At 41.2% G+C, this 57,671-nt stretch carries 53 protein-coding genes, 3 rRNA genes and 2 riboswitches (2 of these 58 cut by a window edge); of the genes, 10 read left to right on the top strand and 46 right to left on the bottom strand.

The genetic code is table 11. The annotated features are described in order from the left end of the window. The 4 genes from BPOF4_RS01835 to BPOF4_RS01820 form a co-directional block, all read right to left on the bottom strand. Positions 1-302, bottom strand: partial view of a type III polyketide synthase gene (locus BPOF4_RS01835; RefSeq protein WP_012957346.1) — the beginning only. Its footprint begins 796 nt before the window's first position; 302 of the gene's 1,098 nt are visible here — the first part of the coding sequence; the start codon lies at positions 300-302; its stop codon lies off the left edge, out of view. 108 nt (positions 303-410) lie between these two features. Beyond that, a complete protein-coding gene (locus tag BPOF4_RS01830) occupies positions 411-1,055 on the bottom strand; it encodes an MOSC domain-containing protein (protein WP_012957345.1) in 645 nt (214 codons plus the stop codon). 27 nt (positions 1,056-1,082) lie between these two features. Continuing rightward, positions 1,083-2,099 carry a threonine aldolase family protein gene (locus tag BPOF4_RS01825; RefSeq protein WP_012957344.1) on the bottom strand — a complete coding sequence of 339 codons (1,017 nt, stop codon included), beginning with the start codon at positions 2,097-2,099 and terminating at the stop codon, positions 1,083-1,085. 88 nt (positions 2,100-2,187) lie between these two features. Beyond that, positions 2,188-2,403 (bottom strand): hypothetical protein, encoded by a 216-nt coding sequence (locus BPOF4_RS01820; protein WP_012957343.1) that lies wholly within the window; start codon positions 2,401-2,403, stop codon positions 2,188-2,190. Positions 2,404-2,664: 261 nt separating this feature from the next. Here BPOF4_RS01820 and BPOF4_RS01815 point away from each other — a divergent pair, with 261 nt between their 5' ends. Next, positions 2,665-2,991, top strand: coding sequence for a hypothetical protein (locus BPOF4_RS01815; RefSeq protein WP_012957342.1), 327 nt, complete (start codon positions 2,665-2,667; stop codon positions 2,989-2,991). Positions 2,992-3,327: 336 nt separating this feature from the next. Here BPOF4_RS01815 and rrf read toward each other — a convergent pair. The 9 genes from rrf to BPOF4_RS01770 form a co-directional block, all read right to left on the bottom strand. After that, positions 3,328-3,443 (bottom strand): 5S ribosomal RNA (gene rrf / locus BPOF4_RS01810). A gap of 61 nt (positions 3,444-3,504) precedes the next feature. Beyond that, a 23S ribosomal RNA gene (locus BPOF4_RS01805) occupies positions 3,505-6,444 on the bottom strand. A 365-nt stretch (positions 6,445-6,809) separates the two neighbouring features. Further along, positions 6,810-8,361, bottom strand: a 16S ribosomal RNA gene (locus tag BPOF4_RS01800). The 16S, 23S and 5S rRNA genes sit together here, the layout of an rRNA operon. Positions 8,362-8,963: 602 nt before the next feature. Beyond that, positions 8,964-10,265, bottom strand: coding sequence for an NCS2 family permease (locus BPOF4_RS01795; protein ID WP_012957341.1), 1,302 nt, complete (start codon positions 10,263-10,265; stop codon positions 8,964-8,966). Between the two features lie 111 nt (positions 10,266-10,376). Next, positions 10,377-10,478, bottom strand: a riboswitch (purine riboswitch). A 79-nt stretch (positions 10,479-10,557) separates the two neighbouring features. Continuing rightward, positions 10,558-12,099, bottom strand: a complete 1,542-nt coding sequence (gene guaA, locus BPOF4_RS01790) for a glutamine-hydrolyzing GMP synthase (RefSeq protein WP_012957340.1) — start codon at positions 12,097-12,099, stop codon at positions 10,558-10,560. 103 nt (positions 12,100-12,202) lie between these two features. Further along, a riboswitch (purine riboswitch) is annotated at positions 12,203-12,304 on the bottom strand. A gap of 41 nt (positions 12,305-12,345) precedes the next feature. Further along, complete coding sequence (locus BPOF4_RS01785) at positions 12,346-14,544, bottom strand: transglutaminase TgpA family protein (protein WP_012957339.1); 2,199 nt, start codon at positions 14,542-14,544, stop codon at positions 12,346-12,348. Next, on the bottom strand, positions 14,541-15,710 hold the full coding sequence (locus tag BPOF4_RS01780; RefSeq protein ID WP_012957338.1) for a DUF58 domain-containing protein: 1,170 nt from the start codon (positions 15,708-15,710) through the stop codon (positions 14,541-14,543). The genes BPOF4_RS01785 and BPOF4_RS01780 overlap by 4 nt, the downstream gene beginning before the upstream one ends. Beyond that, positions 15,707-16,666, bottom strand: coding sequence for an AAA family ATPase (locus BPOF4_RS01775; protein WP_012957337.1), 960 nt, complete (start codon positions 16,664-16,666; stop codon positions 15,707-15,709). The genes BPOF4_RS01780 and BPOF4_RS01775 overlap by 4 nt, the downstream gene beginning before the upstream one ends. A 260-nt stretch (positions 16,667-16,926) precedes the next feature. Then, positions 16,927-17,130 carry a hypothetical protein gene (locus BPOF4_RS01770; RefSeq protein WP_411809984.1) on the bottom strand — a complete coding sequence of 68 codons (204 nt, stop codon included), beginning with the start codon at positions 17,128-17,130 and terminating at the stop codon, positions 16,927-16,929. A 189-nt stretch (positions 17,131-17,319) separates the two neighbouring features. Here BPOF4_RS01770 and BPOF4_RS01765 point away from each other — a divergent pair, with 189 nt between their 5' ends. Beyond that, entirely contained in the window at positions 17,320-17,811 is a 492-nt protein-coding gene (locus tag BPOF4_RS01765; RefSeq protein WP_012957335.1) for a GNAT family N-acetyltransferase, read from the top strand. Positions 17,812-17,827: 16 nt separating this feature from the next. Here BPOF4_RS01765 and BPOF4_RS01760 read toward each other — a convergent pair whose 3' ends face one another. The 12 genes from BPOF4_RS01760 to BPOF4_RS21895 form a co-directional block, all read right to left on the bottom strand. Continuing rightward, positions 17,828-18,490, bottom strand: a complete 663-nt coding sequence (locus BPOF4_RS01760) for a pentapeptide repeat-containing protein (protein WP_012957334.1) — start codon at positions 18,488-18,490, stop codon at positions 17,828-17,830. Then, complete coding sequence (locus BPOF4_RS01755) at positions 18,483-19,283, bottom strand: class I SAM-dependent methyltransferase (protein WP_012957333.1); 801 nt, start codon at positions 19,281-19,283, stop codon at positions 18,483-18,485. Before BPOF4_RS01755 ends, BPOF4_RS01760 begins: the two co-directional genes overlap by 8 nt. Before the next feature lie 110 nt (positions 19,284-19,393). Further along, positions 19,394-21,103 carry an ABC transporter ATP-binding protein gene (locus tag BPOF4_RS01750; protein WP_012957332.1) on the bottom strand — a complete coding sequence of 570 codons (1,710 nt, stop codon included), beginning with the start codon at positions 21,101-21,103 and terminating at the stop codon, positions 19,394-19,396. Positions 21,104-21,230: 127 nt separating this feature from the next. Next, positions 21,231-22,175 (bottom strand): nucleoside hydrolase, encoded by a 945-nt coding sequence (locus BPOF4_RS01745; RefSeq protein WP_012957331.1) that lies wholly within the window; start codon positions 22,173-22,175, stop codon positions 21,231-21,233. A gap of 135 nt (positions 22,176-22,310) precedes the next feature. Further along, a complete protein-coding gene (locus BPOF4_RS01740; protein WP_012957330.1) occupies positions 22,311-23,144 on the bottom strand; it encodes a 1,4-dihydroxy-6-naphtoate synthase in 834 nt (277 codons plus the stop codon). Next, a complete protein-coding gene (locus BPOF4_RS01735) occupies positions 23,144-23,797 on the bottom strand; it encodes a futalosine hydrolase (protein WP_012957329.1) in 654 nt (217 codons plus the stop codon). The genes BPOF4_RS01740 and BPOF4_RS01735 overlap by 1 nt, the downstream gene beginning before the upstream one ends. A 142-nt stretch (positions 23,798-23,939) precedes the next feature. Next, complete coding sequence (locus BPOF4_RS01730) at positions 23,940-24,677, bottom strand: GTP pyrophosphokinase (protein WP_012957328.1); 738 nt, start codon at positions 24,675-24,677, stop codon at positions 23,940-23,942. 31 nt (positions 24,678-24,708) lie between these two features. Beyond that, positions 24,709-25,881, bottom strand: coding sequence for a cation:proton antiporter (locus tag BPOF4_RS01725; protein WP_012957327.1), 1,173 nt, complete (start codon positions 25,879-25,881; stop codon positions 24,709-24,711). 2 nt (positions 25,882-25,883) lie between these two features. Then, on the bottom strand, positions 25,884-26,387 hold the full coding sequence (locus BPOF4_RS01720; protein ID WP_012957326.1) for a cation:proton antiporter regulatory subunit: 504 nt from the start codon (positions 26,385-26,387) through the stop codon (positions 25,884-25,886). Positions 26,388-26,428: 41 nt separating this feature from the next. After that, positions 26,429-26,875 (bottom strand): MarR family winged helix-turn-helix transcriptional regulator, encoded by a 447-nt coding sequence (locus BPOF4_RS01715; RefSeq protein WP_012957325.1) that lies wholly within the window; start codon positions 26,873-26,875, stop codon positions 26,429-26,431. Between the two features lie 415 nt (positions 26,876-27,290). Further along, positions 27,291-28,196, bottom strand: coding sequence for a sulfurtransferase (locus BPOF4_RS01710; RefSeq protein ID WP_012957324.1), 906 nt, complete (start codon positions 28,194-28,196; stop codon positions 27,291-27,293). A gap of 100 nt (positions 28,197-28,296) precedes the next feature. Further along, complete coding sequence (locus BPOF4_RS21895; protein WP_012957323.1) at positions 28,297-28,440, bottom strand: lmo0937 family membrane protein; 144 nt, start codon at positions 28,438-28,440, stop codon at positions 28,297-28,299. Between the two features lie 266 nt (positions 28,441-28,706). Here BPOF4_RS21895 and BPOF4_RS22390 point away from each other — a divergent pair, with 266 nt between their 5' ends. Then, entirely contained in the window at positions 28,707-28,862 is a 156-nt protein-coding gene (locus tag BPOF4_RS22390; RefSeq protein WP_012957322.1) for a hypothetical protein, read from the top strand. A 111-nt stretch (positions 28,863-28,973) separates the two neighbouring features. Here BPOF4_RS22390 and BPOF4_RS01705 read toward each other — a convergent pair whose 3' ends face one another. The 19 genes from BPOF4_RS01705 to BPOF4_RS01615 form a co-directional block, all read right to left on the bottom strand. Then, a complete protein-coding gene (locus tag BPOF4_RS01705; RefSeq protein ID WP_012957321.1) occupies positions 28,974-29,636 on the bottom strand; it encodes a hypothetical protein in 663 nt (220 codons plus the stop codon). A gap of 99 nt (positions 29,637-29,735) precedes the next feature. Then, the gene (locus BPOF4_RS01700) at positions 29,736-30,011 is read right to left on the bottom strand and encodes a PEGA domain-containing protein (protein WP_012957320.1); all 276 of its coding nucleotides are present in this window, start codon (positions 30,009-30,011) and stop codon (positions 29,736-29,738) included. Positions 30,012-30,052: 41 nt separating this feature from the next. Beyond that, a complete protein-coding gene (locus tag BPOF4_RS01695; protein WP_012957319.1) occupies positions 30,053-30,250 on the bottom strand; it encodes a hypothetical protein in 198 nt (65 codons plus the stop codon). Positions 30,251-30,269: 19 nt separating this feature from the next. Further along, complete coding sequence (locus tag BPOF4_RS01690) at positions 30,270-30,737, bottom strand: hypothetical protein (protein ID WP_012957318.1); 468 nt, start codon at positions 30,735-30,737, stop codon at positions 30,270-30,272. A gap of 21 nt (positions 30,738-30,758) precedes the next feature. Further along, the gene (locus BPOF4_RS01685; protein ID WP_218959101.1) at positions 30,759-31,028 is read right to left on the bottom strand and encodes a DUF4176 domain-containing protein; all 270 of its coding nucleotides are present in this window, start codon (positions 31,026-31,028) and stop codon (positions 30,759-30,761) included. 8 nt (positions 31,029-31,036) lie between these two features. Further along, entirely contained in the window at positions 31,037-31,285 is a 249-nt protein-coding gene (locus BPOF4_RS01680; RefSeq protein WP_012957316.1) for a hypothetical protein, read from the bottom strand. Continuing rightward, positions 31,278-32,795, bottom strand: coding sequence for an LXG domain-containing protein (locus tag BPOF4_RS01675; protein WP_012957315.1), 1,518 nt, complete (start codon positions 32,793-32,795; stop codon positions 31,278-31,280). Before BPOF4_RS01675 ends, BPOF4_RS01680 begins: the two co-directional genes overlap by 8 nt. Positions 32,796-32,809: 14 nt before the next feature. Beyond that, positions 32,810-33,085, bottom strand: a complete 276-nt coding sequence (locus BPOF4_RS01670; RefSeq protein WP_012957314.1) for a YwqI/YxiC family protein — start codon at positions 33,083-33,085, stop codon at positions 32,810-32,812. A gap of 12 nt (positions 33,086-33,097) precedes the next feature. After that, positions 33,098-33,451, bottom strand: coding sequence for a DUF5082 family protein (locus BPOF4_RS01665; RefSeq protein WP_218959100.1), 354 nt, complete (start codon positions 33,449-33,451; stop codon positions 33,098-33,100). Positions 33,452-33,508: 57 nt separating this feature from the next. Beyond that, the gene (gene essA, locus BPOF4_RS01660; protein WP_012957312.1) at positions 33,509-33,997 is read right to left on the bottom strand and encodes a type VII secretion protein EssA; all 489 of its coding nucleotides are present in this window, start codon (positions 33,995-33,997) and stop codon (positions 33,509-33,511) included. Then, positions 33,975-36,869, bottom strand: a complete 2,895-nt coding sequence (esaA, locus tag BPOF4_RS01655) for a type VII secretion protein EsaA (protein ID WP_012957311.1) — start codon at positions 36,867-36,869, stop codon at positions 33,975-33,977. The genes essA and esaA overlap by 23 nt, the downstream gene beginning before the upstream one ends. 21 nt (positions 36,870-36,890) lie before the next feature. After that, a complete protein-coding gene (gene essC / locus BPOF4_RS01650) occupies positions 36,891-41,330 on the bottom strand; it encodes a type VII secretion protein EssC (protein WP_012957310.1) in 4,440 nt (1,479 codons plus the stop codon). A gap of 13 nt (positions 41,331-41,343) precedes the next feature. Further along, positions 41,344-42,657 carry a type VII secretion protein EssB gene (gene essB / locus BPOF4_RS01645; RefSeq protein ID WP_012957309.1) on the bottom strand — a complete coding sequence of 438 codons (1,314 nt, stop codon included), beginning with the start codon at positions 42,655-42,657 and terminating at the stop codon, positions 41,344-41,346. Positions 42,658-42,731: 74 nt separating this feature from the next. Beyond that, positions 42,732-42,971, bottom strand: coding sequence for an ESX secretion system protein YukD (gene yukD, locus BPOF4_RS01640; RefSeq protein ID WP_031311775.1), 240 nt, complete (start codon positions 42,969-42,971; stop codon positions 42,732-42,734). A 131-nt stretch (positions 42,972-43,102) separates the two neighbouring features. Continuing rightward, complete coding sequence (locus BPOF4_RS01635; protein ID WP_012957307.1) at positions 43,103-43,396, bottom strand: WXG100 family type VII secretion target; 294 nt, start codon at positions 43,394-43,396, stop codon at positions 43,103-43,105. 332 nt (positions 43,397-43,728) lie between these two features. Further along, the gene (locus tag BPOF4_RS01630; protein ID WP_012957306.1) at positions 43,729-44,916 is read right to left on the bottom strand and encodes a M14 family zinc carboxypeptidase; all 1,188 of its coding nucleotides are present in this window, start codon (positions 44,914-44,916) and stop codon (positions 43,729-43,731) included. A gap of 220 nt (positions 44,917-45,136) precedes the next feature. Next, on the bottom strand, positions 45,137-45,316 hold the full coding sequence (locus BPOF4_RS01625; protein WP_012957305.1) for a hypothetical protein: 180 nt from the start codon (positions 45,314-45,316) through the stop codon (positions 45,137-45,139). 100 nt (positions 45,317-45,416) lie between these two features. Beyond that, positions 45,417-46,823, bottom strand: a complete 1,407-nt coding sequence (locus BPOF4_RS01620) for a sodium/glutamate symporter (RefSeq protein ID WP_012957304.1) — start codon at positions 46,821-46,823, stop codon at positions 45,417-45,419. A 111-nt stretch (positions 46,824-46,934) separates the two neighbouring features. Further along, entirely contained in the window at positions 46,935-47,336 is a 402-nt protein-coding gene (locus BPOF4_RS01615; RefSeq protein ID WP_012957303.1) for a hypothetical protein, read from the bottom strand. Between the two features lie 157 nt (positions 47,337-47,493). On the opposite strand from BPOF4_RS01615, the gene BPOF4_RS01610 reads away from it, so the two are divergent. The 6 genes from BPOF4_RS01610 (at position 47,494) to ureC (ending at position 53,975) form a co-directional block, all read left to right on the top strand. Next, positions 47,494-49,149 carry an ATP-binding protein gene (locus BPOF4_RS01610; protein ID WP_012957302.1) on the top strand — a complete coding sequence of 552 codons (1,656 nt, stop codon included), beginning with the start codon at positions 47,494-47,496 and terminating at the stop codon, positions 49,147-49,149. Between the two features lie 13 nt (positions 49,150-49,162). Continuing rightward, entirely contained in the window at positions 49,163-49,876 is a 714-nt protein-coding gene (locus tag BPOF4_RS01605) for a response regulator (RefSeq protein WP_012957301.1), read from the top strand. A 197-nt stretch (positions 49,877-50,073) separates the two neighbouring features. Then, positions 50,074-51,393 (top strand): CitMHS family transporter, encoded by a 1,320-nt coding sequence (locus tag BPOF4_RS01600; RefSeq protein WP_012957300.1) that lies wholly within the window; start codon positions 50,074-50,076, stop codon positions 51,391-51,393. Positions 51,394-51,577: 184 nt separating this feature from the next. Continuing rightward, a complete protein-coding gene (gene ureA, locus BPOF4_RS01595) occupies positions 51,578-51,895 on the top strand; it encodes an urease subunit gamma (RefSeq protein ID WP_012957299.1) in 318 nt (105 codons plus the stop codon). Beyond that, positions 51,892-52,269, top strand: a complete 378-nt coding sequence (gene ureB, locus BPOF4_RS01590) for an urease subunit beta (RefSeq protein ID WP_012957298.1) — start codon at positions 51,892-51,894, stop codon at positions 52,267-52,269. The genes ureA and ureB overlap by 4 nt, the downstream gene beginning before the upstream one ends. Beyond that, positions 52,266-53,975, top strand: coding sequence for an urease subunit alpha (gene ureC / locus BPOF4_RS01585; RefSeq protein WP_012957297.1), 1,710 nt, complete (start codon positions 52,266-52,268; stop codon positions 53,973-53,975). Before ureB ends, ureC begins: the two co-directional genes overlap by 4 nt. A gap of 69 nt (positions 53,976-54,044) precedes the next feature. On the opposite strand, the gene BPOF4_RS01580 is transcribed toward ureC, so the two are convergent. Next, entirely contained in the window at positions 54,045-54,830 is a 786-nt protein-coding gene (locus BPOF4_RS01580; protein ID WP_012957296.1) for a sulfite exporter TauE/SafE family protein, read from the bottom strand. Positions 54,831-55,023: 193 nt separating this feature from the next. On the opposite strand from BPOF4_RS01580, the gene BPOF4_RS01575 reads away from it, so the two are divergent. Continuing rightward, positions 55,024-55,863 (top strand): LysR family transcriptional regulator, encoded by an 840-nt coding sequence (locus tag BPOF4_RS01575; RefSeq protein WP_012957295.1) that lies wholly within the window; start codon positions 55,024-55,026, stop codon positions 55,861-55,863. Between the two features lie 130 nt (positions 55,864-55,993). On the opposite strand, the gene BPOF4_RS01570 is transcribed toward BPOF4_RS01575, so the two are convergent. Further along, on the bottom strand, positions 55,994-57,671 hold the 3' portion of the coding sequence (locus BPOF4_RS01570) for a CoA-disulfide reductase (protein WP_012957294.1). It continues 248 nt past the right edge of the window; only the last 1,678 of its 1,926 coding nucleotides appear in the window; its start codon lies beyond the right edge, outside the window — the gene reads right to left on this strand; the stop codon is at positions 55,994-55,996.

The following is a 57,671-nucleotide window of genomic DNA, read 5'->3' as shown; positions in this document are numbered from 1 at the left end:
ACATCCACATCTTCTTTTAGAAACAGCCGATTACTTAAACATTTCTTAATCCCTTCTGCCCCGTATTTAGTCGCCAGTTCAATATAGAGATCATTCTTCTCCTTAAGAGAATGATCTTCCTTGAACCAATCCATCGGCACAGCAAACTGTCTTTCATCAATCTGCCCGTTTGAAAATACAGTCAGCAGCCTCTCGATATCTTGAAAGCTCTCACCAAACAGCTCCCTTGCAAACTCTGTAGTCGTATCTTGATTTAATGCGTTGGGCGGAGAATACGTACTAATTGACATAATTGAAGGCATGATAACCACCTACCCTATTGTTGTGGGTTTATTTTGCCCTGAACAATCATTTCCATTCATTTACTCTTATGTAAAATAAAAAAGAACTCTTTCATAGGAAAGAATTCTCTAGATCTCATTTCGTTTTTTTGTAAATACCTCAACCCATTCAGAAGCTAACTCCTTAACTTCCAGCATTTTTGTCAGGTCTTCTTTGGTTGCAGCAGAATTATTTCTGCACCTATTCACTTCCATCACGGTTGGATTATGAGAATACGATTCAATGCGTTTAAGATCATCCTCCACTGAAGCATGCCCTTCTTTTAACACTCTAAAATAAAACCCGCTGTACCCCGTTTCCTTCACCCATAACGGCATTTTGGGCTGCTGGTGCTTAATACCGAGTTTATAGCATGGATGTCTCGGCTGGCTAATTTGCACAACAGCCGTTCCAAGCTCAAATACATCGCCTATTTGTACCTCTTCTTCTAACCATCCATATAAAGTGATATTCTCACCAAATGCCGAATGTCCGGCCGGCTGACCTAGCCTTTCTTCCCAAAAAGGGTAGCGATCGTAGGAATATGCACATATTGCTTTATCTACGCCCCCGTGGTTAACCAAGTCTGATTGCGTATCACCCTTGATTCCTAACGCATGGATTTCAACTCTTTGGTCAGTGGGTTCCTTAAAAATACTTGTCTTTATTAGCTGCTTCCCATGTGCCACTTCCCTAGGCTGGCCAATATGTATCGCATGAATGGTTGTTGACATCTGACTCCCCCCCTCTCAAATATATGCTTATATAGAGTTGATGAATGTTAATGCCTCTTCTATTTCCTGTTTGGACACGTCATAATGTGTCGTAAACCGTACTACAGAAGGACCAAACGATACAGCTTTTACACCTGCATCAGACAGTTTCTCGATAAACTCATTTGAAGTCAGCTTTTTACCAGACACATCTACTAAAACAATATTAGTATCTACGGTATTCACAACCTCCAAGCCATTCACTGACCCGATTCCCTCTGCTAGAATCTTTGCATGGTGATGATCTTCACTTAAACGGTCAACCATTTCACTTAACGCAATAAGTCCTGGAGCAGCTATCGTTCCAACCTGCCTTAATCCGCCCCCGAGCCTCTTTCTCCACTTTCTTGCGCTCGTTATAAATTCTTTCGGTCCAGCAATGATCGAACCAATCGGCGCCCCTAGGCCTTTAGATAAACAAACTTGAACCGTATCCGTATATTGGGTGAACTCTTTCAAGGAGCAATTACTTGCTACAGCCGCATTAAATAGTCTTGCCCCGTCTAAGTGAACAGGCACAGCATGAGCTGTTGCCACCTCAAAAATAGCTTTCATATTTTCTGCGGAGACAATAGCACCCCCAGCGCGATTATGAGTGTTCTCTACACAAATCAATCCTGTTTCTGGTTCGTGAATATCATTTCCTCGAATGGCAAGCTCAATTTGACGAGGGTCCATTTCCCCTTTGTTACCGGGGATTGTTCTTGTTTGTACACCAGCAAAAGCAGAAATTGCCCCTCCCTCATAATAAAAAATATGAGAATCTTGCTCGAGCAAAACTTCATTTCCGCTTCGACAGTGGGTTAATACAGCAATTTGATTCCCTTGAGTACCACTCGTCACAAACAAAGCATCCTCTTTGCCTAACATTTGGCTAGCAAGCTCTTCTAGCCTTCTTACCGTAGGATCTTCCTTGTACACATCATCGCCCACTTCTGCCCGGTACATCGCCTCTCGCATCGCAGCAGTTGGTTTAGTCACTGTATCACTTCTTAAGTCAATCATACCCACACTCTCCCATCAAACAAAAAACCTCTATATCTAGAGGCTTTCTTTTTCTTTCTATTATATAGGAGATCTTTTGCCTCCGTCCTTATTCTTGATCAATTAATTTAGACAGATAGGTGATTACCCCTTTTCTCCCTAAAGACTGAATAGCTTTTATCGTATGTGAGACCTGCTGAAGCTTCCCTTTTTTCTCTAGCATATGAATGATTCGATGCACAGGAACTTTCTTATTTGTCTTAGGTGAAATAATCTCATCTTCCTTATAAATCCCAAAATGATCTTCTAAATAATGTGTAAGCACATATATCAACCCTTCCTTCTATTATTTTCCTTATTAAGATCTTAACGTATTACAGCTTGGCTACACTATTGCTCTGTCAGTTTATCTACTCAAAAAACTAAATGAGTCATGTTCTCTTACAATCCATCTTATTTTTGGGACACCTCAACTCTGAGTTACATAGTATATGGCAAGACCTGCAGTTTCGTTCTTCTGCATATTATTCGGACGGGCAATGAACGACGGGTTTTAAAAGTAACTGTTTGAAAGGAGGAAATGATAATGCTTAATGAACTTAAACCAATCTTTATCTTCTTCACTCTCTTTTTAGTCGTTTGTTTTAGTGTTATGACCTATTTAGGCTATCAAATGATTGAAATAAAGACAGAAAGAGTAGAAATGCTTAAAGGAGAAATTATAGAGAAGCATGAAGCAGGAGATTCCGTAACGAGCGAATTACGTCAATATACACATGAAGTCAGCACACTAGAAAAGCAGCATAACTTACTGTATACATGGTACTTTAAATATCTTTTTGATTACCCAGAACGAACTCCAATGTATTGGGACAGGCATAACTCTGAATTAATTATCGGTGAGAGGTCATAGAGTATATAGAGGAAGATAGGAAGATAGGAAGATAGGAAGGGCCGGGTCCAAGCGCTTGTTTGATTGATATAGGCGCGCAGCTGCTCCGGTCACTAATTGCGTCAGTACGAGCGGCTATTACGTTGGCAGACTCCTTAATTGCGCCTATCCTTTTAATGATCGCGTCACTTGAGACGTCAATTGCGCCAATGTCAGCTGATTGCGTCTGTTCAGGTGGGAAATGCGTCATTGTGGGGAACCATTGTTTCTACTTTATTCATTATTGCGCCGGTTCCATGGTCAAACTTATATGAATAGGAAAGTAAAAAGCACAACCCGATTGGATTGTGCTTTATCGCCTGGCAACGTCCTACTCTCACAGGGGGAAGCCCCCAACTACCATCGGCGCAAAAGAGCTTAACGACCGTGTTCGGCATGGGAACGGGTGTGACCTCTTTGCTATCGCCACCAAGCTATAGAATTGAGATGGTTCTCTCAAAACTAGATAATGTGTAAACATACGTCAAGAATAATTTGGATAAGTCCTCGACCGATTAGTATCTGTCAGCTCCACATGTCGCCATGCTTCCACACCAGACCTATCAACCTCATCATCTCTAAGGGGTCTTACTGGATTAACTCCATGGGAAATCTCATCTTGAGGGGGGCTTCATGCTTAGATGCTTTCAGCACTTATCCCGTCCACACGTAGCTACCCAGCGATGCTCCTGGCGGAACAACTGGTACACCAGCGGTGTGTCCATCCCGGTCCTCTCGTACTAAGGACAGCTCCTCTCAAATTTCCTACGCCCGCGACGGATAGGGACCGAACTGTCTCACGACGTTCTGAACCCAGCTCGCGTACCGCTTTAATGGGCGAACAGCCCAACCCTTGGGACCTACTTCAGCCCCAGGATGCGATGAGCCGACATCGAGGTGCCAAACCTCCCCGTCGATGTGGACTCTTGGGGGAGATAAGCCTGTTATCCCCAGGGTAGCTTTTATCCGTTGAGCGATGGCCCTTCCATGCGGAACCACCGGATCACTAAGCCCGACTTTCGTCCCTGCTCGACTTGTAGGTCTCGCAGTCAAGCTCCCTTTTGCCTTTGCACTCTACGAATGATTTCCAACCATTCTGAGGGAACCTTTGGGCGCCTCCGTTACTGTTTAGGAGGCGACCGCCCCAGTCAAACTGCCCACCTGACACTGTCCCTGAACCGGATCACGGCTCGAGGTTAGAATGTCAGCACAGTCAGGGTAGTATCCCACCGACGCCTCCATCGAAGCTGGCGCTCCGACTTCCAAGGCTCCTACCTATCCTGTACAAACTGTACCAACATCCAATATCAAGCTACAGTAAAGCTCCATGGGGTCTTTCCGTCCTGTCGCGGGTAACCTGCATCTTCACAGGTACTATAATTTCACCGGGTCTCTCGTTGAGACAGTATCCAAGTCGTTACACCATTCGTGCGGGTCGGAACTTACCCGACAAGGAATTTCGCTACCTTAGGACCGTTATAGTTACGGCCGCCGTTTACTGGGGCTTCAATTCAGAGCTTCTCCCGTAAGGGATAACCCCTCCTCTTAACCTTCCAGCACCGGGCAGGTGTCAGCCCCTATACTTCGCCTTGCGGCTTCGCAGAGACCTGTGTTTTTGCTAAACAGTCGCTTGGATCTTTTCACTGCGGCTCTCTCGGGCATACACCCTACCAGAGCACCCCTTCTCCCGAAGTTACGGGGTCATTTTGCCGAGTTCCTTAACGAGAGTTCTCCCGAGCGTCTTAGAATTCTCTTCTCGCCTACCTGTGTCGGTTTGCGGTACGGGCACCTCTCACCTCGCTAGAGGCTTTTCTTGGCAGTGGAGGATCAGGAACTTCGGTACTACATTTCCCTCGCCATCACAACTCAGCCTTCGCGAGAAGCGGATTTGCCTACTTCTCAGCCTAATTGCTTGGACGCACATATCCATCAGTGCGCTTACCCTACCTTACTGCGTCCCCCCATTACTCAAACGGTGAGGAGGTGGTACAGGAATTTCAACCTGTTGTCCATCGCCTACGCTTTTCAGCCTCGGCTTAGGTCCCGACTTACCCTGAGCGGACGAGCCTTCCTCAGGAAACCTTGGGCTTTCGACGGAGGGGATTCTCACCCCTCTTTTCGCTACTCATACCGGCATTCTCACTTCTAAGCGCTCCACCAGTCCTCACGATCTGACTTCGCTGCACTTAGAACGCTCCCCTACCACTGACACCTAAGGTGTCAATCCATAGCTTCGGTGATACGTTTAGCCCCGGTACATTTTCGGCGCAGAGTCACTCGACCAGTGAGCTATTACGCACTCTTTAAATGGTGGCTGCTTCTAAGCCAACATCCTGGTTGTCTGGGCAACTCCACATCCTTTTCCACTTAACGTATACTTTGGGACCTTAGCTGATGGTCTGGGCTGTTTCCCTCTTGACTACGGATCTTAGCACTCGCAGTCTGACTCCCGAGTAAAAGTTTTTGGCATTCGGAGTTTGACTGAATTCGGTAATCCTGTGGGGACCCCTAGTCCAATCAGTGCTCTACCTCCAAAACTCTCAACCTCGAGGCTAGCCCTAAAGCTATTTCGGGGAGAACCAGCTATTTCCGAGTTCGATTGGCATTTCACCCCTACCCACACCTCATCCCCGCATTTTTCAACATGCGTGGGTTCGGGCCTCCATTCAGTGTTACCTGAACTTCACCCTGGACATGGGTAGATCACACGGTTTCGGGTCTACGACGGCGTACTCATTCGCCCTATTCAGACTCGCTTTCGCTACGGCTCCGCCTTATCAGCTTAACCTTGCACGACATCGTAACTCGCCGGTTCATTCTACAAAAGGCACGCTGTCACCCATTAACGGGCTCCAACTAGTTGTAGGCACACGGTTTCAGGATCTGTTTCACTCCCCTTCCGGGGTGCTTTTCACCTTTCCCTCACGGTACTGGTTCACTATCGGTCACTAGGGAGTATTTAGCCTTGGGAGATGGTCCTCCCGGATTCCGACGGGGTTTCACGTGTCCCGCCGTACTCAGGATCCACTCAGGAGGAAATAGAATTTCGACTACAGGGCTGTTACCTTGTGTCGCGGACCCTTCCAGATCGCTTCGCCTATCCTATTTCTTTGTAACTCCGTATAGAGTGTCCTACAACCCCAAGAGGCAAGCCTCTTGGTTTGGGCTGATACCGTTTCGCTCGCCGCTACTCAGGTAATCGCATTTGCTTTCTCTTCCTCTGGGTACTTAGATGTTTCAGTTCCCCAGGTCTGCCTCCTCATACCCTATGTATTCAGGTATGGGTACTATTCCATTACGAATAGTGGGTTCCCCCATTCGGATATCCTCGGATCAAAGCTCACTTACAGCTCCCCGAGGCGTTTCGCCGTTCGTCGCGTCCTTCTTCGGCTCCTAGTGCCAAGGCATTCACCGTGCGCCCTTTCTAACTTAACCAAAATTTAAAAAAGGTTGTTGAATTCTTGACATGCTCGTTCAATCTTCTCTATTAAAAGATACCGATGAACAAATATGTTTACATTTCATTATCTAGTTTTCAAAGAACCAAGTACTAACTCTTACTCAACTTGGTGAGAATTAGTATCTAATTGAAGGATAGTTCCTTCAAAACTGAACAAGGCTACTGACTTCATTTACATCATGTAACACTTCTCAGTTTTCGCTTCATGCAGCCTTGCGACGAGTAATCGCAGGAGCAAAAGCTTTTAATAGAGAGTTTTGTGTTCTCTCAAAACTGAACAAAAGATCCAAAGCGTATATGATCGTAAGATCATACATCGACTAGAGTAAATACTCCATAGAAAGGAGGTGATCCAGCCGCACCTTCCGATACGGCTACCTTGTTACGACTTCACCCCAATCATCTGTCCCACCTTAGGCGGCTGGCTCCAAAAGGTTACCTCACCGACTTCGGGTGTTACAAACTCTCGTGGTGTGACGGGCGGTGTGTACAAGGCCCGGGAACGTATTCACCGCGGCATGCTGATCCGCGATTACTAGCAATTCCGGCTTCATGTAGGCGAGTTGCAGCCTACAATCCGAACTGAGAATGGCTTTATGGGATTCGCTCAACCTCGCGGTTTTGCAGCCCTTTGTACCATCCATTGTAGCACGTGTGTAGCCCAGGTCATAAGGGGCATGATGATTTGACGTCATCCCCACCTTCCTCCGGTTTGTCACCGGCAGTCACCTTAGAGTGCCCAACTGAATGCTGGCAACTAAGATCAAGGGTTGCGCTCGTTGCGGGACTTAACCCAACATCTCACGACACGAGCTGACGACAACCATGCACCACCTGTCACTTTGTCCCCCGAAGGGGAAAGCTCTATCTCTAGAGTGGTCAAAGGATGTCAAGACCTGGTAAGGTTCTTCGCGTTGCTTCGAATTAAACCACATGCTCCACTGCTTGTGCGGGCCCCCGTCAATTCCTTTGAGTTTCAACCTTGCGGTCGTACTCCCCAGGCGGAGTGCTTAATGTGTTAACTTCGGCACTAAGGGCATCGAAACCCCTAACACCTAGCACTCATCGTTTACGGCGTGGACTACCAGGGTATCTAATCCTGTTTGCTCCCCACGCTTTCGCGCCTCAGCGTCAGTTACAGACCAGAGAGTCGCCTTCGCCACTGGTGTTCCTCCACATATCTACGCATTTCACCGCTACACGTGGAATTCCACTCTCCTCTTCTGTACTCAAGTCTCCCAGTTTCCAATGACCCTCCACGGTTGAGCCGTGGGCTTTCACATCAGACTTAAGAGACCGCCTGCGCGCGCTTTACGCCCAATAATTCCGGACAACGCTTGCCACCTACGTATTACCGCGGCTGCTGGCACGTAGTTAGCCGTGGCTTTCTGGTTAGGTACCGTCAAGGTGCCGCCTTATTCAAACGGCACTTGTTCTTCCCTAACAACAGAGCTTTACGATCCGAAAACCTTCATCACTCACGCGGCGTTGCTCCGTCAGACTTTCGTCCATTGCGGAAGATTCCCTACTGCTGCCTCCCGTAGGAGTCTGGGCCGTGTCTCAGTCCCAGTGTGGCCGATCACCCTCTCAGGTCGGCTACGCATCGTCGCCTTGGTAAGCCGTTACCTTACCAACTAGCTAATGCGCCGCGGGCCCATCTGTAAGTGATAGCCAGAGGCCATCTTTTACCGCTCCACCATGAGGTGGAACGGGTTATCCGGTATTAGCCCCGGTTTCCCGGAGTTATCCCAGTCTTACAGGCAGGTTGCCCACGTGTTACTCACCCGTCCGCCGCTAACATCAGGGAGCAAGCTCCCATCAGTCCGCTCGACTTGCATGTATTAGGCACGCCGCCAGCGTTCGTCCTGAGCCAGGATCAAACTCTCCATAAAAGTGTTTGATTAAGCTCAAAAATAATTCATTGACGAGATATCATGTATCTCTATTTCGCTTGGCTTTTGTTCAGTTTTCAAAGAACTTTTTTCCGTCGTTGTTAGCGACTTTATTATCTTATCAAATCAAGATTTGAAAGTCAACAACTTTTTTAAAAACATTTTTCGTTGCCGTTTGTCTTTCGTTGGCAACAGAGACTACTTTACCAGCCTTTTCGACAAGCGTCAATAGAAATATCAAAAATAATTGAGATTTGTCGTAAAATCAATTTATGACCTGACCTCCTTAATAAAGAACAACTCTCTTCCTCACGCAACAAAGAAAAAACTACAAGCTTTATAGATTAATATTATTGATGATTGCGCCATTTATATTTTAACGTTGCTTGCTTCAACGAGTGACGAATAAACCAGAGTAGTTAAGAGATAAAAGAATGATGCGTATATATAAGGATGAGTAAACGAATCAACACGGACCAAACTACATCAATATCCCTGAAAGGTTTGTACGATATGCCTTTTAATAATCAGTACTAACTTATAGGAAGAGCTAAATTTACAAAAGAAGGCCAAGTCAATCGACTTGGCCTTCTTTTCATTTTCTATTCTGTTAGGAACATGAAGTAAGCAATGAAGACAAAGAATAGTCCGTACATGATCGGGTGCACTTCTTTGCCGCGCCCTTTAAACAGCATCGTAATTGGGTACATGATAAATCCTAACGCAATCCCCGTTGCAATACTGTAAGTTAAAGGCATAGTTACAACCGTCAAAAAGGCCGGCACAGCAATCTCAAACTTTTTCCAATCAATTAATCCTAATGAGGAAGCCATCAGCACACCGACGATGATTAATGCAGGCGCTGTTACTTCAGCAGTGACCACCGCTAGTAACGGCGAGAAGAACAATGCGATTAAGAATAAGCCTGCAGTGACAACTGATGTAAATCCTGTACGTCCTCCTGCTGCAACACCTGAAGATGATTCGATATAAGCTGTAGTTGTTGACGTACCAAGGATCGCTCCGATAGATGTTGCACTTGAATCTGCTAATAACGCCTTACTTGCACGAGGCAGTTTATTATCTTTTACAAAACCAGCTTGGTTCGCTACAGCATATAATGTACCTGCTGTATCAAAGAAATCTACAAATAAGAATGTTAAAATAACAACAAGAAGTTGAATTGTGAAAACCGATGACCAGTCAATTGCAAATGCTTGGCCGAATGTTGGCGCTAAGCTAGGAACTGACCCAACAATTTGTTCTGGCATTCCAATAATTCCAGTTGCAATCCCAGCTAACGATGTAATAATCATTCCATAAAAAATGCCGCCTTTAAACCCTCGAACCATGAAGATCACAGTAATCACAAGACCGAATACAGCAAGCAATGTAGGGCCTGCCATCATATCACCAAGCGTTACCGCTGTTGCTTCATAAGGAACAACAATTCCAGCATTTTTCAATCCAATAAAAGCAATAAATAATCCGATACCAGCAGCTGCTGCATATTTTAGTTCTGCTGGGATCGCGTTAATGATTAACTCACGAATACGAAGAACCGTAATAAAGATAAAAATGATACCAGACATGAAAACACCGAATAACGCAACTTGCCAGTCAATCCCCATTCCAAGAACTACGGAATAAGCGAAGAAAGCATTAAGCCCCATCCCCGGAGCCAGGGCAATCGGGTAGTTGGCCACCACACCCATTATTAATGTACCAAGAGCCGCAGCCAGCGCAGTAGCAGTAAAGACAGCTCCCATATCCATTCCTGTATCAGCTAAAATAAGCGGATTTACAAATAAGATGTAAGCCATAGCGAGGAATGTCGTAACCCCGGCCACTGACTCTCGTCTGTAAGTTGTTCCACTTTCTTTGAACTTAAAAAAACGATCCATTTCTCTTCCCCCATATCAAATGTGATCGTCATATCGCATAAATAAAAAAGCTTTGAGTATCATCTACCCAAAGCTTAACCACTAAAAAATTCATGACCCCTCAATTCAAATGAAGAGTACCTGATTTTTCGTAGTCAAGCTATTTACGGTAGCTTGGTAGAGACTCGCAGGCCCTATTCCTGCAGTTATACGAAATGACATCTTTTATTTCTATAAAGAAGTCTATCAATCAGGTCGAATTTTGTCAATGCTATTCCCGAACATTAATTTATTTCCAGTTAATATCGTTCGTTTATTCCCACTCAATCGTTGCCGGCGGCTTAGAAGTAACGTCATACACTACACGGTTAACATTCTTTACTTCATTTACAATTCGAGTTGAAATAAGTTCTAGTACATCCCACGGGATACGAGCCCAATCAGAAGTCATCCCATCAATAGAAGTAACGGCGCGGATGCCTACTGTGTAATCATACGTGCGAGCATCACCCATTACACCAACACTTCTCATATCAGGAAGTGCCGTGAAGTACTGCCAAATCTCACGATCAAGCCCAGCTTTTTTAATTTCTTCACGTAAAATCGCATCTGATTCACGAACGATTTCAAGCTTCTCTTCTGTAATTTCTCCTAGAACACGGATTCCAAGACCCGGACCTGGGAACGGCTGACGCCAAACAATCTCATCTGGAATACCAAGCTCAGAACCAAGCTCACGTACTTCATCTTTAAATAACGTATTTAACGGCTCAATTAATGTGAACTTCATATCTTCAGGAAGTCCGCCTACATTATGGTGAGACTTAATCGTTTGTGCTGTATCTGTCCCACTTTCAATAATATCAGTGTAAAGTGTTCCTTGCGCTAAGAAGTCCATGTCCGTTAATTGGCTTGTTTCTTCTTCAAATACATAAATAAATTCATTTCCAATAATTTTGCGCTTTTGTTCAGGGTCAGATACACCTTTAAGCTTAGATAGGAAACGCTCTTGCGCATCAATTTTAATCACATTCATATTGAAGCCTTCACTGAATGTTTTCATAACACCTTCTGCTTCATCTTTACGAAGAAGACCATGGTCAATAAACATACACGTTAGTTGATCGCCAATTGCTTTGTGGATGAGTACTGCTACAACTGAAGAATCAACCCCGCCGCTTAATGCACATAATACTTTTTTATTTCCGACTTGCGCTCTAATTTTCTCCATTTCAATTTCAATGAAATTCTCCATTGACCATTCGCCGTGGCATTTACACACTTCAAATACAAAGTTCTTAAGCATTTCATTACCGAATTGTGAATGACGAACTTCAGGGTGGAACTGCACGCCATAGAAACCACGCTCAGCATTACTCATCGCAGCTACCGGACACGAAGGATTAAATGCATCGACTACGAAGCCTTCTGGAGGTGCTACAATTAGATCACCATGACTCATCCATACAGACTGCTCAATAGGAAGACCTTTAAAAATATCCGATTGGTTCTCAATGTTAATTAATGCTTTACCATACTCACGGTGGTTAGCAGCCTCTACTTTACCGCCAAAGTGATGAGTCATTAATTGCATACCGTAGCAAATCCCGAAGATCGGAATGCCTAAATCAAAAATAGCAGGATCCACTTGCGGAGCACCTTCTACATACGCGCTGTTAGGTCCGCCAGAGAAAATAATCCCTTTTGGGTTCATTTCTTTAATTTCTTCTGCTGTCAGCTTGTTAGAGTGAAGCTCACTGTATACGCCAAGATCACGAATACGACGTGTAATCAATTGATTGTACTGACCGCCAAAATCGAGTACAACGACCATTTCTTGATTTAATTCATTCATGTTATCCACCCTTTATCTAGTAAGATTCTGAGAAACCCCCAATATACAAAAAGCCAGAATTCACCTGCTCGTCCAAAAGAAACGTACAAAGGCAGAATTCTAGCTATACTAATTCTGCCTTCATAGTCAGATTATTTACGGCAATCCGGTAGAGACTCTTAGGCCATATTCCTAAGGATATACGAAGGTTCAATCTCTATTCACATTTTTAGCACGGATTCATTTTATCAATGAGCTATACACTGGTCAAGAATTGATTTGCTGAAGTAAGCGAATCCAGTGTTTTTTGTAATGTTCCCAACTTTCACTACTCTTTTTTCGGCCATAATAGATACGCTCGTATTCCTCTGTTAACCTAAGCATATCATCGCCTCCAAACGAAGCATCTATTCGCTTCGCATACTCCCTTAGGGTCTCCCCGTCTTGGCGTTTATATCCAATGTATCCAAGAAGCCACAAGAGTCTCCTATAAGCTTTCTCAAAGACTCCTTGATGATTCGACTTATGCTTAAACTGCGCTAAAACCAATATGCGCGCCAGCTTTTTATGATAAATCAGGATCACGATCGCCAAAATGAGTAAAAAGAAAATCGCAAGCAGTGCATTTGAAGAGACATTGGGGCCTTCTGTTTCGTTCGCACTTGAAGCAGCCTCTGATTCCTCGGCATCCTCAAGCTCTGCAAACACATCTTCTATATCCTGTTCTTCCCGTTCATTTTCCTCTGCTTGATCCGTCTCTTCATTCCCCTCTACTTCAGGTTCATTAAATTCATAGGCAGAATCAAATCCTCTAGTTGGTTCAAAAGGAACCCAGCCCACTTCTGGGAAATACACTTCAACCCACGAATGCGCGTTTCCATTCGTCACTTCATAGAGTTGGAGTCCGTCATCTAACGTATCGACCATTTCTCCTTGAGTAAATCCCTTCACCCATCTAGCAGGAATGTCTATTGAACGAAGCATGACAACCATTGACGTTGAAAAGTTATCACAGTAGCCTCTTTGAGTTTCAAATAAAAATTGATCGACATAGTCTTGTCCTTCATCCGGAACCGGAACATCCTCTGTTTCATAGGTGAATTCCGGGCTTTGGAAGTATTGTTCAATAGCTTTGGTGCGGTCATATTGATTGGTTTGATCTTCTGTTAGTTCCAAAGCCAATTCACGCACGCGGTCAGGTAAATCCTCCGGAAGCTGGGTATAGTAATATTCAAGGTCATCACTGATATTTCCACCAGCATTTCTTAAGCCTTCAATATCATATTCTGGATGCGCGTATTCAATTAAATAGTTTGAAAGGTCCACTGGTGAACCATTCCGAAATGTTGCTGCACGTTCTGTATATTGATCCTTCAAAAGCTCAGCATCACTTACAGAAGAGTAAGTAAGCAGTGTACCTGGATAGAACAAGTGAGGATACCTTCTGTCGGTTTCGCCATTAAAGAAAACTTCCGTATCTCGTTTAAAAAACGTCGCTCCCTCTGATTGGAGATCTTCTAGGACGGGTTCTTCTGCAGGCTGTTCGGGAGTTGTTGTCTCCCAGCCTCTTCCCGTATAAAAATCTTTCGTCTCTCCTCTCCAGTACTGTCCTTCTTCAAGGGCTGCATAAAATAACGGCGAATCATCTTGAACAAACCCTCCGCCAAGCTGCTCGTCATTATCTCCATATCCGATTCGCTGCGTGCCATCCCCGCCTTCTGCAGACGGATCTTCAAGTCCTACGGCCGCACGAACATAGGGGATCGGGTCATCCCACTGCGGTTCGGGCTTTGGTGAGAGGAAACCTAAAATACTTGCGCTTGTAATAAGAGCAACAAGTAAGAGGCCGATCTTAAGCGGAAGAAAGGATGGAACATGGTTAAATGTTTCTTTTTCCATCATTCGATAAATAGCTAGAAGGCCTAGCAGCAGAAAGCCAACGATAAATGCTCTAATAATTGCATACGTTGCATCATATAACGTGAAAGTATCGATTACGGTAATATAAACCACTGTAAAGATGAGGAAAAATAACACTCGTCTTGCATAAATAGTCCAATAAAAGAGCAGGTAGCTCATAATCGACAGCAATAAGAAGAAAAGAAAACTGCGAAATAGATCTGTTAAGGCATACCACTGCCCCGAGATCATATAACCGCCATTCAGCCAAAAATCAGCCAGAATAAGTTTGATCCACTCTGTTGTAAATAGCGGGCCTTCAAAAAAAACGAGAAATAACCCATAGGCGGTCACGATCATTTTCACAGGCAATGAAACATAGACCGGCAGCTGTAAGAAGGTCACTACAAAATAAATGGCCGTAATCATAATAAAGATATGAATAAAGCCCGTGTTTGTAATATGGGGCAGCGGCCATAACCACTCTAGCAGCAGAATAAAACTCATCATATATAATAAGAGATCACGACTTGTATCTATTTGCTTTTTTTGCATAATTAACTTCATCGCTTCACACCACCAATAGGTAAAACATGAACCTTAATTCCTTTTTGTTTAAGCTTCTGTGTCATCACTTGATCCCTTAGGTCTTCTGTATATAAAACAACATGAGGTGAGATCTTCTGTTCCTTCATGACAGTTAATGCTGCGATTAGCTCTGCGTTAAGTTCAGCTGACACGACATAGACGTTTTTCCCTCTCCACTCACGGTACATTTTATGGATAGGAGGCGGTCCCGACTTCTCAGGTTTAACTTTAGCGAGCAGCTTGAGCGCAAGCGGAAGATTCGCTTGTTTAATGTCATACGACTGCCAATTTACCGATCGTATGGAAAATGAAGCATTAGGGCTGCCCTTAACAATAGTAGCAATAAGAGAGGCAGAGAGCTCAACCGTCTTCTCAAATCGTTCACTAGATGGCTGCTTCATATAAGGCTCAAAAAGCACAACTGCCCCGTCATTACGGAACGTTTCAAACTCTTTAGTCATTAATTGCGAAACTCGGGCTGACTGCTTCCAATTAATGCTTGTCAAACGGTCTCCTGGTGTATAGCTGCGTACCCCTGCTAAAGAACGCTCTTCTTCAAGAGATTGATCAGGCCTAGTTCCTTCTTCAATTTGAGAATGGTCGGCCCTTGGCAAACTATTTAACACCTTAAAAGCAGGGTAAACGATAAAGGTGGATTCAGATTCAACTTTAAACTTCTTTTCAAAGAGGCCAAAAAGGTCACCAAACGACAGTTCCGTTTTTGTTAATGTATGCTCACCGCGTTTTACACCTTTAATCTTGTAAGTAAACCGAAGCTCATTAGAAAAGGAAAAGAAAAAGAGTGCGCTATATGAAGTCTGGCTTCCGATATTGTTTGGGACAATATCTCGAACCCTTACATAGAAAAAAGGCTGGAAACGACTTTTCTTTAAGATGACCTCCACTTCAATAGAGTCTCCTGAATAAAGAACAGTAGAAGACAATTTCCTCTCTACTTTAAACCCTTTTAAATTAAACAGGCCGACAAGTACCGTTAACCCAATCAACGTTACAACGCTGTAAAACAGAAACCAACTAACAAATCCCCCTTGAAACATCGCATAGGCATACGTTCCGGCAACGATAAGCAGAAGAATAATAAGTTTTGTAATGGTCCCTAGCGCTCTAAACATTCGCTCAATCACAGTGTAGCCACCTTGTCACCTGTTACAGGTACTCTTACTTGCCCAAGGATCTCATTGACAATTGATTTAACCTCTACATTTGACATCTTAGCCTCAGGACTTAAAATCATGCGGTGTGACATCGTCCATTCCGCTAAATGTTTGACATCATCAGGAAGGACAAAATCACGGCCTTTCAGTAACGCATAAGCTTGTGCGGCTTTCATTAAAGCGATCGCTCCACGAGGACTTACGCCAAGTTCCACAGCCGCATGCTTTCGTGTAGCTTGTACTAAACTGATAATATAGCCTTTCACCTGTTCATCTACTAAAATACCAGCCGTTCTCTTTTGGATATCTAGTACGTCTTCTATAGACATTACTGCTTCAACTGCATCAACAGGGTGACCAAACTCTACTCTCCGTAATACTTCAAGCTCTTCTTCAGCTGTAGGATAACCTAGTTCGATCTTTAATAAAAAGCGGTCTAATTGTGCTTCTGGCAATGGATAGGTGCCCGCGTATTCTACTGGATTTTGTGTGGCCATGACAAAGAACGGTGATGGAAGACTAAGAGTATCTCCATCAACAGTCACACTCCCCTCCTCTAGAGACTCTAAGAGAGCAGCTTGGGTTTTTGGAGACGTTCGATTAATTTCATCAGCCAGGACAATATTTGCCATAATCGGACCTGCTCTAAATTCAAATTGTTGAGTTTGTTGATTATAAATAGAAACCCCTGTCACATCAGAAGGCAAAAGGTCCGGTGTAAATTGAATTCGTTTAAAATCCGCTCCAAGCGATCTGGCAATGGCTTTAACCATAACGGTTTTACCAACTCCAGGGACATCTTCTAGCAAAACATGTCCACCAGCAAATAAAGCGACTAAACTTAATTCAATTTCCTTTCTTTTTCCAACTACGACACGTTCAATATTTTCAATCATTCCATCTATTTTAGCGACTAGTTCCTGCATGCAGCTTCCTCCGTTCAATCATTATTTATTTATAATTCTATTAATAAATGAATTAAGATTTTTTCAGTAGAAAACAGACAGCTATATTAAGGAATTCATTTAATAGACTTATCTTATATTCATCATATCATCTCTAGGTCTATTAGGTCCCTACATTTGTTTTACCAATATGGTTTATCCATTTTGTTATACCTATAAAAGTCGGATTTCAAACCACTGGATAACGATAAAAAGAGCCGCACGGCAGCTCTTTACAATACTTAGTAGTAATACCCATAAGGCAAGTACGGGTTATAGTAGATTGGATATTGGTACGGCCCATATCCATATGGCTGATACAGCGCACTGCCAAGAAGTCCGCCTAGAACTCCGCCAACAAATGCACCGCCGCCAAAACCAGGCCCCCAGTAAGGTCTTCTTCCTCCCCATCCAGGCCGGCCGCCCCAGCCTGGTCGTCCTCCCATAGGTCTCCTCATATCTTGAAATTGATGTGGATTCACATTGATTCACTCCCCAGTAAACTGTTCACTCTTCCCTTTACCATATGCACTCATCTATAGGTCAGTGACAGGGGTTCTGCTCAATAGGTAAAAATAGGTTTTTATTGCCAGAGATAAAAAGTATGATAGAGATACAAAGGGAGGGACATGCAGATGAAGATACGTTATGTAACAGAAAAAGATGCACCAGAATTGCTTAAATTATTTAAAGAATTAGATGCATCAGAGATGATGCTTTATAACCCTGGGGAGAGAAGAAATAGTATTGAGCCAATTAAGTCGATGATTCATCACTTATCAAAGCCTCAATCCGCTCTCTTTGTAGCAGAAGTTGAGCAACAACTGGCGGGATACCTCACCGTCCAAGCAGGAGGTTTAGAAAGAATACGGCACCGTGCCTATATTACCCTCGGTGTATCAGCATCCTTCCGCGGGATGGGTATTGCCTCGGCATTGTTTAATTCCCTTTTCACCTGGGCTGCCGACCATCAAATAAGCCGGCTTGAATTAACTGTCATTAAGCATAATAAGCCGGCATTTGATCTCTACCGTAAAATGGGGTTCGTTCTTGAGGGGGAGAAAGTTCATTCTCTAATCATTAACGGTAAACCTGTAAATGAATACTACTTATACAAGCTGTTGTAGTTAAATAAACGTTTAATTAATGTTCCTTTATGACAAGACCTAAAATTTTCGCAAAACCAATTGCTTGCTCGGGCGATATGATACAGCCTTCTAATTGATCAATTGAAACTGTGAGGTTATCAAACGAGCAAGTACTAAGATCTACACCTTGGAGGCTCGGTCCTGAAAGATTTGCTTGGTCCATCTTACAATGAGCAAAAGAGGTATGCTTAAACACCGCTTCATAGAAATCTGCTCGATTTAATAATGTGTGTTCAAAGGCAACCCATTTACAATTGGCGAATCCAAAAGCAGAGTAATCCGCTTGGCACCCTTTGAATGTTGTATGCCGTATTGTACTCCCTGACACATTCATCCCTAATAATTTACAATCCTTCCATTCAACATGGTGAATAATGCTATCACTAAGATCAATATTTGAGAGGTCGCACTTATAAAATTCTACATCTACTAATTCAATCTGCCGAAACGAACAGGACTCAAAGGTCACCCCTTCAAAACGCAGTTTCTTAAAAGACAGTCTCTCTTCTTTTATCCCTTCAATTACTTGATCCTTTATTAGCCCATTCTCTATTCTTTCTTCTTCTCCTAAAAGGCTTGCGTCCCATTTTAATTCTTCAAGACGCGGCGGGAGATCAGGCTTTTTTATTTTCGGGGCCTTCTTTACCTGCTTACTCATTTTCCATTCCACCTTTTTGATGCAACGTCATCCATTCATCAATCGTTACAGATTTTACTTCGCCTGCCGCCGCGTCAACTTGGAAATATTCTTTTATTTCTTTCGAAGCACTCGTTATATAGTGATGCACTCGCTTAATCTGATCAGAGTCTTCTGCTGTCCTCTCTACCCAAGCAGGAAATTTATACGTCTTCTTCTTTAATTGACTTTGGACCTCAACCATCCCCTCATCAGCTAAATACTCTTCCCATTTTGATACACTCAAACTAGCAACATGACTTACATCTCGTAACTTTTCAAAGGTATTAAGATACTCTGCTAACTCTTCCTCTTCAGGTGCTACATTATCAATCATGAGGAATAAACCGCCTGGCTTTAAGACCCTGGCAGCTTCTGCAATGTATTGATCAGGGTTAGGAAAGTGGTGGGGAGCAATTCGGCAGGTTACAAGGTCGAATGTTCCCTCTAAAAACGGCAGATCTTCTGCATCGGCTACCACGTAGGTAATATTTGAGAATGATTTTTTAAGATGATTTGCTGTATTGGCCAGCATTGCTTTTGTTAAATCCGTTGCAAACACTTCTCTTACGTGCGGAGCAAGAGATTTCGCCACATGCCCTCCCCCTGTTGCAATATCAAGTGCGACCCAATCTGCCTTAGGCTGAATCCACTGAACTAGCTGCGGGAGGTCTTCCCCCTTAGCATGGGACTCACTCGCTACATATTTCTCAGCATTAGCACCAAATTGCTTCATCACTTCAGCTTTTTCCTCACTGCCTTTTCGAGCCGTCATCTCTTTTCCTCCTAACAGTTAACGCTTCTTCCACACTTATACATTCCCTATAAAGTAGATAAATCCTTTCTAAAAAATCCCCTGCCATTTGATTTGACAGGGGATGTATATTATCCAAATTGAGCGTAGTGAAGACGGCTGTATATGCCGTTACTATTAAGTAAGTCTTGATGCCTTCCTTGTTCTGCGATTCCTTCTTTGGTCACAACCATAATGCGGTCAGCATTTTTTATCGTTGCTAGACGATGAGCAATCACTAATGTCGTTCTTCCTTTTGAAAGCTCGGCTAATGATTCTTGAATCGCTCTTTCTGTTTCTGTATCAAGGGCTGACGTTGCCTCATCTAAAATTAAAATCGGCGGGTTTTTTAAGAACATTCGAGCAATGGCAAGCCGTTGCTTTTGACCGCCAGAAAGCTTTACCCCTCGCTCGCCGATCACTGTATCTAACCCGTTAGGCTGCGTCTTAATAAATTCATCTAACTGAGCTTTCCGAGCAGCACTTAGTACCTCTTCATCGGTTGCATCCAGCTTCCCATACACGATATTTTCTCTAATCGTCCCTGAGAATAAGAACACATCCTGCTGGACAATGCCAATCTGTGAGCGTAATGACTCGAGGGAGATTGTACGAATATCTCTTCCATCTACCTCAATGCTGCCCGCGCCTATTTCATAAAAACGAGGAAGTAAGCTGCACAAGGTTGTCTTACCTGAGCCTGATGGACCGACAAAAGCGACCGTTTCTCCTGATCGTATGGAGAAATTTATTTTATTTAGAACGTTTTCCAATCCCTCATAACCAAATGAAACGTCTTTGTAGGCAATATCTCCTTTAACCTTAATAGGCGCTGCTTCTTTAGAATCTTCTATGTCTGGTCTCGTATCTAAAATTTCTGTATAACGTTTGAAACCAGCTATGCCCTTAGGGTAACTCTCGATAACTGCATTAATTTTTTGGATAGGACCAAGCAGTACATTTGATAATAAAATGAAGGCCACAAACTCACCGTAAGTAAGACTTCCATTTAATACAAACCACGTTCCGAAAACGAGTGTAAATAATGTGACCATCCTCATTAACACATAATTGGCTGTAATATTTTGAGCCATAATTTTGTAGGACGTTAATTTCGTACGTCGGTAGCTTGAATTATTTTTTGCAAACTGTTCCTGCTCATGTTTTTCGTTAGCAAAAGCTTGAACGACACGGATGCCCCCAATACTGTCTTCCACTCTTGCATTAATATCCGCTACATCGCTGAACATCTTTCTAAACGTATGAGTCATTTTTTTATTGAAGTGAATAGCTAAGCACATCAACAGAGGAATAACTAGAAAAGAAAGAATAGCAAGCTTCCAGTTAATCGTAAGCATAATAACAAAGGCCCCGGCAAGGGTCATTAAGGCTACAAATACATCTTCCGGTCCATGGTGAGCAACTTCCCCAATTTCCTCAAGGTCTTTTGTCAGTCTTGAAATAGAATGACCCGTTTTGTTGTTATCGTAATATCCGAACGATAGCTTTTGCATATGTTCAAATAATTTGCTGCGCATATCCGTTTCAATATTGATTCCAAGCATATGACCCCAATATGTAACGATGAAGTGCAAGCCTGTATTGATTAAGTAGATAACTAAAAGGCCTAAGCAAGCCCATAAAATAATCGTCCATTCACCCCCAGGCAGGAGCTGATCAATGACATAGTTAACTGCCAACGGAAAAGCTAGTTCTAGCAAACCAACAAGGACAGCGCATGAAAAATCTAAAATAAACAGCCACTTGTACGGTTTATAGTATGAAAAAAATCGTTTTAACAAGACTTCACTCCCCAACTAAATGACACATGATTTCTTAATTGATAATGATAATCAATTATAATTAAGTTTTGCCAATCTTACAATAGGCAAAAGAAAAAGCATTAGGAATGACCTAATGCAACAATAATTAAAACTCCATTTTCATTACTTGGATAAAGATATTGATATACTCATCATAATTAAAATCCATTGCAATTTGAGCACCCTCTATTGACGCTTCTTCTTCAGCAGATAGCGGTCTAAAATCCGCTACACTTAAGCCTCTTACACTTGGATCATCGACAACCGTTACTTCTCTTTCCACAAAATCAAATAATTCTGGATTGGTCAGCGCAACCAATGTCACAACATCGTGAAAAGGAGCCCCCTCTATTCCTAACACAAGCTCTTGATATGCTTCTGCGTAATAATCGTAAATGGGCCTTATAAGGGGAGTGAAGGTGTTATATTCTTGGTCCGTAATCTGATCTATAACTTCATCCGTTAAAATGGCATAATTCGTCACATTTAATGGCACAATGGTTAGACTATGCGCTCTTGTGGCAACAACGTTTGCAGCAATGGGATCACCAAAAAAATTTGCTTCTGCAAGCGGGGTTACATTGCCAGGCACAAGAAAAGCTCCGCCCATTACATAAAAGGCTTTAACTTTATCCATTACATCCTCACCGAGAATAAAGGCTGAAGCTAATGAGGTTTGCCTTCCAACATCAACGATGACGAGCTCTCCTTCGTATTCATCGATAATGGAGAAAACACGCGAAAAATTTTCTAATGTGCCGCTTATCGTATCTGGAGGTGTGATCGGCCCTAACCCTTCTTCCCCATGAATTTCAGGATAATAAACAGCCATTTCCCCTGATAAAGGGTAAGCCGCCGCACCAATTAAAGGAACATCAAGTCTCCCTGCAAGATCAAGCAAATAAGCGGCATTATTCGTTGCTTGTTCTTTATCAACATTTCCGTAACTAGACACAATTCCTACTACTTCAATATCAGGATGAAGCAACGCGAACATAATGGCTACAGAATCATCTATACCCGGATCACAAAATAAGAGCACCTTCTCCATCTTAGATCACCTCAATAGTATGTATATACACCTAGATTCAGTTTGAGTCCGAAAGTTCGCCCCAATAAAAGCAGATAAGGAAATCAACACAAAAAAAGAACAAGCCGTTTGACCTGTTCTCTCATTAGTCGTCTTTTAATTTTTTAATAAACTCAAGTCAACTTCGGGAACAAGCCCCTCTGCTCCCGCTCTACCAAGTAAGCTGGCTACAGCCTTAAACCCCTCTTCTCCAAGGTCTTGAGAAAATGAATTTACATATAAATCAATATGTGACTTGGCCACTTCATAAGATAACTCTTGGGCATGCTCCATGATATATTCAATAGAGGCCTCTGGGTTTTCCCATGCATAGTCGACAGAAGCTCTCACCCACTTTGTAACCTCTTCCTTGTTAAGAGATCGATGAGCGACAATAGCGCCTAGAGGAATCGGAAGCCCTGTATCTTGCTCCCACCACTCACCTAAATCAACTAACATCTTTAAATCAAACTCTTGATACGTAAATCTTGCCTCATGAATGACAAGACCGGCATCAATTTTGCCATCACGTACAGCTGGCATAATCTCATGAAACGGCATAACGACAATTTCATCTAAGCCTTCAGGGATCGCTTCGGCAGCCCAAAGCCTGAATAATAAATAAGCAGTAGACCTTTCACTTGGTACCGCTACCCGCTTCCCAGCTAAGGAACGTGGAGATTGATCTCCCCCTGCCGTAAGCAATAAAGGTCCGCAGCCTCTGCCAAGTGCGCCGCCGCATGGGATAAGGGCATACTCGTCTAAAACATACGGAAGCGCAGCATAAGAGATTTTTTGTATCTCTGGTCCAATCCCCTCAGCTGCCCAATAATTCGTTTTATCAATGTCAGCATACGTTACGTCTAATTTAGGTGCCTCAGGAATCTTTCCATGAACAGCTGCATGGAAAACAAATGTATCATTAGGACACGGTGAAAATGCTATCTTCATCATACTACCTCCGAAATGGTTTTACTCGCTTCTTCTAAGCTTAACAGCGCCTCTTTTATTCTCCAAGCCTCACGATCTCTAGGACCGATTGCATTCGATATCGTTCTCATTTCCATAAAAGGAACCTCACATAAAGCACAAGCGCTCGCTACACCAAAGCCTTCCATTGCTTCAGCAAGAGCATCCGGATACCTCTCCATTAATTCAAGTGTACTTTCTTTTGTTCCAGTAACTGTAGAAAGAGTGAGAACCTCTCCTTTATTTACAACCAGCTCTGTTTGCTCTAATGCTTTGTATACAGATAATAAAGCAGGCCTATCTACATCCATAACACCTGATCCAAAGCCTAACTCATCGACAGTAAGAAAGCCGCTGTCTGATTCAGCACCTAGGTCTGCACAAATCACTTGTTCTGCTAAAACGACTGTGCCAATTTCTGCACGTCCAGTAAACCCGCCTGCAATTCCTGCATTAATCACTAATTTATACTGTTCACCAGCAAGCTTAAAAGCAGTCGCCGCTGCTGCTTTGGCCACTCCTACTCCAGCTGTTAGAATATCAATATTTTTATTATTCTCTCCAATCCCTCGCTGCACAGCTTCTTTCTCTGCGTCAACCGAGACCACAATTAATATCCGGCCTTCGTCGCTCATCTATATCCTACCTTTCGATTTTATTGCTATCTTTTTAAAGCTACCTCTTTATATCTAGTCTAAAGACTCTTTTGAAAAATAGCCAGTAGTCGTCCTCCCTATAGAAAAAACGCCTCTTGATAGGCGTTTTTTCTTCTTGCTTTTATTTTGCATCAGCTATCGCTTGAATAAGCTTATGGGGTAATTCGAGTGTTTTATTATCTATATAAATCACTTGTTGGTCAGCCTCTTCTTTACTCTTGGCGCTTTCTACTTCCTGATGTATCCTCTCCATTTTCTGATCTAATTCAGCTGCCGCATCTGCTGCTTCTTTCAATTCTTTAAGTAAATGTGCGGGTACAGCCTTTTCATACTTATAGTAGATTTTGTGTTCAAGGCTGGCCCAAAAGTCCATCGCAACTGTTCGGATTTGAACTTCTACTTTCACCCTCTCCTCACGATCAGACATGAAGACCGGTATCTCTAGTATCAGATGAAGGCTTTGATAGCCGTTCGGTTTAGCCTTTTCAATGTAATCCTTGCATTCAATCACCGTGATATCTTTTTGTTTTTGAAGCATCTCACTAATGATATAAATGTCTGAGATAAAAGAGCAGCTAATCCGGATCCCCGCTATATCTTGGATTTGGTCTTTCACACTTACAAGTGATAACGGGAGTCCTTTTCGTCTCAGCTTTTTAACAATACTCTCTGGAGATTTCAGTCTTGATTTCGTATGTTCAATTGGATTATAGCTATGAATATACTGAAACTCTTCTTGCAGGATATTAATTTTTGTATTCATCTCATCTAGAGCAAATTTATACATCATCATGAACCTAGTGAACTCTTGCTTTACAGCTTTTATTTGCTCTACACTCACACTCGTTTGTTGTGACAACCTTCATCTACTCCTTTAATAAATCCTATCGTCAAGCAGATCCAACATGTTGTTTTACTGATGTTTTAGCTTTTTTTCCGTAAAATTTATTCGCAATAGATGGTGCAAACTGAAACAATAAAATCCCAATCATGGCAGATGCTAAAATAAACACACTGCTGAATGCTTTAATAGAGCCCGCAGCAAGACTTGCGATGATAATAGAGAATTCTCCTCTTTGCGTTAGGGATAATCCAGCTCGCAAGGACACTTTTTTTGTAAGTCCGTACCATCTGCCGCCAAGCACCCCGACTATAACCTTTGCAATAACCGACCATACCAAGACAAGGATGAGTAAAGGAATCATTGGAATCCCTTCACTGAAACTAATTGTTGTACCAAAGTAGAGGAAAAATAAAGGCAGCAATAAATCACGAAAACGCACAACCATTAATTCTAGTTCATGGGTTCGTTTTACTTCTGCAAGCATAATTCCTGCCAAGAATGCGCCCAGTACTTCTGAGAGGTCCAAGTAAAGTGCAAGTCCCCCATACATTAAAGCAAGGCCGATGACAAATAAAATAAATAAATCATGCTTCATATGGCGGTCAAAGAAAGAACCAAGCTTTCTAAACAAGAAGACCCCTAAAATAACAGCACCGGCAACAAGCGCAACGACCTTTACAACTAATAGTGACATAGATCCTGCAGTCAACGCCATTCCAGCAGTTAACCCTACTAATACAGCAACCAAAATCGGTGCAACTAGATCTTCAAATATGAGTAACCCTAACATAAATTCTGATTCTGGATTTGCCATTCTTTTTGAACTTTCAAGCATTTTAGCAGTAATTGACGAGCTGGTTGCATAGGCTACTCCGCCGATAATAAGCGATGTAATCACATCTAGACCCATCATCATACAAATAGCCATGGTCACCCCAAAACTCAACGCTACATCTAAGATCCCCGCTCTTAATACTTTTTTAGCGATCGACATGAGTTGTTTAAGGGGAAATTCCATCCCAAGCATGAAGAACAGAAGCACAATTCCTACTTCACCTGCAAAATGCAGAAGATGTGATCCACTTAAGAGGCCGCCGACAGCAATCCCAAGTAAAATAAAAATAACAACATCAGGAATTTTCATCTTCATTCCTACAAACCCTGTGATAAATAAAAGGAGAAGAATGAGTCCGGCTGAAAATAATTCAGGTATCACCATTGTTAATTATTCTCCTTACATGCACAAAGCTCCTCAAACTTTTGAATTGCATCACGCTTTCCTACAGCCATCAGCGTATCTCCTTTTTCTAGTACGAGGGTTGGTTCCGGATCGACCATCATTTCATCGTTTTTAAATACCCCGACAATCGAGATTCCTTTTGGCTTCATTTTCTCTATTTGTGCAATGCTTTTACTAATGATGGGGGAATGTTTAGTGATATCAATCCATTCCACTACTACTTGCTTGCGAATTAACTTTATCCGGTCAATCTTGTCTGTATCAGCAGGATTAAGAATAGCTCCAAGCAGCTGCGCCCCCATTTGCTTTGTCTCCTCAGCTGATAAGGTCAAAGAAAAGCTCACTTCATCATCATCTGCATCGTCAAAGAAATACATTTCCCTTTTGCCGGTGTGATGAATGACTAATACGACCATAGACCCCTCACTCGTAATAAAGGATATCTTCTTTCCAACTCCCGGTAAATCTCCACTTGTAATCTTCATTATGTTCTCCTTTATATCTATGTTTAATTGTTTTGTGCAGACTAGCTTTCTGATTCAATAATAATCGATGTCAACTTTTCAAGAACTGTTGTCAGCTGTTCCATTTCTTCTTCAGTTAATTTTGACATGTACTTCTCCATAATTATATTCCGTTTCTTTACAGATGATTTCAAAGCTCTCCTGCCTTCATCTGAAATCCGCACATATACCGCTCTTCGGTCTTTCTCATCTCGTTCTCTTATCACAAAATCATTTTTTAGCAAACGGTCAACCATGGCTGTGATTGCACTTGGCTTCACTTGAAGCTCTTCTGCTAACTGAGATGATGTTATGCGACCCTTCTGCTCTAGCGTATTGAGGACAAAAAATTGTTCTCCCGTGAGATTATGTTCAAGTTTTTCATATACTTTTGGCCCTAACGTTTTCATTGCCTTATAAAAAGCTTGATCAAGCCTTGCGTAATATAACTTCAACTCATCCTTTTCCATTCTAAACTCCTTCTATTTATTTCATGCCATTAACTATTTACTTCATGTAGTTAAATATAAATTACTTTAAGTATTATGTCAAATAGGACAAGAATATAAATTAAAAGCAAGTCATGTACAAGCAAAAGAATTCCTCCTTGCAATAGTGGTTGATTTCCGCTGCAGGTACTCGCTTTCCGCGGGCGGACCGGGAGCCTCCTCGTCGTTTGCACTCCTGTGGGGTCTCCCATGGTCATCGCACATCCCGCTGGAGTCTCGTACCTTCCGCTCCAATCAACGGAGCTTGAAGAAGATTAAATATTCCTGCACAAAAAGACGACTTATCTAATTCAATAGAATCAGTCGTCTTTAAATCAGTGTGTTTAAATTTCTCTAAAAGGGGCTAGCTAGCTCTTCATTCGTGTTTTAATTTTAACTATTGTTGACTAGGATTTACCATTGGTGTGTCGGGGTCATTTCCCCATTCTTCCCAAGATCCTTCATACATTCTAAGATGTTCAAACCCCATTAACCTTAAGGTAAAGTACATATGAGATGCTCGCTCTGCCTTTTGACAGTAAATGATAATCTGTTTTTCTCTTGTTACTCCAGCTTCCTCAAGCATTTGGTCAATGACACTCGCCTCTTTAAAATATGGCACTTCCCCGTCCTCTAAAACCTTTTTCCATTCGAGGTTCACAGCACTTGGGATATGACCGCCTCTTTTCGCCCTGACATCCTCCCCCATATATTCAGCTTTGGAACGAACATCGAACAGTACCTTATTGGGGTGGTCAATTGATGCCTTCACATAATCTTGTTCCACCTCAAGATTTGCCTGCATATTCGCCTTGAAGCTGCCTTTTCTCTCCTCGCTGGGAGTTGTAGAAACCTCCTTGCCTTGTGCCTTCCATGCTTTAAGTCCGCCATTTAATACCCGTACTTTTTTATGTCCGTATAATTCCAGCGCATAAAATAACCTCGTAGCTGCCGTATCATCGCCATCATCATACACAATAATTTCATCATCGTTGCTTATTTCAAGCTCATTCATTAATCGCTCAAATTCTTCTGCCCGAATTAAATATCCGTCAACAGGGTGGCTTTTATCTGCTAATTGAGCAGCATCAAACGGTAAAGCTCCCGGAATATGTCCTTCCGTGTACCCTTCGCTGCGTGTATCAACAATGATAAAATGTTCTTCATTTAATCGCTGGGCCGTCTCCTCTAAACTAATGAGGAGATCATTATTAGGATACGTCACTTCTCTTGCACTCCCTTTCATCGGAACCAAGATGGTAAGCTTCAACAGCAAACATAACAAAACAACCAGCTTTCTCATGGCTTTCTTCACTCCTTTGGTCAAATATCTACCTTAGTATGACCAAAAGTGGAAAACACATGAAAAAAAGCAAGCGCTCTAATAAGAACGCTTGCTGCAGTTATGCTCTTCTTCCAGTTAACATTTGTAGAATGAAGACGATAAGGGCTACAACTAACAGTAAATGAATAAGTCCGCCTCCAACTTCAAATGAAAAACCTAGTAGCCACAATACTAACAACACAATCAGTACTGTCCATAACATTTTTTCCTCACAACCTTTCAATCTTATTTTCCAATTTGTTTGTTGGTTATTACATCCCCCTATTTAGCTTAATCAAAACCTCTACGCCTAAATTAAGTCCTTGTTCACATGGAAATGATTCCACGCCTTTTCCTAATTGAATCCATTTCACTAGTTAGGACTGATTGGTAAAAGGGTAGATCAACCCTCCTTTTTTACTTATGTTTCAGGTGGTATCAAATCGGATATATAAACGATAAGAAATCATTTTAAAGGGAGGCGTTATCATGAGAAAAGATGTAGATGTCGAGGAGAAGCATGTGGAGAAAAAGCATGATTCAAGTAAAGTAGCATCGAGCTTTATAAAATATTTAGCTTATATTATCATTTTCTTTGGGTTCTTATGGTTCTTAGTTCAATATGTCTTTCCGATGTTTCAATAGAAATCGATCTTATCTAATCTTGTTTGCTCTTTTCTATCCCATATTTTAAAAACAGCCTTTGCATCAGTTATATTACTTATGCAAAGGCTGTTTTGGTTTAGAGAGAATTATTTAATTAAGCGACAAGTTGATCACAATGCCTTTCGCTTCTTCTGACTCTAATTTAATTCGATAAGTTCCTTCTCTCAGCTCTATCGCCATCTCGCCAGAATGGTTCCCGGAAACCTCTTCACTCCAAATCATTTCGCCATTATGCTCTAGAAATAATAAAAAGGAACCCTCTCTTACAAAGGCCTCGTAAGGCAATAAAGCTACATCGTTTATTGATTCCTCTAATTGAAACGCCTCAATTTGAAACGCCTCAATTTCATAAGTACCTTTTACCGATCCAATCGAAAGCTCTATTTCACCATTCACATTTGTATTGGAAACATTCGTTACAACGTTGTCTGAAAACATAAAGACGAGGATAGGAAAGGTGATCATTAGGATGACAAAAGCACTCCCTATCATTATCCATTTCTTCTTTAAAGGTGAATGATCTTTTTGATTAGAGATCGATTGATAAATAAACGTATTTAATTTATACACTATACGAAACAATAAAGGGAAGATTACTAGAGGTATGATAAATAGCCACTCACCCGTCATTACAATCAAAGAGATCATCATCACAAACCCGACAAAATAAAAAGCAATGACAAACCAATAAAAAAAGAGAAAGAGCTTATTAGCGCGATACGGCTTGCCAAATAGTAAAGAAATGATATTCATTAAACACCTCTGTTAGAAAGATTAAACGATTTTTTAGTTCTATCGTTATATTCTTTTTTAATCAAAAAGCACCCATGCCTCATGCCAGGTAATGGGTGCTTATAACATTTTCAGCGTAACGAACGATTGCGTACTTCCTGTCACTTGAAAAGTAATCGTCTGATCAGCGTCGACTGTCACTTCAGCCTCTTCCGTTTGAAATCCGTCCATACTTGCATACACCGTATGAACTCCTGGAGATACCTCGACGATTATCTCTTTACCGCGTTTGATCTTCCCTATTTCTTCTCCGTTTACATAAAGCTTAAAAGCACGTGTAAAAGCATACCATTCCTTGCCTCTAAAAAATTTAATAGAACCTTGGTCTTTAGCCAATGTGTAAACCTCCCTAATGCATCTATTGTTTATGTATAATTCTATTTAAATAATTTATTGATTATTTTATATGCGATAAAAACAGCAATCGTTGTTAGGATTAACTGAACACCAATCATCACAAGCTTCTCAAAAGTATCTTCATAGATAAGCAAGGAAGTGACAATTTGAATGGTAATACTAATTAAATAAAAGACAATGATAAACGTAAAACCATGGCGCTCCCAGAGATTGGCCACCCCATCTCCTCCTTTGCCTTTATTGAATCTCTACATCATAGGTCTCATATAGTTCGGAAAGCTCATTGCTGAATTGAGTCACCAGCACCTCTCCTTGTTCGAGTAAACGGTGGGCTTCTTCTGCCATCTGTTGGTCATTTGACTGTATGGCTTCAACTATTTTAGTCATTCCTTCTAATTGAAGCATTGAGCCTTCTAAAAAGATTTGATGAGCCTCTTCAATTTCCTCATTTTGTACATTCACGTTGTTTAACCCTTTTACTAATTCTTCGTATAGTGGAATGACTTCTTCTTCAATCCTTTGAGCTAAATCGTAATCATTTGTGAAGCTTTGACCAATGCTGTTAAATCGGCTTGTAGCCTCGTCCTCTATCTCAATTAAAGGAATGAGGTCTTCATTCGTATAGGTAATTAAGGCTTCTTGAGTGGTTGAGTTCCCGCAGCCAGCCAACATAGCAAGTATTAATGATATAATAATTTTTCGCATAAATTCCCCTTATCAACTTACTTAATGATTCTCTTCTTCTGAAAGAGAGTTTCTTAGATTGAGTTCCTCTTCTGTCTCAAACCCTTTAAAATAAACTTCAGCGATCATTGAAATGTTAAAGAACATATTAAAATCTTCAGAAATATTCCCTTCTGGATAAGGAACTGCCACATAATCAAACACTTTACCGGAAGCTTCTTGTCTCTGTTTCCTGCCGTAAATCATTACAGGCTTATTGAAGTTTCTTACTTTTACTACTGACCCTATAGGCAACCATTCTTGTTGTGCCATGCTATCCCTCATTTCTGTTTAATCTCCGGATATTTCTTAAGAAAAACCTTATGGTGTACAAGGTGAAGAATCGTTAAAGGTCCTATTGAAACGACCAGTAATGAAAATACAATAACAATCCACTCTTCAGGAGTTTTAGAACTCGGATCTGAAATGAAAATAATAGCTATTAATAAGCCAAACACTATCGTCATTATTTTTCCAACAATAAAGGCTGCATGTATACTTTTTACTATTGACTGTTTATCTTTACTCATCTTCCTTACTCCGTTCTACATCATCAACTCCAAATTTGATTCCAACACCTAACCCTAACGCTGCAAAAATTTCACTCTCTGTACCAAATTTGGCCGAAGCCCCTGCGCTTCCTATACCTACATTTACGCCGATATATGGAGATTTATCAATGTTGAATACTTCAGAGAGAACCTCATATCCAAAGAAATTAAGCGGGTTTATTTGAAGACCAGCCTTAGCTACTCCTGCACCAGCTCCTGCACCAGCAGAATAATTTTCAATGCCAGCATGGGCATCTCCATAGAAGAGTTTCATATCAAAACTGACAGGCGAGTTTTCATGAGCCAAATTACTATGTGATACGGCAGCCTCTGTTTTCCCTCCGATTAAATCACCATCTGAAAATGCTTCATTAAATCCTGATAGAGATGGTAATTGAACCTCTCCATTAGCATAAAACATTCTTTGAAACACTTCACTTTCATCCTGACCCTTGCTTTTATTTTGTGAGTTCGTATCAACAATACTTGCCCCTGCAGATAGATTGAAGCCCGATTGATTTAGAGCTATATCAAGATTATAGTTACCTGCCCCCGGAGCTAATACATTGGTATTCCCGTACGTTTCTTCAAAATCAATATTCTTTAAGACTTGATAATACGTATATAGATTACCAACACCAGCACCTTCATCTGTCTTATCAGTTGTTGTCCTATCATTTGCTGTGTTCAGCTGTCCCAGATACATATGAGGCACGGCTAAATGCGGACTGATACAACCCTCTAAACCTTGGTAATCAGCAACTTGATGTGCTTGAAAGCCATAATAAGCAAGAAGGTGTTGTTTCATGTTGTTTTGAATGTAATGATTATCTATGATTTTGCGGTAATTTGGATTAAATGCAAGGATGCCTTGAGGGAACTGACTAATATCAAAGGATTTATTGTTAAACATTGTTTTCAGGTCCGCGATAAAAGCAGTGAGAATTTCCAACTTCTCCCCTACTAGATCGAGCTTTTCTTTTTGCTGCTGATCAAATGTATATAGGTTTTCTACCGTTTCTAAAGCTTCTCTATTAGCTTGTTGTACATGATGAATAACCTCTTCTTCGTTTAATCTAGGCAGGGAGACAATCCCATCAACTTTCTGCATGGCGTTATTAGTCTGATTGGTAAGATCAACTGTAGTACGCTTTGCCCGCTCTAACCCATCTTGAATATCTTCCTTAATAAAGCCTTCATCAATAAAGCCATTACTAGCTGGTTCAAATGTATTTAATGCCCCTTTGAATCCTACAAGTGTCCCTTTATACTCTGCATTAAATCCTTGTAAATACTGAAGTAAAGGCAAATGAGCTTCTGAATAGAAAGATCGAATCGCTTTTCCACCCTCACCTTTAAAGGACTGTTCTTTCGCTAGCAAGCCCTGAATACGCTCATCTATAAGTTTAAATTCTTCTTGTTTGGAATCAAGAGTAGAGAGTACCTTATCTATGCTCTCTTGTAGATCTTTCACATCGAGCTTTTTCATCGCCTTCACCTCTCTTATTTACTATTAATCTGCGAACTCACATTCTGATCGGCCTGTTTCATCGTTTCGATTGATTGGCGGGTGTCTTCTTCGTTTTTTAGAAGCAGGGCTTGGTATGCTTCAACCATTTGATTCATTTGTTGGTTCAGCTGGTTAAGGCGGTCTACTACATCTAGGACATTATTTTCTCCTACTGAAGAAGGCATTGAAGGGTCTAGTGCTTGAACAGCGGTTTGCAGCTTTGCTAATTCTTGTTCTACATCCGCATATATAATTTTAATTTCGCTCATCTATACCCCTCCTTAACGTGCGACCATCGCAGCTTTTGCAGCAACGATCGATTGTTGAAGTGAAATAATTTCTTGCTCTGTCTGTGAAATCTTGGATGAGAGAGTTTGAAGAGAGGTATCAAGCTGACTGCCCGGCAATTCCCGGTAACTTGATACAAGGCCGCCTTCACGGAGGTTTTCAAACCGATCTGCCAGGCTCCCTGCCCATGTGACTGAAGATAAACTAGGACTCTTGCATAGATGCTCATTGCTATAGAAATCTTCTCTGCAATTCATCAACTCAGTGCGGCATGATCTAAGCCTTGCGAGTTCATCCTGCTTTTGACGTAAGCTCAAATACAATCCAGTTAATGGCATAAATGACACTTCCCTCTTTTTATTTTTTAAGAAAAAGAAGCATGTTTCTCTCTCTGTCATGCTTCTTTAGGTTAGTTGCTCATACTTGTCTGGCTTTTTCATTAATCTTGGAATAACAACAAACATTAATATGGCGATCATTAGGATGACAACCGCGATTAAAATGGTACTGATTTGAACAATCCCTGTTTCAGATTCCTGCTCTGTCCGGCTCTGTCTCGCAGGTTCTGTTTCTCCATTAAACAAATCGAGCCGCTCTGCTTTAGCGGTAATCGTATTCACTTCGATCGTCCTTGTTTGAAAGAGCTCCTCATATACCTCATCAAAGTATTTCATTTCTCTTTGCGTAAAAGTAAGCACCCTTTGCTCTTCAGACAGTGCTTCCCGTCTCACACGTTCGTCTTCTCTGTAATAATTTAAATCCACATTAATTTGTCGTTCTTTGTATTCCTGAGGCTCTACTACTGGATCCCCCTCCGCCAGAACTAAAGACGGAAGGAGAAAAAATAGTAAACAAACAAAGGCAGATATATTAAGAAGCTTCATAGCTTTCATCTAAATCTTCCTCTTCTTTTTGAGTAAGACGGCGTCCTCTAATGAAGTATGCAGCAGCTGCTGCTATGATACTTACAATAGATAAAACAATAACAGCTGGAAGAAACATCGATTGATTTCCAAATTGAATCGACATGTATACTTCAGAAACCGGATGATTCATGCTGAAATTCGGCATAACGAGATCAAGCAGCGGTGTGACAAAGAACAGCATTAGTCCTACGATGACAAGACCGCCTGTTATTAAACCGAAGACTAGACCTAACTGAACCAATCCAGCCGTTGCAGTTAATAGCAGGATCGTTACAATCGTCCACTTAAATGCTTGAACATCATGCATTGGGTAAATATTAAGCCCATAAATACTAATGATTAACCCGACAGCAATATTTAATAGTACAAACATTGATGCATTAAGCATGGCTGGCACATAAGAGAAATAGTGTACGAACAATCCAATAATCAACCCGGATACTAAGATAATGACCAGCATTACTACTGGCGGCGTATTATTTGTTCTTTCTTCAGGAGCCTCACCGCTGATTTGGACTGGATTTGACAGGTAATCATACACGTAAGGGTTTGGCTGACCATCCACTACAGCATTTCTAAGAATACTGTAAAGGTCGTTCTGTACAAGCTGTGAGGCTTCTACATTGGTAGCCCAGTTATTATTTAATTCATCTGCTCTAGATTGAACAGAACCTACTTTTTCATATAACTCATCAGTATACTCATTGACGTAATTTGAGCGATCAGACAATGAACTGACTAAGTTTGACACTTGTTCAATATTGCCCATGGCATTTTGCTGATTCGATACGATCATTTCTCCGTTCATATCATCTACCGGAGGGGATTCAACCTCAGGCGTTTCGATACCTTCGCGCAGCGCAAGCGTAACAAGATTCGCATTTTCCTCAATTTCTTGCAGCTCACTTACAATCGCCTCTTGTTCAAGCTGAACACTTTCATCGTATTCATCAATAAAAGTATGAACAGCCTCAACAAATCCTTCAAAGTCACTTTCTAAAAGATCAAGATCATCAATCGATTGATCTAATCCCGATTGAAGATCATTGAAGCCTCCTTGAATAGATTCAAAAGTTTCTTCAACAGCTGTGAGGCCTTCACTTCCTGCTAAAATATCAGAAATTAACTCATCTTCTTGTTCCGCAGACTGATTAGCAGCCTGGTGATACGCAGACAGATGTGAGTAATACGTTAATAATTTATCAGTATTTTGGGTCTGAATAGCCGTCCCAAAATACGGAGCTAATCGATCTTTGCGAGTAGTTGATAAGTAAGAAGAGCTGAGGATGCCTGCTTCTTTTTGATTGATCTTATCAATGATTGCTCTGTTCCCTGGATTCCCAGGGTTTGGCTGCTGCTGTGGTGCGCTTTCGATTTGAGCAATCAATTCTTCTAACACTCGTTCCCACTCTGCTTGAGTAGAAGATTGAGCATTTAGCTCGCCTTCTATTTTTTCAATTTCACTCTCAAGTGCAGCTACAGAAGCACGAAGACCTTCTAAGTGGTCTTGTTGACCTCCACTGTCTTCTTCGCCCTCTTCTCCGTCTGAGGGAGAGTCACTAGCGGCTGAATCAATTGCTCCCTTTAATTGTGACAGCTGAGCTTTTAGTTCAGTTAATGATTCTGCTGAGGCAAGGGTAGCTGTTGGTATATCAACATCAACTTCAGCAGGCGGGTTCTGGCCTCCCTCGTTTCCCCCTCCGTTTGATCCATTGGTCAACTCTTCGCGAATTGGGAGCATAGCTGATTCTAGCTGATTAAAAGAATAACTCATTCGCTGAGTTCTAAAAGTATTCATCATCTCTCTTTGGCCATCTTCAAGATGACCAGCTAGTTGATTAACAGTCTCCTCGCCTGTGGAAGCTCTTAAATCGGATAGCACTGAATAATTACCATCAATTGCACCTTGGACCCTAGAGACACTTTGTGAAAAATCTTGACCATCATTCGTAAATGCTGGTCTTGGACGTTCTTGGATTCGTACAATTGTATCGAATCCGTTGTACATGGTAGATTCATAGCTTGTCAGCCCTTGCTCAAGCAGCTGTTGATTTTCCAGACTAGTTGTCATGAATAATTCGTTCTGCTGCTCTTGATACTCACGATATGCTTGAACATTTTCTAAAAATGCACTCAGCTGCTGCTCGTATGTTTCGATATTGGCAATCGCTTCTTCTGATGTAGCCTCTGCATCTGTAGATGAGCTGAGCAGTTGTTCAAGCAGCTCTTTTTGTCTTTCCACTTCACTTGCGATCGTTTGAGAGTTCGGTGCATAGAAGGAATACATCGCTTCTTGGAATGCAATTTCCCTTTCTACGATGTTATCGAATTTTTGGCGAATGTCATTCACTTCTTGTGCCACTACATCCCAATAAATGCTCGTCACTTGTCTATTGATTCGGCTTCTAGCATTTTGAAGGGAACGCTGAACCCTTTCAATATTTCTTGCATTTAAGTTTGGTTGAATTTGATAGCTCAAGGAAGCTCGTTCAGGCTGATCTTCTTTAAATGTTAAAATATTATTTGAGAAATCAGAGGATAGATACAAGATTCCATCATATTGGTTTCTCTCAAGGCCAGACTCGGCAGCATTTCTTCCTACTACCACATAATTGTATTCTGAATTTTCACCGATTGAGGCTGTTACAGCCTGACCAAAAAATACCCTCTCGCCTTGAAATTCAGCTCCTAAATCTTCGTTTACAATGGCGATTTGCCCTGAAGAGTTGTCTTGTCTCTTATTTGGTTCCTGACCAATGTAAGAAAAGAACAAGCTCGGCAGGACAAGGATCAGGACAATCATCGCAATTAACTTTATTAAATTCGTTTTCTCAAGCATTTTCTGCCCTTCTTTCCTGCTTTAGCATTTAGGAATTTGCATCCTTGTTGCTGTCCCATCTTGAATCAAGTAACCAAAGCCAGCCAGAACTTCCGGCTCATTCCGTGTAAACGGCAGTGTAATTAAACTCTGATCAGATTTCTTCGCTAATAGTACAGCCTGCCTGATCTGCTTTAACTCATTTGTTAAAGGATCAAAGCCTTTTGTAAAGTCGTTTGTATTTCCGGCAACAATCACAGTAAAGCCTAAATGAGTGTATTGCTTCATGAATGTTGATATCTTTCCTTGAATCTGTGCATCAATCGTTTGCTGCAAGCGCGAAACGCTATCTACAACCAAGTAAATAGGAGCAAATGTCAAGGCGCTGGATTGGCCTATTACTTGTAAATACTCATTCTCACGACGTTTTAGAGTCTCTTCAACGCTATTGAGCCATTCATTTATTTGATCTTTAGTCTCCATATAAAGGACACCATCCCGGCTCGCATATGTTGATAAACCTCGATCAACCCCGTCAAATAGAGCGAAATCTGCATGATCTTGTTTAAACATTTCTTCTAATAACACTTTTACTGCATTGGTTTTACCTTTTTTACTTTGACCAACGACGAGACAATGCTCACTTTCTATATCGACTGATAACGTAGTCACTGTCTCTTCATCTAACCCAATTGACAGCGAACCTTGCTTTTTAGTAGCCGCATATTTCTTTGCAAATGTTTGGTAGTCAAGATTAGTAGGAAGCATAGGAATAGGTGCAGGCAATCGACAGCCTTGATACCTTTCCTTCATACGTTCGATCTTATCTTTTACGGCAGCAAGAACCTCTAAATCATCCTCACCCCAAGCCGGCAAGTACATCTGAGAAAGGGCTACTTGGTCTTTAATGATTAATGCACGACCGGCTATTGCCTCTACTTCATACGGTGTGCGTCCGATAATTGAAAACTTCTCATTGCTATCCATCAAATAATGAACGACTTTCGTTTTGAGAGAATTCATTAGCGGCTGCCTTACCACATTAATTCTTGTGGCCGAAAGCATAACCATGATGCCAAGCGACTGGCCATCTCGTGCAAATTGGATAAACTGCGTTTCAATGTCAGGAAGCTCCTCTTTCACAAGATCAAAGTTATCAATCGTAAGAACAATCGTTGGTAGTATTTCATCTGCAAGACGGTTGTAATGAGTGATATTACTCACTTCATGATCAAGGAACAACTGCTTCCTTTTTTCAATTTCTTTCTTTATATACACCATAAATTTTTCAATTTTGCGCTGATCATCAAATCTGAAATAATCGGCTGTATGAGGAAGCTGTCTCAACGGCAGAAGCGCACTGTTTCCAAAATCAAATACATAATAATGAAGTTCTTCTGGTGTAAATGCCTCTGCAAAACGAAGCAGATAGGTCATGATCGTTGTTGATTTTCCGTACCCTGATGACCCAAAAATACCGATATTGCCGTCTTCCTGCCACCTGTAACGATATGGTGTTTGACTTTGTCTTTCAGGCTCATCTTTTAAGCCGATAAGAAATCCTTCATCCACAGTCCCTGCATTCTCACTCGCAAGACGAGAAGCGAGGGGCGGCAGCCATGGACTTTGCAGTTTTTGGATGCCCATTGCCGATTGAACATTTGCTATTTCTGATACAATAGCTTCTATTTCTGTCTGCTTTTTCCGTTGCTCGCGCTTTACTTTTGCACTTACGTTGGACAACTGTACAAGGCCAAGATCGGTTACAAGCGAGATTTCATCTTCTGTACCGACTGTCTCCTCAAGATAAGGAGCTCCACTCCAAGCTGATTGGAATAATTCATACACCTCGTTATTTCCTACTTGCAAATAACCGCGTCCCGTAGTCGTGAGATTGGCTGCATCCGAATTTTTTAAGACCTCTTTACTATCTGTTGCATCCTGAACTTTTAATGCAATCTTAAAACGTGCATTACTCCAAATTTGATTATCAATAACACCGCCAGGCTTTTGAGTCGCTAGAATTAAATGAACGCCTAAGCTTCGGCCAATCCTTGCAGCACTGACCAGCTCTCTAATAAATTCAGGCTCCTCATTTTTCAGCTCGGCAAATTCATCTGAGATAAGAAACAGATGAGGAAGCGGCTCTTTGGCTGTGCCTTCTTTATAAAGGTCTGTGTAGTCATTGATGTGGTTTACCTCATATTGATCAAATAAACGCTGGCGGCGCTTCATCTCACTATTAATGGAAGCGAGGGCACGTGTACTAAAGTTTTGGCTCTCATTTATGTTTGTAATGGTTCCAAGAAGGTGAGGGATTTGCTTAAATGGCTGGGCCATCCCTCCGCCTTTGTAATCAATTAATAAAAACGCCACTTCATGAGGGTGATAATGAACGGCTAAGCTTAAAATATACGTTTGAAGCAGCTCACTTTTACCTGAACCTGTAGTACCAGCCAGAAGTCCATGAGGCCCGTGAGCTTTCTCATGTAAATTTAAGACAGCTACATCCTTTTTCCCTTTTAATCCAATCGGTACAGCTAAAGACTTCGAAGACTGATTAGTAAGCCACCTATTTGGGATATCTAGTTCTTCTACATCTTTCGCATTGAATAGATCAAGGAATGAAACCATTTCAGGGATCGAATTATTCATCCCTTTTAAATGATTAAGAGAACGTAGTGTTCTAGCAAATGTTTCATTGCCTTGTTGTTGGTGGCTGTCTAGATCAAACGCTGTATGCAGCGCTTTTTTCTCTTGGATGAGGATTTCACCTTGTTGATCATTAATATAGCCTACTAACGTATGAATCGTTTCAGCCAAATTCTCTTTTGTATCTGTAGCAAAGATTGTAGACATGCCAATCCCTTTATCCTCGCCTTCTAAGTACTCCATAATCAGATGCTCAGAGATTAACGCTCGATTCGATACAATGAAGACAATATGAGGGTAAAAACGTTTCTTGTCCTTCTCCTCGTCCATATCTCTTTCTCTTAATATTTCATAGATAGAGGATAACAACTGATCTCTCGTTCTCTCATTGTAAACAAAGCCTCTAGCAAAGGAATGCGGCAGCTGAAAATGAGGCAGCCATTTCATCCATTCCCAATCTCCATATTCTTCTTCATCAAAGATTGCAACAAACCTTATGTCATGATAGCTATGGAAGAACGCAAGCTGACCGACAATTTGCTGAATTTCCTTTTGGACGATCGATTGCTTCCCAATCAATCCAATTGCTCCTTTAGAAACATCAATCGTCAACGGGACATTTTCCACTATGTTGTATACATCAATCATTTCTTGTGATTTTTCAACTAAGTCATCAATTTCACGATTGGCAAAATCTAAGCTTCCAACTGCTACTTCATAGCTAGCAGGAACCGTTGCTCTCCCTACTCTAAAATGCAAGAAATCCTCACTTTCTAGAGTACGCTCAAAAATACGATCACTAATTTGACTTACGTCTGTTTTTAATTTCTCAAATGAAGGGAAATGGTAATACAGCACTTTCTTTTGCTGATCTGATAACGCTTGTAGTTCCTCTCGTTTTTGTTCTAGATAGCGATTGTAGACTCGCAGACGCGTTGCTAGCTTGATTTTGCGCTTTTTCTTCTCTCGGAAGTATTGAATAGTTGAAGTGAAGATCGTTGTTGTAAACATTACAATCGAAATGATAATAAAGACACCTCTAGGAATTAATAACGCCACGATCCCCATTACAATGAGCATCATTAACGGAGGCAGAATTAACAGCCATAATGCTCTTTGGTTATCATCCCCTTCTTGTGAAGGGAATGAAAATGTTACTTTTTCCTCAGGGAGATCATAAATCATTCTTGGTGTGCGGCGATAATCCGGGTACTTCTTTTTCATTTCAGAAGTAGGCGGTATCGCGCGTGCTAGGGAGGTTTCATAGTCGTCGGATCCTGACAAATGCAGAAGATCCCCTTCGATAAATGTCATAGAGAGACCTGAATAATAGATTACATCACCATTAAACAAAGGCTTCCTCTCTTTAAGCTGCTTGCCATTCACATAAACGCTAGCATCACTCGCCGCGCTAAGATGCCATGTTTCCTCTATACGGTCCATTAGAATAGGATTTTCACTTACATGGTTTTCTCCTAATTGGTTCAAAAGGACAATCGTCGCACCTTCTTTATGATCGACCGTTATTTCCTTTTGATGCCCAACATAATACGTTGCCTCAGCATTGGAACCTCCTTTTAAAATGAACGTCAGGCTATGACCTTCCTCTGTGAGCGTGAATGGTTCCTCAATCTTCAGTTCTGTAAGACGCTCCCCTTCTTGATACAGTACATATTCATCCTCTTTTACAATGGATAACTCGCCGCTTGCAAATGGATAAGAATAAACAGTAAGTGAATGTTCTTCACTGTTTCCAATCGTCACTCTTTTATGGTGATCCAACGGGTAAAGTTGATATGTATCCTTATAAAACACAAACAATTGTTGCATCTGTCTCACCTCCCTAAGACTCGGAATCTTCTTCCTCTGCTGCTTCTTCCGTTTCATCAGCAGATGGTTCTGGTTCTGATGGAGGTTCTGGCTGTGCTGGTGCTGAAGCTGGTGTTTCTTCTTCCTCTTCTTCTACAACAGGATCCGCCTCAGCCGCTTCCTCAGCTTCTAGCTCCTCACGTTCTCTCATATACTCATCTATCTCATTTTGAATGATTTGCAGTTCTTCTTCTTTTTCTTGTCCCGATAAGCGGTCATTGGCTTTAATATCCTCGCGATACTTAAGCAGTCCAAGCATGACAAGGTCTCTATCTTCTAAGGACCTAGCTAAATCAACGGCTTCTTCATTTTCTCCCCTGCCAATATGAATCCAGTATTTGAAATAACGTTCATCCGACTGAAGGGTCAGCGTGTTGCGGACAGCATTACGCTGATCTTCCGTTAAAGGTTCATACTCTACATAAGAGGTGGCCAGCTGATATTGCACCACATACGGCATACCATCTGAATCGTAGTAATTCAGCTGATTAATGACTTCGCTATAATTTGTCATTAAGAAAGCTTCACTGCTTTCTATAAATGCTTCCTGCTTTGGCTGCACAAAAAAGAATGAATAAATGCTGTATGCAATAAATGGTAGTAATAGAGCAGCCGCTGCAATTAAGCTGTATTTATGTGTAAGCCATTTCTTCTTCGGAAGAGAGATAAGGGTCTTTTCACGGCTCTCAATCTCTGTAATCGTGTCTTCTACGTAAGCTGTTAATTCGTCTAATGTGCTGCACTCAAATATTTCTTTTACAAAGGGACTTAACGTCATTGTTGTGTGGTAGTGATAATAGTCGTAAAATGTATGAGCTGGGTCAATCAACTCACTTATTGTCGCTTTAACTTCAAGTGTCAGATTATCTTTTTCTTGACTATAAGGAGGAAGACTTTCTTTCACCCCGTAGTGGAGGAATATTGGTTCGAAGCTCTTATCAAATACGAGGTTCTCAGGGCACACGATTAAATGAAGTCTTGTATACGAATGAGTCTTTACCGCTTTTAAAAGATTATGAGCGAGCAGCCATTTAGCATAGGTTGTTTTACGCTGAATCATTGCAAAGTTCAAAACCGATTTGGGACGCTTCATGATGATTTTGATTTCATCTTCTGTATTTTCAACAATTCTTTCAATCTTGTCATCTAATTTTGTCAGCATTCCTGCTTCTAGAGGATCGCTTAGTTTCACTTTCGCTTTTTGAAAATGAAAAACATGCTGACCTTTATCCTTTGAAACCGTGGCTTCTATTTGTTTTTCTAAATACGATAGCCGTTTTTCTTCCATAGCAGGTACTCCTTTAAAGGCTCTTAGTCTTAACTGGTCACCTATTTGTTTAATCTAGTGATATAATCTCTACCTTATATAATGACGATTTTGTCACCGTTTGTGATTCCGCTCGCTTGAAGAGTGGCATGACCCGGAAGGACCTTTTCTTTATTCTCAATCCTTACCCAATTGCCCTCACGAGGAGGCTCTTTCATTTCTTTGATCTGCCAAACAATATCAATGACTTTTTTCACAGAATAATAGTCAGACAAGCGCAAATCAAAGGTTTCTCCCTCATAATGACGCATGTCAATAGTTACCTGTATATATATTGAAATCACCCCAAGACAGGAAAAAAAGCGCATAAACAAGTGTGTTGTCAGCGCTCCTTTTCATTATCATTTCATTGTGCTTTTTTACTATTTAACTTTACTGCACATTTTTACTTTACCGTACACTTTACTTAGCCGCGAATTTGACTAGCAATTTGACGGTCAGTATCTTCAAGAACTTGTGCAGAATTTGCAAGCTGCATAGATACTTCGTTTAATAGAGCTGCCATTCGATCGAAAGACGGGCGTAGTTCTTGGTATTGTTGAGCAAATGCTTGGCTTGAAGCACCTTCCCAAACATCTTGTAAGTGACTGCTCATACCATCAAGACGAGTAAGTAAGTCGTAAATATTACCGCTCTCTGTATCATACTGTCTAGCAACGTCACGTAGTTCAGCCGGTGTTAAGCGAATTACATCTGACATGTCCACAACCCCTTTAACATTTAGTTTTGTCTCTTATAGCTTACCAACTATTTTTTTACAGTCAACGCATCTACCACTATTTGTTTAAAACACTATTAATGACCTATTAATCCACTAATATTCTGGCTGTTTACCTTTAGCAAACAAGGAAAATATAACTAGCATAATTAGACAAATAGCGACTAAATGCCCAACCTTTATTAATAGACTATATTAGATTAATCTTTAAATACCCACTATTAGATAAAAATATGCACTTAATCCAAAATTTTCTTCTTATTTGTTATAAAAAGAAAAACAAGGAGCCCGCCGGCTCCTTGTAAGTGATCAAACTATCTAATCGTTAAAGGAATATCTTCATATTCTTCAGGATCGATTTCATATACCGACTCATCAGCCACCCCTTCAATGATTCCATATAAGCCATCTTCTACAGCTTTTACTAACTGTCCTCTCATCTTTTGGCCGAAGCTCTGCGTTTGACCGCGGATTTCAAATAAAACAGTTCCGCTTCCGTTTAAAGCAAAAGAGCCGAGTGCTGTACCAGGCAGATCCAGCCCTTGCTGATAAAGAGAAATATTTTTAAATGGTGAATTGCCGATTTGCAAAGCATCATACACAGCTACATTTAACTGACGTGAAAAGTCATAATCATATGCATCTGCATATTCACTATATTTTTCCCCGGCCGCAGTGTTTGGATCAGGTACAAATTGAGCTGAAATCGACATGGTTACATCATCATCCGTTCCCTCTACCTTCATAAACGGCCCTTGATGATGAAGGTCTACAAATACATCAACGTTCCCAAATTCTTTCTGAAGATCAAGATACACATCCCTTGCTGTTTGCGCTTCTGGTGTAATGAACCAGCCAGGAGATGCTGAGTTGCCAGGAAAATCTTCTGCTTTAGGCTCATAATTTAAATCCGGATTGAAATCACGGTTCACATCAAAGCCTGGAAGCTCTCCGTAGTTCGTTCCTTGAAGAGTCCGGGTGTAATAATTCCAGGATGGGGTAACACCCTCTAATTGCGGAAAGGCAGCTTCTACTTCTGCCCAGGTCATCGCATTTCCTCTTCGATCTAACTCCGCAGCATCTGGATTCATCTTCGGCAGCGCAACAAGAGTTACCTCTTCACGAATCTGTTTTGCTTTAGGGGAATTACTAGAGCCTAGGAATTGCAAAATATTTAATAAAGCTTCCGTTCCCGTCTTTTCATTGCCATGAATTTCACTTTCAATCAGAATAACGCGGTCACCTGTGCCAACTGTTGCCTTATAAATATCTCTTCCTTGATTTGACACCCCAACAGTTTGAACCTCAACACGGCCTTGACTGTTTTTAACAATCTGATCTAAACGCTTTTGCATCTGCTCATAAGTCATAAAGCCAGAAATTGATAATTGCTGCTCACTCGGAACAGCCGGTCCTGTGTTAGATTGTGCTGCCTGGGCTGGTGACATAAGTAAGCTTGCTGCTAAGAAACTGGTACCTACTGTCATGGCAAATTTCTTCATAATAATTCCTCCTCCACTTTTATCATTCACCTACGAATTCTCTCATTAAAATCGAATCCCTCCTTAGATACACGAAATTTTAGATAAGCGTAATAATGTACTAGTTGATGCCTTATTTCGACAAAAACACCCGCAAACTTTAGTCATATGTTTTACACCAGAAAAAAGAGACACTAGGTTGTTACACCTAGTGTCTCTCCTGCAAGTTCCTATGTAGAACTTAATGTTCTTCAATTTCAAAACGTTCGACATTCTCCATGTTTATATACTGGTTTTTGTGATCGAACCATTTAGCCGTTTGAATTTTATCAATTTGCTGATTAAGTTCGTAACCGCTCTCCAGTTCAAATACTACACTTTCTCCACCACAAAAATAAAACGTAACTTTATATTTTTTCATTCTCTATCCCTCCTACACTCACTTATTCCCAAACATTTTCCTTTTTAACCTTAGAATTTCTAGAAAAATGTAAAAGAATCTATGACTGAATTAATCTATCTTATTGTGTTGATTTCTTTTTCCCAAAATAAAGCAAGCCTAAAAGAAGCCATGATATCATGATCACAAATGCAATAATAAGTGTAATAACTGGGCCTAGTGCTATAATAAGAGGGACGGATGCCGCTGTGACAATTCCACCTCCTACAATAAGGTCAAGCATCAGTTGTTTATAACTAAATCCTTCCTTTGCTGGGCTTTCGTCTTTAGGATCTGCGAGTTTAATCAATAACAAACCAGCAGCACTCATCCCCATCGCCTGTCCTAAATCTCCAATTGCCCGCTCAAACCAATAGTCAGGCATAATACGAGGAGCAATGAATATGAAGGCCACAATATTCCACCCTATTGCAGCAACAGACATAAGTAAGAATGGGACGATATATTCACCAAGGACTGACAAGGATAATGTGGCGATAGCTGACACAATCAGCAAATCTAAGGCAAACCCTTGGATACGAGTAATCAGGTCCCGGTCTAAAATGGACTTTTTAACAAACTTACTTAGAACAAGCTGAACTATGACCGCACCAACCATTGCTAAAGGGAATAAAGGCAGGTGAACAAAAAGCTCCATATTCTCACCCCATAGAGCCCCTTCAATTAAAATAAACCCTTCTAAAATGACATACCCAATGGCAATAGCCACCCCTATGTATGCAAAATGAACAGTAAGTGTTTCGATCACTTCAGAGCGAGTTGTCTGATTGCCAGCAGACATGTCTTGCTGGTCTTCCTTTTTGATTAAGCCTTTCTTTTGTTCATCTGAAATGTCATCAGGACTATTTAAAATTTCGGTTTCCCCTTTACGCGCAGCCCAATTTATTAATAAAATTCCTAGAAAAACTCCAGTTAGAACGCCGACAGTAGCTAATCCAATTGCTAAATCTCTTCCTTCTTCAAAACCAACGCCGCTGAATGTACCAGATAATCCGGCTGCGGTACCATGTCCACCAACAAAGCTGATCTCAAGTAAGGCACCAGCCGCTGGATTCATTCCAAATAAAGGCGTTAATACCACTAAAGCCAATGTGATGCCAATGACGTACTGTCCCCATGATAGAAAATGGGCAAATGTTATTTGCGGGCCAGCAACCTTCCATATCTTTTTGATATTAGGAACTTTCTTCCCTATGAATAAAGATGCAAAGATGATACTGATCAACAGTTCAGGGAGCACTTCCCATACCTCTATCATAGGGGCTGGGAAAAGCCCTCCCCCTTCAAATACTTCTACTCCAAACAGACCAAGCACTTCCGGTCCTAGAAGCAGTCCAAGAAGCCCCGCAATAATTGAGCTTGGGATAAAGAAAGATTGTAGAAATGGCGTGGCAACCCGAATCCATTTTCCGATAATAAGTAAAACACCTAATATGATAAAGCTAAACCCTATAACTTCTGCCGACATAAAAACAAAGTCCTCCTCTTCTTTTACTTTATAGAGAAATATTACCTGCCGATTGAAAGATAAAACGTATCGTTATTAATCAAATAAAATAAAGCACCCTCCAAGGATGCTTTAAACAACGACAGATAAATCGCCTCTTCCGAAATAATCAAGTAATTCAGGCCCGTTGTAAACTAGGTTTAGAATATCTGCAATTCGATATTGCTCTTCAGTGATTGTCATACGTTCTTTATCCGGATAAGGTATAAACACACGGAAGCCGTCTACTGCAACTGTACGAAAACGTTCTATCGCTACTCCGTTATAACGTAAATTAAAGAATTTCTCATAAGCAATATCATCCTCATAAGCTGAAATCCAATCTTCACTTAATCCTTCACTCGGAACAGTAATATCAGAATCAATTGTAATGGAGATATTATCTTTGAATACATACACACTAGTGTCTTGATCATATAACCAGTCACTAGGCTTTGATTCAATAATGGATAACTTAAACTCTTCGTATCTCATTTTCGTCAACTCCTTTGTACCCTAAATCCCCTCTCTCTTCTGATTTGAAACCTAAACAAGAAACCTCCAATGATCTTCACTAACTTGATCCTTTTATAAATTGAGAAGATAATGACTATAGATTTATATACACAAGAGAATGAAAGGAGAGCTCCCTGTGGATTCTTTTCCTCACCACTTCAAAGAGAAGCACCTGCTTACCCCTAAGGTGAAAATGAATTTAAAATTAAAAATGATCCTGTTAATAGGAGCATTAATTTCGCTTACTTTTATCATTATGGGTGTGTTTCTTCATTATTTCTTTTCTGATACGATTGAAACACAATTAGGTGAGCGAGCGTTAAGCGTAGCAACAAGCATTTCGCTCATTCCTGAAATCCAAGAGGCATTTGCCCTTGATGATCCTGCAGCTGTCATCCAGCCGATCGTTAAACCAATTCAAGAAGAGACAGGCGCTGAATTTATTGTTGTCGGAAATACCAATGAAATACGTTATGCTCATCCTGATGAAGAGAAAATTGGGTTGAAGATGGTTGGTGAGGACAACGCGCCTGCCCTCTTACACGGAGAGTCCTATATATCAAAAGCCACCGGTTCCCTAGGGTATTCCATCAGAGGAAAAGTTCCTGTGTATTCCGAAGAAGAAATTGTCGGAGTTGTTTCAGTAGGGTATTTAGTAAATGATGTGCAAAGCATGGTTCTTACATACAGTAAAGAGCTTTGGTATGTCCTTCTCTTTATGATCACTCTCGGTATTATTGGAGCTGTTCTGATTGCTCACTACATAAAAAAGCTGTTATTCGGGTTAGAGCCGGAGGAAATCTCGCATTTATTACTTCAAAAAGAGACGATCCTGCAATCTACGCACGAGGGGATTATCGCAGTCAATCAAGAAGGAAAAGTTACCCTGGCTAATCATGCCGCTTTAAAACTTCTAACAGATCGACACTCTGCTCCACTATCACCACTAGAGAGTCCGGTTGGCAGGCCCATTCAAGAAGTATTACCCATGTCTGCCCTTCCTCACGTTCTTCATTCCGGGGAAAGTCAGTATGATCAGCAGATGTATGTAGGAGCTCATACCGTGTTAGTTAACCGTGTTCCTATTTTTTATGAGAAAACACTAATCGGTGCGGTTTCCACCTTCCGTAATAAAACAGAAATTGACCAGCTCACCAAGGAACTCACACAAGCCAAACAATATGCTGATGCGCTTCGTGCCGAGACGCATGAATTTTCTAATAAACTATTCACGATATTAGGGCTGCTGCAATTAGAAAGAAAAGACGAAGCCATTGCATTTATTCAAAAGGAAAATAATATTCAACAAGACTGGATCCATTCTGTATTAGAGAAGGTCACCGATCCGATGGTTGGGGCAATTCTTCTTGGAAAGCTCAATCAAGCGATGGAACAACGGGTTAATATGGTGATTGAAGAAGGCAGCCAATTGATGCATCCATTAAAGGAACCACAGCAGGAAGCCCTTGTCACAGCTTTAGGAAACCTTCTTGAAAATGCGATAGATGCGGCTAAAACAAATCCCAAGCTGCAGCAAGTCAGTATCTTTTTTACCGATGTCGGTGAAGACCTTGTGTTTGAAATGGAGGACTCCGGACCAGGAATTCCAATGGATTTAGCGAACAGCATCTTTACTAGGGGCTTCTCCACAAAAAAAGGAGAGCATCGCGGATTTGGCCTTGCTCTTGTAAAAGAAGTGCTCGCTGAAGTGAATGGACAAATTTATATAGAAGAAGGCGATCTTGGCGGTGCTTGCTTTGTCATAACGATCCCTAAAACAAAACGTTTCTAAGGAGGTTCTTCCCTTGCAAAATCCAATGTATAACGTACTCATCGTGGAAGATGACTTTCGTGTCGCTGAAATAACAAAAGGATTTGTTGAAAAAGTGGATGGTTTCAATGTGATTGGCCTATGCAAGACAGGCGCTGAAACTGAAAGCTTTCTATTTAATCTTAACGAAACAACTCCTGATCTCATCTTATTAGATGTATATATTCCTGATGTGAACGGGCTTGACCTTTTCTGGAAGATTCGTGAGAACTTGCATCAAGTGGATATCGTCATGATAACAGCTGCAAAAGAAGTCTATACGATTGAAGAAGCGCTTCGCGGCGGGATTTTCGATTATATTGTAAAGCCGGTTGATTTTAACCGTTTTAAACGCACGTTAGATACATTCAAAGATCAAAGAGGATCCCTTTCTTCTAAAGAAAAGCTTAATCAAGAAGAAATCGATCTCTTAACCAGGGCGCAAAGCCCTTCCCAGTCCGCTGCCTTAGTAGAGCAAGAGCAGCTTCCTAAAGGAATTGACAGCATCACACTTGATAAGGTTAAAAACATTCTAAGCTTACATAGTGATACGGGCATAACGGCAAGTAGCTTAGGAGAAGCCGTAGGGATAAGCCGCTCCACTGCAAGGAGATATTTAGAATATCTTGTATCTATAAGTGAAGCACGGGCTGAATTAAGTTATGGCGATGTCGGAAGACCGGAGCGACTCTACATTTCTAACAAGTAACCCTGTGAACAAAATGAACAAAACCCTCGAAATGAACAATATTTCATTAATGTTCATAAACTTCATCCTCTCTATTTTTCGTGATAAAGTTCTGTAATATCAGACAATTAGAAAAATAGAGGGATTTTATTTTTGAGTGTATTTGTATACGCTTACAAAATCCCCTCTTTACTATTAAAAACAAAGGGGAGAGTATTATGCTTAGTATCATCGGTTTTGTTACCATTTTAGCTATTGTCCTGTTTCTTCTTAGCGGCAAAATGTCACCTATTATCAGCCTTATTACGATACCGATTCTTGGGGCTCTTTTAGCAGGTTTCTCAATTGCAGAGATTGGATTGTTCTTTGATGAGGGGATAGCTAAAGTTATCAGCGTAGTGATTATGTTTATCTTTGCCATTCTTTATTTTGGAATTATGCAAGATGCAGGCCTTTTTGATCCAATTATTAATAAAGTCATTAAGGTCTCTAAAGGGAATATCGTTGCTGTGGCTGTTGGTACGGTTATCATTGGAGCGATTGCGCATTTAGATGGTTCCGGAGCTTCTACTTTTTTAATTACGATCCCAGCACTCCTTCCATTATATAAACGGTTAAAAATGAATCCGTATCTTTTGCTATTACTAGTAGGTACTAGTGCTAGTATTATGAATATGGTACCGTGGGCTGGTCCAATTGGACGTGTCGGCTCTGTCCTTGGAATGGATCCCACCGAACTATGGAGACCCCTTATTCCGCTTCAAATTATTGCTCTTATTCTACTAATGGGATTAGCCTTTTTCTTAGGACTAAGAGAAAAACGCCGTATTGAAAAACTCGCAGTATCATCTGATCAGCTTGAAGCAGCGGCAGCATTGGATGTTACAGATGATGATGTAGCTCCCACAAAAGATACAACTCTCGCAAGACCTAAACTATTATGGGTAAACCTCCTCTTAACGCTCGGTTTAATTGCGATGTTAGTATGGGGAATTCTACCGGCAGGATTTATCTTTATGATCGCACTAAGTATTGCACTGCCGCTTAATTATCCTAAAGTAGATGATCAAATGGATCGAATTAAAGCCCATGCACCAAATGCCTTATTGATGGCTGCTATTATTCTTGCAGCAGGTTCTTTCCTTGGAATTTTAGGCGGGTCAGGAATGCTTGATGCCTTAGCTACAGATCTTGTTACCTTACTGCCAGCTTTCATCATTCCTTATCTGCACCTGATCATCGGCTTTTTCGGTGCACCATTTGAACTGATCTTAAACACGGATGCCTATTACTTTGCCCTCTTGCCTGTCGTTGAACAAATCGTAACTTCATACGGTGTTGAATCAACCTCAGCTGCTTACGCAATGGTGATTGGTAATATCATCGGAACATTTATCAGCCCGTTCTCTCCTGCGCTGTGGCTTGCACTCGGCTTAGCAGGGCTTGAGATGGGTAAACATATTCGCTATTCCTTCTTCTGGATTTGGGGCTTCAGCGTCGTGTTACTAATTATTGCTGTAGTCATTGGAATTGTATAACGAGTTTAAAGCTTCTCAGCCATCTTGGTATGAGAAGCTTTTTTCATTTTCATAAGGCTCCATCCGCAAATGACAATTTTTTCATGTTAGATTATGTGACATTATTGTTGTTTCATGTTCCTCTTCGCGTTAAAGTTTTATTAATCTAAATATTCTTTTTAATTTGTTTTGGGAGGGTTAGATCATGAAATTAACAGCAGTAGAGAAAGAGAAACTATTAATCGTCGTTGCTGGTCAATTGAGCAAAGATCGAAAAGAACGTGGAATATTATTAAATTATCCCGAGGCTACCGCCTATTTAACATGCTACGCAATTGAGAAAGCGCGTGAAGGCAAAAGTGTTGAAGAAATTATGGAGCTTGGCCGCCATGTCCTTACAGCGGATGATCTAATGGAAGGTGTTCCTGAAATGCTGGATAGTATCCAAGTTGAAGCGACATTTCCGGACGGTGTGAAACTTGTAACGATTCATCACCCAATACAAGCGGGGGTGAAATCATGAAACCAGGAGCATTTAAGATAGCCGAAGGTTCAATAGAGATCAATGCAGGAAGAGATACATTGGAGTTAACTGTTAAAAACACAGGAACGCGTTCTATTCAAATAGGATCGCACTTTCATTTCGCAGAGGCGAACAGCGCCCTTTCTTTTGACCGAGAAAAAGCAATTGGCATGCGGCTCGATATTCCTTCTGGCACCGCCATTCGAATTGAACCGGAAGAAGAACAAAGCGTAACGCTCGTCTCCATAGCCGGTTATAAAACAGTGTATGGCTTAAATGGGATGACAGAAGGCTCCCTAGATGAAGGAGGAAAAGAGAAAACACTTAAGAAACTCACAGAATCTGGCTGGATGACAAAGGAGATTTTATCATGAAGATTTCTAAACAACGATACGCAGAGCTTTTCGGACCGACAACTGGAGATCAAGTACGTTTAGCAGACACCGATTTATGGATTGAGATCGAAAAAGATTGTACCGTATACGGCGAAGAAATGATTTTCGGCGGGGGAAAATCTATTCGAGATGGGATGGGTCAAAACGGCAGATTAACAGCTAAAGATGGCGCCCTTGATTTAGTCATTACGAACGTCATCGTCGTTGATTACACAGGTATCATTAAAGCTGATGTGGGAGTGAAAAATGGACGAGTAGTCGGTGTAGGAAAAAGCGGCAACCCGGATATTATGGATAATGTTGACCCTAACCTCGTTATCGGAGCAGGAACAGAAGTCATTTCAGGTGAAGGAAAAATCTTAACCGCTGGCGGGGTTGATACCCACATTCACTTTATTTGTCCGCAGCAAATGGAAGTGGCCCTCTCCTCTGGGATCACCACCTTAATTGGCGGCGGAACAGGACCGGCAACGGGAAGTAAAGCAACAACTTGTACTTCTGGTCCATGGTATATGGAAAGGATGCTGGAAGCCGCAGAAGAATTCCCTGTAAATGTAGGCTTCCTAGGGAAAGGAAATGCCTCTCACCCTGCTCCTTTAATCGAGCAAATTGAAGCTGGTGCTGTCGGCCTTAAACTTCATGAGGACTGGGGCTCTACGCCTAAAGCGATTGAAACATGTATGGAAGTCGTAGAAGATGCTGATATTCAAGTAGCGATTCACACCGATACGCTAAATGAAGCTGGATTTCTAGAAAACACCCTAGAAGCAATCGGCGATCGAGTGATTCATACATATCATATTGAAGGTGCAGGCGGAGGACATGCTCCAGATATTATGAGGCTCGCTTCTCACTCGAATATTTTGCCTTCCTCTACTACACCAACGATGCCTTATACAACGAATACGATGGAAGAGCATTTAGATATGATGATGGTCTGCCATCACCTAGATTCAAATGTTCCAGAAGATGTGGCATTCAGCCGTTCCCGTATTCGTGCAGCAACGATTGCCGCTGAAGATGTCTTACATGATATTGGTGCGATCAGCATGATGTCCTCTGACTCGCAAGCTATGGGGCGTGTAGGTGAAGTCATTATCCGCACGTGGCAGACCGCTGATAAAATGAAGAAACAGCGCGGTCCGCTTGTTAGCGAACATGACCATGACAATGAACGTGTAAAGCGCTATATTGCTAAATACACAATTAATCCAGCCATCACTCATGGAATAAGCCATGACGTCGGTTCAATCGAGAGCGGTAAATTAGCTGACCTTGTTTTATGGGATCCTGTATTCTTTGGTGTAAAACCAGAGCTTGTGTTAAAAGGAGGAATGATCGCGCGCGCTCAGATGGGTGATCCAAATGCATCCATCCCAACACCGGAACCAGTGTATATGCGCAGAATGTACGCCTCATACGGACGAGCTAACCGTTCTACATCGATCACTTTTATGTCGCAAGCAAGCATTGATCTTGGGGTCCCTGAAAAATTAGGGTTAACAAAAATGATTTCTCCTGTTCGCAACATAAGAAACCTAAGTAAGCTGGATATGAAACTAAATAATGCCCTGCCACAAATTGAAATCAACCCGAAAACGTATCAAGTCTTTGCAGATGGCGAAGAAATTTCGTGTGAACCGGTAAGCTCGGTTCCGCTCGGGCAAAGATACTTTTTGTTTTAATCATAAGCTAAACGAAGCATCTCCTCTTTTAAAGAGTGAGATCCTTCGCTTTTTGATCTTTCCATTCTTTTAAAAAAGAATATCCACCCAGATTTTTATGGCCGTAGCGAAAATCAAGATCGCTAACATCCATTGCAAGATTTTTGTATTCATTTTCTTTCCCACTTTTGCCCCTAACGGAGAGGCTATTAAACTAGCAATGATCATGATCACAGCAGGCCAAAATAAAACTTGCCCTGTAAGAACTTTCCCTGTCGCTGCTCCTATTGATGAAATAAAAGTAATAGCTAAGGATGAGGCGATCGTCATTCGCGTCGGAATCTTTAAGACAATAAGCATAATCGGCACTAAAATAAATGCTCCTGCAGCACCTACGATTCCGGCTCCTATTCCTACTAGAAAAGCTAACATAGCAGCTAACCACTTATTAAACGTCACTTCTTCTAAAGGAATATCATCAATATTCTTCTTCGGTAAAAACATCATTCCAGCTGCAATAATTGCTAGAATTCCGTATACGAGATTCACGCCTGAACCCGGCATAAAACGTGATCCATATCCTCCAATGAAACTTCCAATCAACACACTTACTCCCATATACAAAATTAATGTTTTGTTTAAATATCCTCCTTTTCTATATACCCACACGCCCCCGATTGTAGCGAAAAGCACTTGTACCGCACTAATCCCTGACACCTCATGAGCGGTAAAAGCTGATAGTCCAACGATAGACGGAATATAGAGCAGCATCGGATATTTAATAATTGATCCGCCTATACCTACCATTCCAGAAATAAATGAACCTGCAAAACCAATTAAAAAGATTACCACAATGAAAAAGAAATTCACTTCCATACTTACACCTTCTTATCTAAAATTTTTCTCTATGATGCGTCAAACCAATTACCCTATACCGTATAAAAGAATCTATAACCTGTTACCTGCAGCTGCATGCTTCCGTTCTTCTTTGATTGTAACTCGAATTAATTTATAATAGAAATAAATAATAACAATACAGATCATTACGATTCATAATGGAGTGGTTAACATGCAGCTTGATTGGATTCGAAGTTACGTAACTCTCGTTCATTTTCAACATTTCACAAAGACGAGTGAATACTTGAATCTTTCTCAGCCAACAATCAGTATTCACATTAAGAAATTAGAAGATTACCTAGGTGTAAAACTGATTGAACGGTCCCTCACCAATCGATCATTCACACTGACAAATGCTGGCCAGGAAGTTTTTGAACAAGGAAAAAAGATGCTTGAGATTAGCAGATCGATTGAACAGGTGAAAGAAAAGAAAGAAGAGATTTCGCTGAGAATTGGAGCAACAAATACAGTGAGTGATGTCATCCTGCCTGACTTCGTGAAGAAAATCAGAGTGCTCTATCCCCAAATTCGTCTGCAGCTGATGATTCACAATCACGAACAAATCGTTGAAGGGCTCGAGCAACAAAAACTTGACCTTGCCTTGGTAGAAGGAACAAGCGGACTCGGACCTTTTCATGTCGAAGTAGTCAGCCGGGATGAACTTAGATTCTATGCCAAGCAACGGATGCCGCTTGCCACCTCTCCTCTCCTATTGCGGGAAAAAGGTTCTGGAACGAGAGAATATGCCGATCAATTTCTTTTATCTGAGAGAGTTGAACCTAGCGAAATTATTGAAGCAAGCAGTCATTATTTAATTAAGCAACTGGCTATTAGAGGACTCGGCATTGCCTTTCTCTCTCATTCAATGGTGAAAGAAGAAGTATCAGAAGGAAAGCTCGTACCACTCGATCCGCATGTGATCTACCGGCCATTTTATGCGGTCTACGAAGAAGAACATATGCACACCCCGATTTTAAAGGAGCTTTGTGACCTCCTGCAGAGCATTACGTAGACCCTGAGATGGAGATTCCAGAAGAAAAGAACGTTAAAAGTCTGCACTGCTCTCTTTTAAATGATAAAAAAGCATGCTCTCTTATCATGAGCATGCTTAAATAATATTGATATCAATTCTTAAAAAGCATTTATTTCTTCTTAATCCAAAATTTAATGATCTTCTCTTCTTGAACCGTTTTTAAAAGGGTATGACCAGCTTTTTCACTCCATGCGGGCAGGTCGTTTAAAGCTCCTTTGTCTGTTACATGAAGCTCTAACACTTGACCGTGTTCCAATGATTCAATGCCTTTTTTAAGTTCAATGATTGGCATTGGACATGTTAACCCTGTGACATCTACAACCTTATCAACCTTTATTTCATTCTCTTTAAAGTTATTGGTAGTAGTTTTATCATCTATAGCAAGGTTTTCTCTTAACACAGAAGAGTAGGTTTTCCAGCCGCCATCAACATTTTTCACTTTGTATCCCTTGTTTTTAAGAATCTGGCTAGCTAGGTATCCTCTTAAACCAACCTGACAGCTGACATAGATCGTCTGATCCTTTGGCAGCTCTGATAATCGGTCTCGTAGATCATTTAATGGGATATTTGTAGAGCCCTTAATAAATCCGAATTCACGTTCCATTGGCTCACGAACATCAATTAATAATCGACCATCTGAAACGATTTGATCCACTTCATGCCACTGAATATGCTCCAATTCACCGTCCCTAATATTAGAAGCCACATAACCGGCCATATTGACAGGATCTTTTGCTGATGAAAATGGCGGTGCATAGGATAACTCTAGATTTGTTAGATCCTCTACTGTTAGTTCACCTTTGATGGCTGTTGCGATAACGTCTATTCTCTTGTCCACACCATCTGCGCCTACGGCTTGGGCTCCAAATATTTTCCCGGTATCTTTATCAAAAATAAGTTTTAAGGCCATGGGTGCAGCACCCGGATAGTAACCAGCATGAGAGCTTGGATGAATATGAACCACTTCATAAGTAATGCCGAGATGCTTTAATGTCTTTTCGTTGTTTCCGGTTGCTGCAACAGTCAAGTCAAATACCTTGGCTATAGAAGTACCCATCGTCCCTTGATACTTTTCCTTTTTTCCCAACATATTATTGGCCGCAATCCGACCTTGACGGTTGGCAGGGCCCGCAAGAGGAATCATTGCTTTTTTGCCATTGATATAATCAACAACTTCAATTGCATCCCCCACGGCATAGATGTCCTCTTTGGAAGTTTGCAGGTATTCATTTACAATGATGCCCCCGCGTTCTCCAAGCTCTAGTCCTGCTGATTTAGCCAATTCATTTTCTGGTCTGACGCCGATTGAAAGAATCGTCATATCTGTTTCTATTTCAGTTCCATCAGAAAGGAGCACTTTTTTGCCCTGTTCTGTAAAAGCCTGCACTCCGTTTTCAAGTACTAAATGTACACCTTTCTCTTTTAAATGAGTGTGTAAGATGCTTGCCATCTCAACATCGATTGGGGCCATGATTTGCTTAGCCATCTCAACAAGCGTCACTTCAATTCCGCGATCAACCAGATTTTCCGCCATTTCAATTCCAATAAATCCTCCGCCAATTACAACGGTTTTCTTAGGTTTGTTGGAATCCACATAGGTTTTGATTTTATCAGTATCAGGTATGTTTCTTAAAGTGAAAGCAGTCTTATTTTCATTTAATCCTGGAATTGGCGGAACAATCGGCCTTGCACCAGGGGATAATAATAACTTGTCATACGTTTCTTCGTACTCTTCCTCGTTTCTTAGGTTCTTGATTACCACTTTATTATTTTGTGGATCAATGCTA

Origin of the sequence: Alkalihalophilus pseudofirmus OF4, assembly GCF_000005825.2 — a bacterium.
GTDB classification, from domain to species: Bacteria; Bacillota; Bacilli; order Bacillales; family Bacillaceae_D; genus Alkalihalophilus; species Alkalihalophilus pseudofirmus.
This window is presented reverse-complemented; position numbering and strand designations above follow the sequence as displayed.

Bases quoted from the DNA above. Each gene is read 5' to 3' on its own strand.
- BPOF4_RS01815 (WP_012957342.1), top strand. From the start codon at position 2,665: ATGCTTAATGAACTTAAACCAATCTTTATCTTCTTCACTCTCTTTTTA.
- BPOF4_RS01705 (WP_012957321.1), bottom strand. From the start codon at position 29,636: ATGAATATCATTTCTTTACTATTTGGCAAGCCGTATCGCGCTAATAAG.
- BPOF4_RS01580 (WP_012957296.1), bottom strand. From the start codon at position 54,830: ATGGAAGTGAATTTCTTTTTCATTGTGGTAATCTTTTTAATTGGTTTT.
- essC (WP_012957310.1), bottom strand. From the start codon at position 41,330: ATGCAACAATTGTTTGTGTTTTATAAGGATACATATCAACTTTACCCG.
- BPOF4_RS21895 (WP_012957323.1), bottom strand. From the start codon at position 28,440: ATGTTATGGACAGTACTGATTGTGTTGTTAGTATTGTGGCTACTAGGT.
- BPOF4_RS01745 (WP_012957331.1), bottom strand. From the start codon at position 22,175: ATGGAGAAGGTGCTCTTATTTTGTGATCCGGGTATAGATGATTCTGTA.
- BPOF4_RS01625 (WP_012957305.1), bottom strand. From the start codon at position 45,316: ATGAAAAAATATAAAGTTACGTTTTATTTTTGTGGTGGAGAAAGTGTA.
- BPOF4_RS22390 (WP_012957322.1), top strand. From the start codon at position 28,707: ATGAGAAAAGATGTAGATGTCGAGGAGAAGCATGTGGAGAAAAAGCAT.
- BPOF4_RS01740 (WP_012957330.1), bottom strand. From the start codon at position 23,144: ATGAAGATAGCATTTTCACCGTGTCCTAATGATACATTTGTTTTCCAT.
- esaA (WP_012957311.1), bottom strand. From the start codon at position 36,869: ATGCTTGAGAAAACGAATTTAATAAAGTTAATTGCGATGATTGTCCTG.
- BPOF4_RS01675 (WP_012957315.1), bottom strand. From the start codon at position 32,795: ATGAAAAAGCTCGATGTGAAAGATCTACAAGAGAGCATAGATAAGGTA.
- BPOF4_RS01615 (WP_012957303.1), bottom strand. From the start codon at position 47,336: ATGAGATACGAAGAGTTTAAGTTATCCATTATTGAATCAAAGCCTAGT.
- BPOF4_RS01770 (WP_411809984.1), bottom strand. From the start codon at position 17,130: ATGGGAGGACGACCAGGCTGGGGCGGCCGGCCTGGATGGGGAGGAAGA.
- BPOF4_RS01600 (WP_012957300.1), top strand. From the start codon at position 50,074: ATGCTTAGTATCATCGGTTTTGTTACCATTTTAGCTATTGTCCTGTTT.
- BPOF4_RS01720 (WP_012957326.1), bottom strand. From the start codon at position 26,387: ATGAAGATTACAAGTGGAGATTTACCGGGAGTTGGAAAGAAGATATCC.
- BPOF4_RS01765 (WP_012957335.1), top strand. From the start codon at position 17,320: ATGAAGATACGTTATGTAACAGAAAAAGATGCACCAGAATTGCTTAAA.
- BPOF4_RS01710 (WP_012957324.1), bottom strand. From the start codon at position 28,196: ATGAGAAAGCTGGTTGTTTTGTTATGTTTGCTGTTGAAGCTTACCATC.
- BPOF4_RS01715 (WP_012957325.1), bottom strand. From the start codon at position 26,875: ATGGAAAAGGATGAGTTGAAGTTATATTACGCAAGGCTTGATCAAGCT.
- ureA (WP_012957299.1), top strand. From the start codon at position 51,578: ATGAAATTAACAGCAGTAGAGAAAGAGAAACTATTAATCGTCGTTGCT.
- guaA (WP_012957340.1), bottom strand. From the start codon at position 12,099: ATGAATGAATTAAATCAAGAAATGGTCGTTGTACTCGATTTTGGCGGT.
- BPOF4_RS01670 (WP_012957314.1), bottom strand. From the start codon at position 33,085: ATGAGCGAAATTAAAATTATATATGCGGATGTAGAACAAGAATTAGCA.
- ureB (WP_012957298.1), top strand. From the start codon at position 51,892: ATGAAACCAGGAGCATTTAAGATAGCCGAAGGTTCAATAGAGATCAAT.
- essB (WP_012957309.1), bottom strand. From the start codon at position 42,657: ATGGAAGAAAAACGGCTATCGTATTTAGAAAAACAAATAGAAGCCACG.
- BPOF4_RS01795 (WP_012957341.1), bottom strand. From the start codon at position 10,265: ATGGATCGTTTTTTTAAGTTCAAAGAAAGTGGAACAACTTACAGACGA.
- BPOF4_RS01680 (WP_012957316.1), bottom strand. From the start codon at position 31,285: ATGAGTAAAGATAAACAGTCAATAGTAAAAAGTATACATGCAGCCTTT.
- BPOF4_RS01620 (WP_012957304.1), bottom strand. From the start codon at position 46,823: ATGTCGGCAGAAGTTATAGGGTTTAGCTTTATCATATTAGGTGTTTTA.
- BPOF4_RS01685 (WP_218959101.1), bottom strand. From the start codon at position 31,028: ATGGCACAACAAGAATGGTTGCCTATAGGGTCAGTAGTAAAAGTAAGA.
- BPOF4_RS01690 (WP_012957318.1), bottom strand. From the start codon at position 30,737: ATGCGAAAAATTATTATATCATTAATACTTGCTATGTTGGCTGGCTGC.
- BPOF4_RS01575 (WP_012957295.1), top strand. From the start codon at position 55,024: ATGCAGCTTGATTGGATTCGAAGTTACGTAACTCTCGTTCATTTTCAA.
- BPOF4_RS01785 (WP_012957339.1), bottom strand. From the start codon at position 14,544: ATGAAGTTAATTATGCAAAAAAAGCAAATAGATACAAGTCGTGATCTC.
- BPOF4_RS01775 (WP_012957337.1), bottom strand. From the start codon at position 16,666: ATGCAGGAACTAGTCGCTAAAATAGATGGAATGATTGAAAATATTGAA.
- BPOF4_RS01755 (WP_012957333.1), bottom strand. From the start codon at position 19,283: ATGACGGCTCGAAAAGGCAGTGAGGAAAAAGCTGAAGTGATGAAGCAA.
- BPOF4_RS01760 (WP_012957334.1), bottom strand. From the start codon at position 18,490: ATGAGTAAGCAGGTAAAGAAGGCCCCGAAAATAAAAAAGCCTGATCTC.
- ureC (WP_012957297.1), top strand. From the start codon at position 52,266: ATGAAGATTTCTAAACAACGATACGCAGAGCTTTTCGGACCGACAACT.
- BPOF4_RS01630 (WP_012957306.1), bottom strand. From the start codon at position 44,916: ATGAAGAAATTTGCCATGACAGTAGGTACCAGTTTCTTAGCAGCAAGC.
- essA (WP_012957312.1), bottom strand. From the start codon at position 33,997: ATGAAAGCTATGAAGCTTCTTAATATATCTGCCTTTGTTTGTTTACTA.
- BPOF4_RS01735 (WP_012957329.1), bottom strand. From the start codon at position 23,797: ATGAGCGACGAAGGCCGGATATTAATTGTGGTCTCGGTTGACGCAGAG.
- BPOF4_RS01635 (WP_012957307.1), bottom strand. From the start codon at position 43,396: ATGTCAGATGTAATTCGCTTAACACCGGCTGAACTACGTGACGTTGCT.
- BPOF4_RS01825 (WP_012957344.1), bottom strand. From the start codon at position 2,099: ATGATTGACTTAAGAAGTGATACAGTGACTAAACCAACTGCTGCGATG.
- BPOF4_RS01830 (WP_012957345.1), bottom strand. From the start codon at position 1,055: ATGTCAACAACCATTCATGCGATACATATTGGCCAGCCTAGGGAAGTG.
- BPOF4_RS01725 (WP_012957327.1), bottom strand. From the start codon at position 25,881: ATGGTGATACCTGAATTATTTTCAGCCGGACTCATTCTTCTCCTTTTA.